Annotated in this window: 50 protein-coding genes and 1 pseudogene (2 of these 51 cut by a window edge); 22 read left to right on the top strand and 29 right to left on the bottom strand. The window is 72.8% G+C overall.

All coding sequences use genetic code 11. The features are described from left to right. Positions 1–454, bottom strand: the 5' portion of a protein-coding gene (locus ACWD1Z_RS11220) for an ADP-ribosylglycohydrolase family protein (protein ID WP_451117572.1). The gene continues 662 nt to the left of window position 1, outside the view; only the first 454 of its 1,116 coding nucleotides appear in the window; its start codon is at positions 452–454; its stop codon lies off the left edge, out of view. Positions 455–592: 138 nt separating this feature from the next. Here ACWD1Z_RS11220 and ACWD1Z_RS11215 point away from each other — a divergent pair, with 138 nt between their 5' ends. Both ACWD1Z_RS11215 and ACWD1Z_RS11210 read left to right on the top strand, forming a co-directional pair. Next, positions 593–1,405, top strand: a complete 813-nt coding sequence (locus ACWD1Z_RS11215; protein ID WP_451117571.1) for a helix-turn-helix domain-containing protein — start codon at positions 593–595, stop codon at positions 1,403–1,405. After that, positions 1,402–1,596, top strand: a complete 195-nt coding sequence (locus ACWD1Z_RS11210) for a DUF397 domain-containing protein (RefSeq protein WP_451117569.1) — start codon at positions 1,402–1,404, stop codon at positions 1,594–1,596. Before ACWD1Z_RS11215 ends, ACWD1Z_RS11210 begins: the two co-directional genes overlap by 4 nt. Here ACWD1Z_RS11210 and ACWD1Z_RS11205 read toward each other — a convergent pair. After that, positions 1,584–4,643 carry a tetratricopeptide repeat protein gene (locus ACWD1Z_RS11205; RefSeq protein WP_451117568.1) on the bottom strand — a complete coding sequence of 1,020 codons (3,060 nt, stop codon included), beginning with the start codon at positions 4,641–4,643 and terminating at the stop codon, positions 1,584–1,586. The two genes, ACWD1Z_RS11210 and ACWD1Z_RS11205, sit on opposite strands and share 13 nt — an antisense overlap. A gap of 96 nt (positions 4,644–4,739) precedes the next feature. Between ACWD1Z_RS11205 and ACWD1Z_RS11200 the strand changes: the two genes are divergently transcribed. Further along, positions 4,740–5,237 carry a DUF2165 domain-containing protein gene (locus ACWD1Z_RS11200; protein WP_451117566.1) on the top strand — a complete coding sequence of 166 codons (498 nt, stop codon included), beginning with the start codon at positions 4,740–4,742 and terminating at the stop codon, positions 5,235–5,237. Positions 5,238–5,267: 30 nt separating this feature from the next. Here the strand turns inward: ACWD1Z_RS11200 and ACWD1Z_RS11195 are convergent, their stop codons facing one another. Genes ACWD1Z_RS11195 through ACWD1Z_RS11185 form a run of 3 tightly spaced genes read right to left on the bottom strand, consistent with a single transcriptional unit; the run spans position 5,268 to position 9,342 of the window. Beyond that, entirely contained in the window at positions 5,268–5,825 is a 558-nt protein-coding gene (locus ACWD1Z_RS11195) for a hypothetical protein (protein ID WP_451117850.1), read from the bottom strand. Between the two features lie 53 nt (positions 5,826–5,878). Continuing rightward, entirely contained in the window at positions 5,879–8,464 is a 2,586-nt protein-coding gene (locus tag ACWD1Z_RS11190; RefSeq protein WP_451117564.1) for a bifunctional FO biosynthesis protein CofGH, read from the bottom strand. A gap of 29 nt (positions 8,465–8,493) precedes the next feature. Beyond that, on the bottom strand, positions 8,494–9,342 hold the full coding sequence (locus tag ACWD1Z_RS11185; RefSeq protein WP_451117563.1) for a TIGR03619 family F420-dependent LLM class oxidoreductase: 849 nt from the start codon (positions 9,340–9,342) through the stop codon (positions 8,494–8,496). A 69-nt stretch (positions 9,343–9,411) separates the two neighbouring features. Here ACWD1Z_RS11185 and ACWD1Z_RS11180 point away from each other — a divergent pair, with 69 nt between their 5' ends. Then, on the top strand, positions 9,412–10,923 hold the full coding sequence (locus ACWD1Z_RS11180; protein WP_451117561.1) for a CehA/McbA family metallohydrolase: 1,512 nt from the start codon (positions 9,412–9,414) through the stop codon (positions 10,921–10,923). Between the two features lie 3 nt (positions 10,924–10,926). Here the strand turns inward: ACWD1Z_RS11180 and ACWD1Z_RS11175 are convergent, their stop codons facing one another. Then, positions 10,927–11,706 (bottom strand): endonuclease/exonuclease/phosphatase family protein, encoded by a 780-nt coding sequence (locus tag ACWD1Z_RS11175; RefSeq protein WP_451117560.1) that lies wholly within the window; start codon positions 11,704–11,706, stop codon positions 10,927–10,929. Positions 11,707–11,827: 121 nt separating this feature from the next. Here ACWD1Z_RS11175 and ACWD1Z_RS11170 point away from each other — a divergent pair, with 121 nt between their 5' ends. Beyond that, positions 11,828–12,220, top strand: a complete 393-nt coding sequence (locus ACWD1Z_RS11170; RefSeq protein ID WP_451117558.1) for a nitroreductase/quinone reductase family protein — start codon at positions 11,828–11,830, stop codon at positions 12,218–12,220. 1 nt (position 12,221) lies between these two features. Here the strand turns inward: ACWD1Z_RS11170 and ACWD1Z_RS11165 are convergent, their stop codons facing one another. The 6 genes from ACWD1Z_RS11165 to ACWD1Z_RS11140 form a co-directional block, all read right to left on the bottom strand. After that, the gene (locus ACWD1Z_RS11165; protein ID WP_451117556.1) at positions 12,222–13,667 is read right to left on the bottom strand and encodes an aldehyde dehydrogenase family protein; all 1,446 of its coding nucleotides are present in this window, start codon (positions 13,665–13,667) and stop codon (positions 12,222–12,224) included. Then, positions 13,664–15,397: an N-acyl-D-amino-acid deacylase family protein gene (locus ACWD1Z_RS11160; protein ID WP_451117554.1), complete on the bottom strand. Its 1,734-nt coding sequence runs from the start codon at positions 15,395–15,397 to the stop codon at positions 13,664–13,666. Before ACWD1Z_RS11160 ends, ACWD1Z_RS11165 begins: the two co-directional genes overlap by 4 nt. 96 nt (positions 15,398–15,493) lie before the next feature. Next, entirely contained in the window at positions 15,494–16,612 is a 1,119-nt protein-coding gene (locus tag ACWD1Z_RS11155; RefSeq protein WP_451117553.1) for an LLM class flavin-dependent oxidoreductase, read from the bottom strand. A gap of 113 nt (positions 16,613–16,725) precedes the next feature. After that, on the bottom strand, positions 16,726–17,496 hold the full coding sequence (locus ACWD1Z_RS11150) for an SDR family NAD(P)-dependent oxidoreductase (RefSeq protein ID WP_451117551.1): 771 nt from the start codon (positions 17,494–17,496) through the stop codon (positions 16,726–16,728). A gap of 11 nt (positions 17,497–17,507) precedes the next feature. Further along, positions 17,508–18,422 carry an LLM class F420-dependent oxidoreductase gene (locus ACWD1Z_RS11145; RefSeq protein ID WP_451117549.1) on the bottom strand — a complete coding sequence of 305 codons (915 nt, stop codon included), beginning with the start codon at positions 18,420–18,422 and terminating at the stop codon, positions 17,508–17,510. Continuing rightward, a complete protein-coding gene (locus ACWD1Z_RS11140) occupies positions 18,419–19,645 on the bottom strand; it encodes an amidohydrolase family protein (RefSeq protein WP_451117547.1) in 1,227 nt (408 codons plus the stop codon). The genes ACWD1Z_RS11145 and ACWD1Z_RS11140 overlap by 4 nt, the downstream gene beginning before the upstream one ends. A 202-nt stretch (positions 19,646–19,847) precedes the next feature. Here ACWD1Z_RS11140 and ACWD1Z_RS11135 point away from each other — a divergent pair, with 202 nt between their 5' ends. Then, positions 19,848–22,796, top strand: coding sequence for a BTAD domain-containing putative transcriptional regulator (locus ACWD1Z_RS11135; RefSeq protein ID WP_451117546.1), 2,949 nt, complete (start codon positions 19,848–19,850; stop codon positions 22,794–22,796). Between the two features lie 240 nt (positions 22,797–23,036). Next, positions 23,037–23,237 (top strand): hypothetical protein, encoded by a 201-nt coding sequence (locus ACWD1Z_RS11130; protein WP_389418210.1) that lies wholly within the window; start codon positions 23,037–23,039, stop codon positions 23,235–23,237. An 86-nt stretch (positions 23,238–23,323) separates the two neighbouring features. On the opposite strand, the gene ACWD1Z_RS11125 is transcribed toward ACWD1Z_RS11130, so the two are convergent. After that, the gene (locus ACWD1Z_RS11125) at positions 23,324–23,989 is read right to left on the bottom strand and encodes a DUF5701 family protein (protein ID WP_451117545.1); all 666 of its coding nucleotides are present in this window, start codon (positions 23,987–23,989) and stop codon (positions 23,324–23,326) included. 226 nt (positions 23,990–24,215) lie between these two features. On the opposite strand from ACWD1Z_RS11125, the gene ACWD1Z_RS11120 reads away from it, so the two are divergent. Beyond that, entirely contained in the window at positions 24,216–24,668 is a 453-nt protein-coding gene (locus ACWD1Z_RS11120) for a phospholipase (RefSeq protein ID WP_389418208.1), read from the top strand. 29 nt (positions 24,669–24,697) lie between these two features. Here ACWD1Z_RS11120 and ACWD1Z_RS11115 read toward each other — a convergent pair whose 3' ends face one another. Further along, entirely contained in the window at positions 24,698–26,248 is a 1,551-nt protein-coding gene (locus ACWD1Z_RS11115; protein ID WP_451117542.1) for a FadD3 family acyl-CoA ligase, read from the bottom strand. Positions 26,249–26,333: 85 nt separating this feature from the next. On the opposite strand from ACWD1Z_RS11115, the gene ACWD1Z_RS11110 reads away from it, so the two are divergent. Genes ACWD1Z_RS11110 through ACWD1Z_RS11100 form a run of 3 tightly spaced genes read left to right on the top strand, consistent with a single transcriptional unit; the run spans position 26,334 to position 28,675 of the window. Further along, entirely contained in the window at positions 26,334–27,482 is a 1,149-nt protein-coding gene (locus ACWD1Z_RS11110) for a lipid-transfer protein (protein ID WP_451117540.1), read from the top strand. Positions 27,483–27,488: 6 nt separating this feature from the next. Continuing rightward, the gene (locus ACWD1Z_RS11105; RefSeq protein WP_451117538.1) at positions 27,489–27,905 is read left to right on the top strand and encodes a Zn-ribbon domain-containing OB-fold protein; all 417 of its coding nucleotides are present in this window, start codon (positions 27,489–27,491) and stop codon (positions 27,903–27,905) included. Next, the gene (locus ACWD1Z_RS11100) at positions 27,902–28,675 is read left to right on the top strand and encodes an enoyl-CoA hydratase/isomerase family protein (RefSeq protein WP_451117537.1); all 774 of its coding nucleotides are present in this window, start codon (positions 27,902–27,904) and stop codon (positions 28,673–28,675) included. Before ACWD1Z_RS11105 ends, ACWD1Z_RS11100 begins: the two co-directional genes overlap by 4 nt. 6 nt (positions 28,676–28,681) lie before the next feature. Here the strand turns inward: ACWD1Z_RS11100 and ACWD1Z_RS11095 are convergent, their stop codons facing one another. The 3 genes from ACWD1Z_RS11095 to ACWD1Z_RS11085 all read right to left on the bottom strand — a co-directional run bounded on the left by ACWD1Z_RS11095 (position 28,682) and on the right by ACWD1Z_RS11085 (position 32,586). After that, entirely contained in the window at positions 28,682–29,200 is a 519-nt protein-coding gene (locus ACWD1Z_RS11095) for a hypothetical protein (RefSeq protein ID WP_451117535.1), read from the bottom strand. Positions 29,201–29,366: 166 nt separating this feature from the next. Beyond that, positions 29,367–31,703 (bottom strand): outer membrane protein assembly factor BamB family protein, encoded by a 2,337-nt coding sequence (locus tag ACWD1Z_RS11090; protein ID WP_451117534.1) that lies wholly within the window; start codon positions 31,701–31,703, stop codon positions 29,367–29,369. 163 nt (positions 31,704–31,866) lie between these two features. Next, positions 31,867–32,586: a VOC family protein gene (locus ACWD1Z_RS11085; protein ID WP_451117532.1), complete on the bottom strand. Its 720-nt coding sequence runs from the start codon at positions 32,584–32,586 to the stop codon at positions 31,867–31,869. A 134-nt stretch (positions 32,587–32,720) separates the two neighbouring features. On the opposite strand from ACWD1Z_RS11085, the gene ACWD1Z_RS11080 reads away from it, so the two are divergent. Next, the gene (locus tag ACWD1Z_RS11080) at positions 32,721–33,356 is read left to right on the top strand and encodes a TetR family transcriptional regulator (RefSeq protein WP_389418428.1); all 636 of its coding nucleotides are present in this window, start codon (positions 32,721–32,723) and stop codon (positions 33,354–33,356) included. Positions 33,357–33,454: 98 nt separating this feature from the next. On the opposite strand, the gene ACWD1Z_RS11075 is transcribed toward ACWD1Z_RS11080, so the two are convergent. Continuing rightward, positions 33,455–33,907, bottom strand: coding sequence for an Lrp/AsnC family transcriptional regulator (locus ACWD1Z_RS11075; protein ID WP_250071985.1), 453 nt, complete (start codon positions 33,905–33,907; stop codon positions 33,455–33,457). Between the two features lie 82 nt (positions 33,908–33,989). On the opposite strand from ACWD1Z_RS11075, the gene ACWD1Z_RS11070 reads away from it, so the two are divergent. Then, complete coding sequence (locus ACWD1Z_RS11070) at positions 33,990–34,595, top strand: LysE family translocator (RefSeq protein WP_451117530.1); 606 nt, start codon at positions 33,990–33,992, stop codon at positions 34,593–34,595. A 90-nt stretch (positions 34,596–34,685) separates the two neighbouring features. On the opposite strand, the gene ACWD1Z_RS11065 is transcribed toward ACWD1Z_RS11070, so the two are convergent. Continuing rightward, entirely contained in the window at positions 34,686–35,162 is a 477-nt protein-coding gene (locus ACWD1Z_RS11065; RefSeq protein ID WP_451117528.1) for a nitroreductase family deazaflavin-dependent oxidoreductase, read from the bottom strand. Next, positions 35,159–36,529, bottom strand: a complete 1,371-nt coding sequence (locus ACWD1Z_RS11060) for an acyl-CoA dehydrogenase family protein (RefSeq protein WP_451117527.1) — start codon at positions 36,527–36,529, stop codon at positions 35,159–35,161. The genes ACWD1Z_RS11065 and ACWD1Z_RS11060 overlap by 4 nt, the downstream gene beginning before the upstream one ends. A gap of 80 nt (positions 36,530–36,609) precedes the next feature. Between ACWD1Z_RS11060 and ACWD1Z_RS11055 the strand changes: the two genes are divergently transcribed. Further along, the gene (locus ACWD1Z_RS11055; RefSeq protein ID WP_451117525.1) at positions 36,610–37,761 is read left to right on the top strand and encodes a thiolase C-terminal domain-containing protein; all 1,152 of its coding nucleotides are present in this window, start codon (positions 36,610–36,612) and stop codon (positions 37,759–37,761) included. Here ACWD1Z_RS11055 and ACWD1Z_RS11050 read toward each other — a convergent pair. After that, complete coding sequence (locus ACWD1Z_RS11050) at positions 37,758–38,954, bottom strand: esterase-like activity of phytase family protein (RefSeq protein ID WP_451117524.1); 1,197 nt, start codon at positions 38,952–38,954, stop codon at positions 37,758–37,760. The two genes, ACWD1Z_RS11055 and ACWD1Z_RS11050, sit on opposite strands and share 4 nt — an antisense overlap. A gap of 137 nt (positions 38,955–39,091) precedes the next feature. Here ACWD1Z_RS11050 and ACWD1Z_RS11045 point away from each other — a divergent pair, with 137 nt between their 5' ends. Then, the gene (locus ACWD1Z_RS11045; RefSeq protein ID WP_451117522.1) at positions 39,092–39,517 is read left to right on the top strand and encodes a pyridoxamine 5'-phosphate oxidase family protein; all 426 of its coding nucleotides are present in this window, start codon (positions 39,092–39,094) and stop codon (positions 39,515–39,517) included. A gap of 9 nt (positions 39,518–39,526) precedes the next feature. Next, positions 39,527–40,186, top strand: a complete 660-nt coding sequence (locus ACWD1Z_RS11040; protein WP_451117520.1) for a pyridoxine/pyridoxamine 5'-phosphate oxidase — start codon at positions 39,527–39,529, stop codon at positions 40,184–40,186. A 110-nt stretch (positions 40,187–40,296) separates the two neighbouring features. On the opposite strand, the gene ACWD1Z_RS11035 is transcribed toward ACWD1Z_RS11040, so the two are convergent. The 4 genes and pseudogenes from ACWD1Z_RS11035 to ACWD1Z_RS11020 all read right to left on the bottom strand — a co-directional run bounded on the left by ACWD1Z_RS11035 (position 40,297) and on the right by ACWD1Z_RS11020 (position 42,978). Then, the gene (locus ACWD1Z_RS11035; protein WP_451117518.1) at positions 40,297–41,172 is read right to left on the bottom strand and encodes a GNAT family N-acetyltransferase; all 876 of its coding nucleotides are present in this window, start codon (positions 41,170–41,172) and stop codon (positions 40,297–40,299) included. Positions 41,173–41,259: 87 nt separating this feature from the next. Continuing rightward, complete coding sequence (locus tag ACWD1Z_RS11030; RefSeq protein WP_451117516.1) at positions 41,260–41,862, bottom strand: GNAT family N-acetyltransferase; 603 nt, start codon at positions 41,860–41,862, stop codon at positions 41,260–41,262. A 265-nt stretch (positions 41,863–42,127) separates the two neighbouring features. Continuing rightward, a pseudogene (locus tag ACWD1Z_RS11025) lies at positions 42,128–42,532 on the bottom strand (Zn-ribbon domain-containing OB-fold protein); the annotation flags it as partial. Beyond that, complete coding sequence (locus ACWD1Z_RS11020; protein WP_451117514.1) at positions 42,532–42,978, bottom strand: DoxX family protein; 447 nt, start codon at positions 42,976–42,978, stop codon at positions 42,532–42,534. The pseudogene ACWD1Z_RS11025 and the gene ACWD1Z_RS11020, both read right to left, overlap by 1 nt. A 176-nt stretch (positions 42,979–43,154) precedes the next feature. Between ACWD1Z_RS11020 and ACWD1Z_RS11015 the strand changes: the two genes are divergently transcribed. From ACWD1Z_RS11015 to ACWD1Z_RS10995, 5 genes are all read left to right on the top strand, one after another. Beyond that, complete coding sequence (locus ACWD1Z_RS11015) at positions 43,155–44,771, top strand: subtype B tannase (protein WP_451117849.1); 1,617 nt, start codon at positions 43,155–43,157, stop codon at positions 44,769–44,771. Between the two features lie 115 nt (positions 44,772–44,886). Continuing rightward, positions 44,887–46,080, top strand: a complete 1,194-nt coding sequence (locus ACWD1Z_RS11010; protein WP_451117512.1) for a flavin-containing monooxygenase — start codon at positions 44,887–44,889, stop codon at positions 46,078–46,080. 190 nt (positions 46,081–46,270) lie between these two features. Then, positions 46,271–48,496: an acetate--CoA ligase family protein gene (locus ACWD1Z_RS11005; protein WP_451117510.1), complete on the top strand. Its 2,226-nt coding sequence runs from the start codon at positions 46,271–46,273 to the stop codon at positions 48,494–48,496. 34 nt (positions 48,497–48,530) lie between these two features. Continuing rightward, positions 48,531–49,394: an enoyl-CoA hydratase/isomerase family protein gene (locus tag ACWD1Z_RS11000; RefSeq protein WP_451117508.1), complete on the top strand. Its 864-nt coding sequence runs from the start codon at positions 48,531–48,533 to the stop codon at positions 49,392–49,394. A gap of 93 nt (positions 49,395–49,487) precedes the next feature. Then, a complete protein-coding gene (locus ACWD1Z_RS10995) occupies positions 49,488–50,066 on the top strand; it encodes a flavin reductase family protein (protein ID WP_451117507.1) in 579 nt (192 codons plus the stop codon). A gap of 110 nt (positions 50,067–50,176) precedes the next feature. Here ACWD1Z_RS10995 and ACWD1Z_RS10990 read toward each other — a convergent pair whose 3' ends face one another. After that, positions 50,177–51,484: an MFS transporter gene (locus tag ACWD1Z_RS10990; protein WP_451117506.1), complete on the bottom strand. Its 1,308-nt coding sequence runs from the start codon at positions 51,482–51,484 to the stop codon at positions 50,177–50,179. 72 nt (positions 51,485–51,556) lie between these two features. Here ACWD1Z_RS10990 and ACWD1Z_RS10985 point away from each other — a divergent pair, with 72 nt between their 5' ends. Continuing rightward, complete coding sequence (locus tag ACWD1Z_RS10985) at positions 51,557–52,627, top strand: GlxA family transcriptional regulator (RefSeq protein ID WP_451117504.1); 1,071 nt, start codon at positions 51,557–51,559, stop codon at positions 52,625–52,627. On the opposite strand, the gene ACWD1Z_RS10980 is transcribed toward ACWD1Z_RS10985, so the two are convergent. The 3 genes in view from ACWD1Z_RS10980 to ACWD1Z_RS10970 are tightly spaced (at most 50 nt apart) and all read right to left on the bottom strand, a layout consistent with a single transcriptional unit that may run on beyond the window. After that, positions 52,543–53,598, bottom strand: coding sequence for a Zn-dependent alcohol dehydrogenase (locus ACWD1Z_RS10980; protein WP_451117502.1), 1,056 nt, complete (start codon positions 53,596–53,598; stop codon positions 52,543–52,545). The two genes, ACWD1Z_RS10985 and ACWD1Z_RS10980, sit on opposite strands and share 85 nt — an antisense overlap. Beyond that, positions 53,598–54,749: an acyl-CoA dehydrogenase family protein gene (locus ACWD1Z_RS10975; protein WP_451117500.1), complete on the bottom strand. Its 1,152-nt coding sequence runs from the start codon at positions 54,747–54,749 to the stop codon at positions 53,598–53,600. Before ACWD1Z_RS10975 ends, ACWD1Z_RS10980 begins: the two co-directional genes overlap by 1 nt. Before the next feature lie 50 nt (positions 54,750–54,799). After that, positions 54,800–55,081, bottom strand: partial view of an SDR family NAD(P)-dependent oxidoreductase gene (locus ACWD1Z_RS10970; RefSeq protein WP_451117498.1) — the 3' portion only. 594 nt of this gene lie beyond the right edge of the window; the window shows 282 of its 876 coding nt (coding positions 595–876); its start codon lies beyond the right edge, outside the window; the stop codon is at positions 54,800–54,802.

Below are 55,081 nucleotides of genomic sequence, written 5' to 3'. Positions count from 1 at the left end.
CCATGATCTCGTCGCCGAGGCCGAGCAGCAGCGACCGGGACGGGTCGCGGCGGGCGTACAGCCACTCCTCCAGGGCCAGCCAGCCGTTCTCCTTGCGCCGCTCGTCCGGACCCCAGTCCCGCTGGGTGGCCGCCCACCGCAGGTAAGCCCGGTGCAGGTCCGTCGGCGGATGCCAGGCGCCCGTGTCCCGGCGGACCTGGGCCCGTATCAGCCCGTCGACGGAGAAGAGGGCGAGCTGGGTCAGGTGCGTCACGGCGCCGCGACGGCCGTACCCGAGCCCCAGATCGACCAGGCCCTCGGCGCCGTACGCCTCCCTGATCCCGTCCAGGCTCAGCCCGTCCACGGGTGCCCCCAGCGCATCGCCCACGGCAGCACCGAGCATCGTGCCGCGCACGCGGCTACGGAAGTCCTGCTGCTCGGAGCGGCCCCAGACGGCGCCCGTTGTCGCACCCACGTTCAGCACTGTAATCGACCAGGAACGGTCGGTTCAGGGGGCGGAATGGTATGCGGGGTGTGCACCAAGTGAACCGGAGTGATCCGGTTTTCCTGGTTCCCGTCACTCAGCGTGGTCGTTCTCTCTACGCTGAGCGGCATGGAGGACGAGGAGGCCGAGGCCGTACTCAAGACGGTCGGTCGGCAGATCAAGTTGTGGCGCGAGGCCGCCGGGCTGAAGCAGACGGAACTCGGGGACGCGATCGGGTACGGCGGGGACATGGTGTCGGCCGTGGAGCGGGGGAAGCGGATCCCGAAACCCGACTTCCTGGACAGGACCGATGAGGTGACCGGGGCGGGCGGCAAGGTCTCCGCGATGAAGAAGGACGTGGAGGAGGCCCGGTACCCGAAGAACGTGCGGGATCTTGCGAAGTTGGAGGATGAGGCGGTCGAGCTGGGGGCGTACGCCAACCACAACATGCACGGCCTGCTCCAGACCCCGGAGTACGCGCGGGCGTTGTTCGCTATGCGGCGTCCCGCGTATTCCGAGGACGAAATCGAGCGCCAGGTCGCAGCACGTACGGCCCGGCAACGCGTCTTCGAGCGGACGCCCGCCCCTCAGCTCACGTTTGTCCAGGAAGAGGTGACGCTGCTGCGGCCGATCGGCGGCAGAATGGTGCTACGGCGGCAGCTCGAACACCTGTTGGAGATCAGCGCGTTGAGGCACGTCGCGATTCAGGTCATGCCCACGGACCTTGAGGACCACACGGGCATGGGTGGTCCGCTCCAGTTGCTGAAGCTGCCGGGCGGAAGGACGCTCGGGCATTCCGAGGCGCAGTTGCACAGCCGTGTGATCACTGATCCCCGGGAGGTCCAAATCCTGGAGATGCGCTATGGAATGATCCGGGCACAGGCCCTGCCGCCGCGAGAATCGCTGGCCTTCATCGAGAAAGTCCTGGGAGACGCAACATGACCTCCGCCCTGGAGTGGTTCAAGAGCAGCTACAGCAGCAACGACGGCCCTGAGTGCGTCGAGGTAGCCATATCCCCCACCACCCCCACCACCCCCGCCGTCCACGTCCGTGACTCCAAGGACCCCGACGGCACGCGCCTCGCCTTCACCGGCCACGCCTGGTCCGCGTTCCTCGACGCCTACTCCGCGTAACGCGCCCGCAGCGCGTCCCGCGCCGCGACCACCGTGTCCCGCCTGGGCGCGAGCCTGGACCGGTCGATGCCGTCGCTGTGCAGGAGGATGTCCAGGCAGTCGGCGAGACCGGCGAGGTCGGTCCACTCGTACCGCGTGGCGAGCACCCGCTCCAGCCGGGCGTCCAGCTCGGCCCAGTCCTGGAGTCCGGCGCAGATGACCGCCTCGACGAGGTCGCTCACCCTGCGATAGGCGTCGGAGCCGCGGGCCGAGCGGGCGTAGCGCCTCCACAGGGGCCGGGCGGCCGTCACTCCCGCCTCTCCGCTCGCGGCCAGGGCCAGGTTCAGCGCGCCGTCGAACTCGTCGAGCAGGCAGAGCCGTTCGGCTTCCTGCCGGGCGCTTGCCCAGTCCCCCGTCCGCAGGTGCACTTCGCAGCGGGTGTCGTCGTCGTCCAGCTCCGCCAGCGCCTCCTCGAACCGGCCGCCCCACACGTGCAGTTGGGCGACTTTCCGACGGGCCCACGCGAGGTCGGAACCGATCGTCCGGTAGCGATCGAGGTCCGAGCGCGCCTGGTCCAGCCGGCCGACGGCGAGGCTCATCGTGATCCTGTTGGCGAGGGCCCACCCGTCGTCCGGGTCCAGTTCCACCGCACGGTGCGCGTCGGCGAGCGCTGCCTCGAACCTGCCCAGGCGGCACAGTGCCCTGGAGCGGTGCACCAGCGCCCAGAGGTACTCCGGGAAGAGTTCGAGCGCTCTGTCCAGGTCGGCCACGGCGTCCTCGTAGCGCTCGTGCTGGGCGTGCAGGGCCCCTCGGCTGGCGTACACGGAGGCGTAGGTGTCGTCCAGGTCGATGGCACGCCGGTAGTCGGCGAGCGCCTCCTCCTCCCGGCCCGCCGCGCTGAGCGCGTCGCCGCGCTCGCACAGGATCCAGGCCGTGTCGGGAGCGAGGGCCACGGCGCGGTCGAGATCGGCCAGTTGAGGCTCGCGTTCGCCGCGCGAGCGTCGTACCCGCGCCCGGCGCACCAGGGCCCAGACGAAGTCCGGGGCAAGGGTGAGCGCCTGGTCCAGGTCCGCGAGGGCGAGGTCGGTCTGCCCCAGGGCGTGCTGGACGACACCCCTGGCCGCCCAGGCGGTGGGCCTCGTCCGGTCCAGCTCGACGGCCCGGTCCAGGTCGCGCAGCGCGGCCTCGTGGTCGCCGAGGATGCGGTGGTAGTCGCCGCGTACGGCGAGGATCTCGGCGCCTTCGGGGTCCAGTGCGTGGGCCCGGTCCAGGTCCTCGACGGCCGCCGCGTAGTCGCCGAGGTGAGCGCGGGCGCTTCCCCGGCCGAAGTGGGCGGAGGCCAGCTCACCGTCCAGGGCGATCGCGCGGTCGTACTCCAGCACCGCCCGCTCGTACCGGCCGTCCGCCCGGAGGATCCTGCCGCGCGTCGCGTGCGCGACCGCCCGGCGACCGGCATCGAGGTCCGCCCGGTCGATCAGCAGGCCCAGCGCGGTCACCGTGTTCGCCTCGTCCAGGGCGTCCAGCAGGTCCCGGCCCCAGCGGGCCACCGCCGCGGCCTGGGTGTCCTCCCCCGCCTCGGCCAGCATCCGGCCCCACCGCCGCGCTTCCTCAGGACCCCGCCCACAGGCGAGCACCACGTCCCGCAGCACGCCGGGCAGTGCCGCCTGCTCCCGCGCGCACAGCCGGTGATACCCCTCCGCCAGCCGCAGTTCCCGCCACCTCCTGTCGGTCCAGGGGTCGCGCAGCTCGCCCTCTCTCTCCTCCCGCCAGGTCGCGAAGGTCCGCGCCAGCCGCTCGTGCCGTTCCGCCCAGCCCCGGGGCGACCGGCGGCGTTCCAGGCGGAGCATCGGCGCCCGTACGACGTCGTGGTACTGCGCCCGGTCTCCCCGCTCGCTGACGAACGGCATCCCGCGCAGCCAGTCGTACAGCGCCGGAGCCTCCTCGTCCGCGCAGTCCACGGCCGCACGGAACACGTCGGCGTCCAGGAACCGGGGCAGCGCGCACTCCACCGCGGCCCTCCGCCGTGCGGGGTCCGGCTCCCACCGCAGGAAGCGCTCCACGGCGGTAGCGCTGAGGTCTCCCACGTCGTCCGGGTCGGCCGGGCGGGACTCGGCGAGGGTGGACACCAGCACGGGCAGACCGCCGGAGAGCCGCAGCACCTCGGCGACCACCGGCTCGGCCCGGACGCCCCGGTCGGCGAGCAGGCCGCGCGCCTCCGCCTCCGTGAAGGGGCCGAGCGGCAGGTCGGTCATGAAGTCCGCGAAGCCGCCCCAGCGGCCGGTGTCGAAGGGGCGCTGCCCGGAGGTCACCACGACCACGTCGGCGGGGAGTTCGCCGTACCGGTCGGTGGTCATCAGGTCGTGCAGCCAGCCGTCGAGGAAGGCCCCGGTGCGCTCGTAGGTGTCGAAGAAGAGGACCAGCCAGGGTGCCGCGGAGGTGACGTCCGCCAGCTCGTCCAGGAACTTGGGGGTGAGGACCCGCTCCGGGGCGAGCACCAGCTGCAGGTCCTCCTGGTCGCGGAAGCGTGCGCTCAGGCGGGCCTTCAGGCGGGCGGCGCCCTCCGCCAGGCGGTCGGAGTCCACGGCGCCCATGAAGGGTCCGGCCACCGGGACCGCCAGACCGAGCCCCGCCAGACCGAGCCGGACCGCCGTCGCGGCCACCGGGGACGGGCCCTCCGGCGCCGGTTCCAGGGCGGCAAGCTCGGCCTCCGCCTCATGGCGCCGTTCGCGGTGCGCGGTGAGCGCCTCCTCCAGTTTCTTCAACCGGTGGCCCTGTGCGGCGAGTTGCTGGCAGATCGCCGCCATGGCCTCCGGCACGCTGCCGCAGCCCTCGTCCACATAGGCCGTCAGCGCCCCGCGGTCCCGGGCGAGCTGCTCCAACTCCCGGACCAGGAACGTCTTTCCGACTCCGGCGTTGCCGTGCACATGGAACAGGAACCGGTGCCGTTCGTCCTCGGCGGGCAGGTCCAAATTCTCCCGGAACGCGGCCCGTTCATCGACGCGGCCCACGAACCCGGCCCGCCGGTGTCGCCGGATCAGCTCCTGCATCGACGGCCGCGTCGGTCTCATCGCCGGTCCAACTCCCCTGCCACGGACGGGATTGCCGTCTCCATTCTGGCTCAATGGATCTGGATCACACCGGCCGCAGCGGGGAAGATTGCGGTCATGGCATCGACACCTCCACGCGGCGCTCTCCGCCTCACCGCCACCCTGCTCACCGCGAGCGTCGCGCTCTACATGGCGCTGGTCGCCTTCGGGAACATCACGGACTTCGGGACGAATCAGCAGTTCGTCCGGCATGTCCTCGCGATGGACACCACGTTCAAGGACGACGACCTGATGTGGAGGGCCATCACCAGCAAGGGCCTTCAGGACACCGCGTACGTCGCGATCATCGTCTGGGAGACCCTGGCCGCGCTCGTCCTCATATACGGCACCTGGCTGTGGTTCCGCCGCGGCGACCACGAGGCCCGGCGCTGGTCGACGTACGGCCTGCTCATGGTCATGCTGCTGTTCGGCGCCGGGTTCATCGCGATCGGCGGCGAGTGGTTCGCGATGTGGCAGTCCGGTGACTGGAACGGCCTCGACGCGGCGACGCGGGTCTTCGTGTTCAGCGGAATCGTCCTGCTCGTCAACCAGCTGCCCGGATCCACCGAGCCCTAGCCGGACCTCGTCCTCGTTTCCCCCGGTTCCCTACTCGACGACCGTCACGGTCGTTCCCGCCGTCCCGAACGCCCACAGCGCAGAGCCGTCCCCCGCCTTCATCCGGACACCGCCCGTCCGGGCGCCGGCCTCCGGCGGGGGCGGTGAGGAGCCGTCCACGGCGTTGGAGAAGGCGACGTTCACGCCGGACTTCGCGGCGAAGTACACCACGTGTTCGATCTCCACGCCGTCCGAGCCCGTCGTCGCCTCGGTGCGGGTGCCGACCTGGTAGCTGCCCGGGTCGGGGTCGACCGTGCCGGGCCACACCGTGAAGGTGCGGCGGGTGGCGTCGCTCGCGTCGATCAGCCACACCCGCTGCTGGCCGAGCGAGTACACGATCCGGCGGCCCGTCCCCGAACCGTCCGGCACCCGGACCGGCTGCGCGGACTCGGTCGCCTTCGGCGTGGGGGTGGCCGGGGCGGAGGCGCTCGGCGGGCCGGCCGTGGGCTTCGCGCCCTGGTCCGCCTGTACGGCGAGGGCGACGACCACGGCTGTCGCCCCGACCGTCAGACCGGTCACCCAGACCTTCGGGGCAGGCACGGCACGGATCTCCTCAGCTCACCGACAGGGTCGGATCATCGTACTGCGACGCACCCCACGGGCTACTCCAGCACCGGCAGCAGCTCGGGAAGATGCCCGTCCGAGGCGGCCGCCGCCCGCTGGCGTTCCTCCGGGACCTCGCCGTAGAGGGTGGTGCGGGGGCGGGCCGGGCGCCCCGCCGCCGCCGCCACCGCGATCAGGTCCTTGACCGACTTGTAGGAGCCGTAGGAGGAGCCCGCCATCCGGGAGATCGTCTCCTCCATCAGCGTGCCGCCCAGGTCGTTGGCGCCCGAGCGCAGCATCTGCGCCGCGCCCTCCGCGCCGAGCTTCACCCAGCTCGTCTGGATGTTGGGGATCCAGGGGTGCAGCAGGAGCCGGGCCATCGCCGTCACCGCCCGGTTGTCCCGCACGGTCGGTCCGGGCCGCGCGATTCCGGCCAGGTAGACGGGCGCGTTGGTGTGGATGAACGGCAGCGTCACGAACTCGGTGAAGCCGCCGGTCCGCCGCTGGATGCCGGCCAGCGTCCTGAGGTGGCCCAGCCAGTGGCGCGGCTGGTCGACGTGGCCGTACATCATCGTCGACGAGGACCTGATGCCCAGCTCGTGCGCCGTCGTGATCACCTCGATCCAGGTGGCCGTGGGCAGCTTGCCCTTGGTCAGGATCCAGCGGACCTCGTCGTCGAGGATCTCGGCGGCCGTGCCGGGGATCGAGTCCAGGCCGGCCTCCTTCGCCGCGGTCAGCCATTCGCGGATCGACAGTCCGGTGCGGGTGGCGCCGTTCACCACCTCCATCGGGGAGAAGGCGTGCACATGCATGCCGGGGACGCGGGACTTCACCGCCTTCGCGATGTCGAAGTACGCCGTCCCCGGCAGGTCCGGGTGGATGCCGCCCTGCATGCAGACCTCCACCGCGCCCACCTCCCACGCCTGTCGGGCGCGGTCGGCGACCTGGTCCAGGGAGAGCGTGTAGGCGTCGGCGTCCGTCCTGCGCTGGGCGAACGCGCAGAACCGGCAGCCGGTGTAGCAGACGTTGGTGAAGTTGATGTTCCGCGTGACGATGTACGTCACGTCGTCGCCGACGGCCGACTTGCGGACGTCGTCGGCGATCCGGCACAGCGCGTCCAGCGCCGGGCCGTCCGCGTGCAGCAGCGCCAGCGCCTCCTCGTCGGTCAGCCTCACCGGGTCGTCCGCCGCCGTCGCCAGGGCGGCCCGGACGTCGGTGTCGATGCGCTGCGGCACCATCCCGGGGGCGGCGGCCTCGCGCAGGGCGCCCCAGTCGCCGTACACCTCGTCGAAGTCGTCGCGGCGGTCGGCGGTGCGGCCCTCGGTGTCGATCGTGGCGTGCAGATCCGTACGGCCCGACGCCTCGAAGACCTCCTCCGGCTCCTGCCAGGGATGCCCCTCGACGACGGCGTCCGGGCGCGCGAGCCCGGTCAGCGGGTCCGCCAGCGCCGCCACGTGCGGGCGCAGCCGCGGGTCCAGCCAGGGCTCGCCGCGCCGCACGAACTCCGGGTACACGCACAGGCGTTCACACAGCTCGAAGCCGGCCGTGCGGGACCGCTCGGCCAGCTCCTCGATCTGCGGCCAGGGCCGCTCGGGGTTCACATGGTCGATGGTCAGCGGGGAGACGCCGCCCCAGTCGTCGATCCCGGCGCCGATGAGCCGCTCGTACTCGGAGTCGACCAGGTTGGGCGGGGCCTGGAGACAGGCGCTAGGGCCCATGAGGTGCCGGGCGACGGCCACCGTCGCGACCAGCTCGTCGAGTTCGGCGTCCGGCATGCCCCGCATCGCCGTGTCCGGCTTGGCGCGGAAGTTCTGGATGATCAGTTCCTGGATGCCGTGGTAGGCGCGGGCGATCTTCCTCAGCGCGAAGAGGGACTCGGCGCGTTCCTCGTACGTCTCGCCGATCCCGATCAGGATGCCGGAGGTGAACGGGACGGACGAACGGCCCGCGTCCTCCAGCACCCGCAGCCGGACCGCCGGTTCCTTGTCCGGGGAGCCGTGGTGCGGGCCGCCGGGCTCGGACCAGAGCCGGGTCGCCGTGGTCTCCAGCATCATGCCCATGGAGGGCGCGACGGGCTTCAGGCGCTGGAAGTCGGTCCAGCTCATGACGCCCGGGTTGAGGTGGGGCAGCAGGCCCGTCTCCTCCAGGATGCGGACGGAGACGGCGCGGACGTAGGCGATGGTGTCGTCGTAGCCGTGGGCGTCCAGCCACTCCCGGGCCTCGGGCCAGCGGTCCTCGGGCTTGTCGCCGAGGGTGATCAGGGCTTCCTTGCAGCCGAGCGCGGCGCCCTTGCGGGCTATGTCGAGGACCTCGTCCGGGGACATGAACATCCCGTGCCCGGAGCGGCGCAGCTTGCCGGGCACGGTGACGAAGGTGCAGTAGTGGCACTTGTCCCGGCACAGCCGGGTGAGGGGGATGAAGACGCTCTTCGAGTACGTGATCACCCCGGGGCGGCCCGCCGCCTCCAGGCCCGCGTCCCGGACCCGGGCGGCGGACGCGGTGAGGTCGTCGAGGGCCTCGCCGCGGGCCTGGAGGAGGACGGCCGCCTCATCGACGTCGAGGGCGACGCCGTCCCGGGCCCGTTTCAGGGCGCGACGCAGGGAGTTCTCGGTCGGGCCGGTTCCGGAGGTCACCGCAGTCGTCATCCTTCGAGCATACGGTCGAGGTGATCAGGTCAGCCGAGACAGGCGGCGAGACCGTCCAGGGCCCGCAGCACCTCCGCCTCCCCCGCGGCCGGCAACTGCGCGACGACCTCCTCGATGCCGAGGTCCGCGAAGTGCGCCAGCTTCCCGGGGGCCGGGTGGACGGCGTAGGGCACGATCTGGAGGGCGGCGGGGTCGCGGCCCGCGTCGGCCCACGCGCCGCGCAGCACCGGCAGCGACTGGGACAGTCCCCGGCCGCCGATGGGCATCCAGCCGTCGGCGTACTCGCAGATGTGCGTGAAGAGCCTGGGTCCGGCGGCGCCGCCGACGAGCGTGCGCGGGCCGACGACCGGGCCGCGCGGCTTGCGCACCGGCTTGGGGTGGGCGAAGGAGGCCCGCACGCTTCCGAACTCGCCCTGGTAGGCGGTGGGTTCGTCCGCCCACAGGGCGCGCATCAACGCCATCCGGTCCCGGACGAGTTCGCGCCGGGTGCGCCACTGGACGCCGTGGTCGGCGGCCTCCTCCACGTTCCAGCCGAAGCCGACGCCGAGGGTGAGACGTCCCGCGCAGAGGTGGTCGACGGTGGCGATCTGCTTGGCCAGGGCGACCGGGTCGTGCTGGGCGACCAGCGTGATGCCGGTGCCCAGGCCGAGCCGCTCGGTCACCGCGGCGGCCTGGCCGAGGGCGACGAAGGGGTCGAGGGTACGGCCGTACTCGCGCGGCAGCTCGCCGCCGGCCGGGTACGGGGTGGTCCGCTCGACGGGGATGTGGGTGTGCTCGGGCAGATACAGCCCGGCGAAGCCACGCTGCTCCAGCTCGCGGGCGAGCCGGGTCGGGGCGATCGTCTCGTCGGTGAGGAAGATCGTGACGGAGAGGCGCATGTCCCATCTGTACCGGGGGTGCCCCGAGAAGTCGATGCGTGTTCACGCCCGCGGGGAAGACTCCCGGGCATGTGTGACGACGACGCAAGGCTCGGAAGACGCGCCCTGTTCGTGACCGGCGCCGCGGCGGCACTCACGGTGGGGAGCGTGGCCTTCGCGAGAGGGGCGGACGACATGTACCACACCGAGACCCGCACGGTCCGCGGGACACTGCCGCCCGGCTCGCCCGATTTCGTGTACGTCCCCGTCGAAGTACCCGACGGCGTCCGGGAGATCAGGGTCTCCTACACCTATGACCGCCCGGCCGTGCCCGCCGGCACCCCCGGCAACGCCCTCGACATCGGCCTCTTCGACGAACACGGCACCGCGCTGGGCGGCAAGGGCTTCCGCGGCTGGTCCGGCGGCGCCCGCACCGAGTTCTTCGTCCGTGCCGACGACGCGACCCCCGGCTACCTCCCCGGCCCGGTGAACGAGGGCACCTGGCACATCGCCCTCGGCCCCTACACCGTCGCCCCCCAGGGCCTGGCCTACGAGCTGACGGTCACGCTCTCCTACGGCGAGCAGGGCGCCGTGGCCGAGCCGGTGTACCCGCCCGAGCGGGCCAGGGGGCGCGGCCGGGCCTGGTACCGCGGCGACTGCCATCTGCACTCCTGGTACTCCGACGGCCGCCGCACCCCCGCCGAGATCGCCGGGCTCGCCCGGGCCGCGGGCCTGGACTTCATCAACAGCTCCGAGCACAACACGCACTCCGCGCACGCCCATTGGGCCGATGTCGCGGGCGACGACCTCCTGGTGCTGCTGGGCGAGGAGGTCACCACCCGCAACGGCCACCTCCTGGCGCTCGGCACGGATCCCGGCACCTTCGTCGACTGGCGCTACCGGGCCCGCGACCACCGCTTCGGCAGGTTCGCCCGCCGGATCCGCGCGGCCGGCGGTCTGGTCGTACCGGCCCATCCGCACGCCACCTGCATCGGCTGCACCTGGAAGTTCGGCTTCGGCGAAGCGGACGCGGTGGAGGTGTGGAACGGCCCGTACACCCCCGACGACGAGGTGGCGCTGGCCGACTGGGACGGGATGCTGGTGGCGTCCGTGCGGGCGGGGCGGGACTGGATCCCGGCCATGGGCAACAGCGACGCCCACCGGGACCCGGACCCCGTGGGCTCGCCGCAGACGGTGGTGCTCGCCGACGAGTTGAGCCGGGAGGCCGTCCTGGCGGGGATCCGCGCGGGGCGGTCGTACGTCGCCGAGTCCCGGCACGTGTCCCTGGCCTTCACCGCGGCCGGCGGGCGGGGGCGGCACGCGGGGATCGGGGAGCGGCTGCGGGTGGACCGGGACACGCCGGTGACGGTGCGGCTGGAGGTCACGGGGGCGCCGCGGTGCCAGGTCCGCTTCGTCACGGATCAGGGGGTGCTGTTCACCAGCGGGCCGCTGCCGGTGACCGGGAGCGGGACGGTGGAGTGGCGGACGACGCCTTCGTACGCGGCCTATGTGCGGGCGGAGGTACGGCACGAGGCGGTCCTGGCGCCGCTGCCGGGGGCGTTGGCGGCGTTCACCAATCCCATCTTCCTGGGGCGCGACTAGCGCCTAGGGCGCCTGGAGGTCGAGGTCCGCCACGACGGCCGTGTGGTCGGAGGGCCAGACCCCGTCCACCGGGCGGTCCCCGGCCCGGTGCACCTGCCGTACGGACCCCGGCCCGCCCAGAAGGACGTGGTCGATCCGCGCCCCCTGCCGGGGACCGCCCGGGTTGTACGGCAGCTCCGGGTCCCAGGCCCAGGTCGCGGCCGGGGCGGTCGGGTCGGCCCGCGTCCAGGCGTCGCGGAAGTCGCGCCGCAGGAGGCGCAGTTCGGGGGCGTCCGGCTCGGCGTTGAAGTCGCCGGTGACGATCACGGTGCCGTCGCGGCGGGCGAACTCGGCTAGTGCGGCGGCCTGTTGGCGGCGTACGGCTCCGGCGTTCGGCACGGACGTCAGGTGCGCGGTGACGAAGGACACCGGGCCCGTGCGCGCGTACAGGCCGAGCCGCCCGTCGTCGAGCTCGGGCGGCACGGGCAGCCGCAGGACCTCCGCCTCCTCGGCCGGCCAGCGGCTCAGCACGGCGGTGCCGATGTCCACCGACGGGTCGCCGATCCGCCGCCGCCAGCGCTCCGGGGCCGGGGAGGCCGCCCAGGTCCAGTGCAGGCCCAGCTCGTCCGCCAGCCACTCGGCGAGGTTCTCCCCGTCGGCGGCCCACACCTCCTGCAGGCCCACGAGGTCGGGCCGCAGGTCGCGCAGCACGGAGCGGATCGCCTTCTGCCGTTCACGCCACGGCCCGAACCGCCACCACAGGTTCCAGGTCACCACGCGCACGGCCACCCACCCCTCGGTCATGGCACCGTCAAGGGCACCATTAAAGGGGGCGCGGTTGAACCGTGAGTCGACGGACTCGCGAAACACAGGTGAACGCGCCCGCACACCGCCGTACCGGCCGATGACAGGAGTCCTGCCGACCATGTCCCGCAGCATCGAGCGCAAGTACCGGACCGCCAGGGCCTTTCAGCGCCGGCTCAACGCCGTCATGCGCCGCCTGCCGCAGCACACCCTGCTGGAGACCACGGGCCGCACGTCGGGCCTGCCCCGCCGCACTCCGGTCGGCGGCCGCCGGATCGGTGACTCCTTCTGGCTGGTCTCGGAGTTCGGCGAGCGGTCGCAGTACGTGCGCAACATCCTGGCCGACCCGAAGGTACGGGTCCGCGTCCACGGCCGCTGGCACGAGGGCACGGCCCACCTGATGCCGGAGGACGACCCGGTGGCGCGGCTGCGGACCCTGCCCCGCTTCAACAGCGCGGCGGTCCGCCTGATCGGCGCGCAACTGCTGACCGTGCGGGTGGACCTGGTGGACTGAGCTACCCGGGCCAGACGATCGACTGCACCTCGCCGTAGGCGTGCAGGGCGTAGGAGCCGACGTCGCGGCCGACGCCGCTCTTCTTGAAGCCGCCGAACGGCGCCTCCATGTTCCGGCCGACCGTGTTGACGCCCACGCCTCCGGCCCTGAGCCGCCGGGCGACCCGGAAGGCCCTCGCCACGTCCCCCGACCAGACGTAGTCGATCAGCCCGTAGTCGGAGTCGTTGGCGAGGGCGACCCCCTCGTCCTCCTCGTCGAAGGGGACCACCGCGACGACCGGGCCGAAGATCTCCTCGCGGGCGACGGTCATGTCGTTGGAGCAGTCCGCGAGAAGGGTCGGGCTGACATAGAACCCCCGCTCCAGCGGCGGCCGTTCGCCACCGGTCACCACGACCGCGCCCTCTTTGCGCCCGGTCTCCACGTAGGACTCCACCCGCTCCCGGTGCGCCGCGGAGATCACCGGCCCGACCACGGTGTCCGGCCGCCTGGGATCACCCACCTTCAACCGGCTCGCATAAGAGGCCAGTTGCTCGACCAGCCGGTCGTACACCCCCCGCTGCGCCAGCACCCGGGTCGGCGCCGTGCAGATCTGCCCGCTGTAGAAGGAGAACGTCGTCCCGATCCCGGCCACCGCCGAGCCGAGGTCCGCGTCGTCGAAGACGAGCGCCGCGCCCTTCCCGCCCAGCTCCATCAGCTGGCGCTTCATGCCCCGCCCGCACACCTCGGCGATCCGGCGTCCGACGGCCGTGGAGCCGGTGAAGCTCACCATGTCGACGTCCGCGGAGGCGACCACCGCCTCCCCCACCGCCACCGAGGCCCCGGAGACCACGTTGACCACCCCCGGCGGCACCCCGGCCGCCTCCAGCACCTCCGCCATCCGGTACACGGACAGGGGGTCCTGCGGGGCGGGCTTCACCACCACGGTGTTGCCCATCGCCAGCGCGGGGGCGATCTTGCCCGCCGCGTTGGCCCACGGGTTGTTGTACGAGGAGACGCAGGCGACGACCCCGACGGGCTGCCGCACGGCCAGCGCGCCCATCACCCCGGCCCGCCCCATCGGCCCGGCCTCGTTGATCTGCGGCGGGACGGCCCACTCGGCGGGCTCCACGCGCGCGTACCGCTGGAAGCGGGCGGCGGCCACCCCGACCTGCATCCCGCGCGCGGTGCCGGTCGTGGCGCCGGTCTCGGCCTGGGCCAGCGCGGCGTACGGCACCAGCCGGTCCCGGATCAGCCGGGCGGCCCGGCCGAGGATCGCGGCCCGCTCCTCGGGCGCCGTCCGCGACCAGGGCCCGAACGCCTCCCGGGCCGCAGCACAGGCCGCGCGCGCCTGCTCCGGCGTGGCCTCGGGAGCCGGACCGACGGTGCCCTCGGTCGCCGGGTCGAGGACGTCGTAGAAGCCGCCCTCGGGTTCCGCCCACGACCCCCCGAGGAACAACCGCTGCGTCACCGGGTGCTCACCGTCCGGGTGTCCCGCCCGGACCGCAGCACCTTCCCCGGCACCGCGCCGGTCACCACGTCGTCCCGGATCGCCGCGACCCCGTTGACCCACACGGCGTGCACCCCGAGGGCCTTGGAGTCCAGGCGCGGGCTGTCACCCGGCAGGTCGTGCACCAGGGTGGCCGTGCCGGCGCCGATCCGTTCCGGGTCGAAGAGCACCAGGTCCGCATGGAATCCCTCCCTCACCCGCCCCCGCTCGCGCAGCCCGAAGAGCCGGGCCGGGTCGTCGGTCAGCATCCGCACGGCCTGCTCCAGACCGACCAGCTTCCGTCCGCGCAGACAGTCACCGAGGAAGCGCGTCGTGTACGGCGCCCCGCACATCCGGTCCAGGTGCGCCCCCGCGTCCGAGCCGCCGAGCAGGACGTCCTCGTGCTGCCAGGTCCGGGCCCGCAGCGCCCAGGATTCGGGGTCGTTGTCGGGCGGCATGGGCCACAGCACGGTCCGCAGCTCGTCGTTGGCGCAGATCTCGACCAGGCAGGCGAACGGGTCCTGCCCCCGTTCGGCCGCGATGTCCCGCACCACCCGGCCCGTGAGCCCGCGGTTCGTCTCGCTGTAGGTGTCGCCGATGACGTACCGCCCGAAGTCCGCGAGCCGCCGGAAGACGCCGGCCTCCTTGGAGGCGGCGCGCTCCAGCATCCCGGCGCGGACCGCGGGGTCCCGCAGCCGGGCGATCCGCTCCGGCACGGGCAGCCCCAGGACCGGCCCCCACCCGGGGATCAGGTTCAGCGCGCAGAAGGTGCCCAGGGACATGTTCATCGGGGTCAGGATCGGCATGGTCAGCGCGACGACCCGGCCACCGGCCTTCCGGGCCCGCTCGCTCGCGAGGAGCTGCCGGGGCACCCGCTCGGGCACGGCGGCGTCGATGGTCAGCACGTTCCAGTTCAGGGGCCGTCCGGCCGCCGCGCTCATCTCCGCGAACAGCTCGATCTCGGCGTCGCTGAACTGGTCGAGGCACCCGGCGACGATCGCCTCGATCTGCGTCCCCTCGTGCTCCCCGACGGCCCTGGACAGGGCGAGCAGTTCCGCGGGCCGCGCGTGCCGGGAGGCGACCGGCTGCCCGTCCCCGTCGGAGTGCGTGGACGACTGGGTGGTGGAGAACCCCCAGGCCCCGGAGTCCATGGCGTCGTGCAGCAGCCGCACCATGGCGTCGAGCTGCTCCCGGCTCGGCTGCCCCCCGACGGCCGCCTCCCCCATCACGTACCGCCGCAGCGCGCAATGCCCCACCATGAACCCGGCGTTCACGGCGATCCGCCCCTCCAGGGCATCGAGGTACTCCCCGAACCCGTGCCAGCTCCAGGGCGCCCCCTCCTCCAGCGCGACCAGCGACATCCCCTCGACCTTGGACATCATGCGCCGCGTGTAGTCGGCGTCCGCGGGCCGCCCGGGATGGAGCGGCGCGAGCGTGAACCCGCAGTTCCCGCCGACGACGGTGGTCACGCCGTGATGGAGGGAGGGCGTGGCGTACGGATCCCAGAATAGCTGGGCGTCGTAGTGGGTATGGGGATCGACGAACCCGGGAGCGAGCACGAGCCCGGCGGCGTCCTCACGGCTGCGGGCATCTTCGGTGACACCGGGGGCGATGACAGCGATACGCCCGTCCCGAATGCCGACGTCGGCGGTGTAGGCGGGGCCACCGGTGCCATCAACAACGGACGCCCCGTGAATGACGTGATCGAGCATGGGGGTTCACCTCCTGGACTAGGGGTGCCGTGTCTTACCCAGGGGCGCGGGGAACTGCGCGACCAGCCACAACGACCCCGCACCCGCCGACGGCGATCAGACACCCCTCCGAAACCGCGTGGTCCGATGAACAGGATCCGTATCGATCTTCGGAATCACGTGCTCCCCGATCAGCCGGATCGTCCGCAGCGTCTCCTCCTTCGGCACCCCCACCGGCAGCCCGAAGCTCAACTGATCCGCCCCCGCCTGCTCCCACCGCTTGCACTGCCGCAGCACCTCATCGGGATCCCCGCAGATCAGCAGCTCCTCCTCGATGAGCACCTCGACGAACTCCTCGGTGTACTCCGGCAACGTCTCCGGCCACACCGGAAACCCCTCGGGCCGGGGAAACGTGTCGTGGTACCGGAAGACGAGCGACGGCAGATAGTGCAGCCCCCCGCTCACGGCCACCCGCACCGCCTCCTCATGCGTAGGGGCACAGATCGCCGTGGTCGTCACCATCACGTTGTCGTTGACGAAGTCCCCGATCGGTTCCGCGTCCACGATCGCCGTCTTGTACTGCTCCAGCACCCACTCCATGTCGGAGACCTTCTGCACGCTGAACCCCAGCACCCCGAGCCCCTTCCGCGCGGCCATGGAGTACGACGGAGGCGACCCGGCGGCGTACCACATCGCGGGGTGGGACTTCCCGTACGGCTTCGGCAGGATCTTCCGCGGCGGCAGCGACCAGTGCTTGCCCTGGAACCCGGCGTACTCGTCCTGGAGCCACATCTTGGGGAACTCGGCGATGGTCTCTTCCCAGATCTCCTTGGTGTGGTTCATGTCCGTGATGCCGGGCAGGAACCCGAGGATCTCGTGCGACCCGGCACCCCGACCGCTGCCGAACTCGAAGCGGTTGCCGGTGAGATGGTCGAGCATGGCCACCTTCTCGGCGACCTTGACCGGGTGGTTGACCTGGGCGAGCGGGTTGAAGATCCCGGAGCCGAGGTGGATCCGCTCGGTGGCGTGGGCCAGGTACCCGAGGAACACGTCGTTCGCGGACAGATGCGAGTACTCCTCCAGGAAGTGGTGTTCGGACGCCCAGGCGTACTTGAAGCCCGCCCGGTCCGCCGCGATCACGTACTCGGTCTCCTCCATCAGCGCCTTGTGCTCGGCGAGCGGATCGGTCTCCGCGCGCCTGCCGACGTATCCCTGTACAAAGAGCCCGAATTCCACGGCGGTTCACCGTCCCCGGTCTGGAGTTCCTGATCTTCCGATCACTTTCTGACGGATCGTCAGATTGCTGACTGTGGCACCGTACGCATGAGGCGTCAATAGCTGACGGCCCGTCAGCCGACCGACACCCCGGCCAGCCATCCGCCGTCGATCACGAACGGCTGCCCGGTGATGTACGAGGAGTCCTCCGAGGTCAGGAAGAGGGCGAGCCGGGCCACCTCCTCGGGCCGCCCGATCCGGCCGAGCGGCACGAGCTTGCGGTACAGCCCGTCCAGTGCCCGTGCCGTCTCCCGCGTGTCCGCCGCCGGGTCCAACTGGGCCGGGTGGGACATCGCGGTGTCGATCGCGCCGGGGCAGATGGCGTTGACGCGGATGCCCCGGGCGGCGAGTTCCAGCGCGGCGACCCGGGTGAGCCCGAGGACGGCGTGCTTGGTGGCCGCGTACGCCCCGACGGCCGCCATCCCCGTCAGCCCGGTGCAGGAGGCGGTGGTGACGATGGTGCCGCCGTCCGCCATCTCGGGCGCGACCGTCCTGATGCCGAGGAAGCAGCCGACCTGGTTGACCCGGACGACCCGCATGAACTCGTCGAGCGGGGTGTCCACCAGGGCGTTGAAGCGCAGGATGCCGGCGTTGGCGACGAGCCCGTCGATCCGCCCGTACGCCTCCTTGGTCCGCCGCACGGCCGCCCGCCACTGCTCCTCCTCGCCCACGTCGAGCCGGACGTACAGCGCCCCGATCTCCTTGGCGAGGGCCTCCCCCTGATCGTCGAGCACGTCCGCCACGACGACCGACGCCCCTTCCTGGCGGAACAGCCGCGCCTCCTGCTCCCCCTGGCCGCGCGCCGCGCCGGTGACGATGACGACCCGTCCGTCCAGCTTGCCCATGTGCCGACTCCTCACAGGTGGGGTCCTACGCCGGCGCCGAACGCCGCGATCTGGTCGTTGAGTTCGGCGCGGCTCCGGCTGCGGAACCGCACCTGTATCTGGTCCACGCCCATCGCCCGGTACACCCGCAGCGACTCGGCGAGCCGGTCCGGGCCGCCGGTGAGCGTGCGGCGGCCGACGTGCCAGGCGGGGGTGCCGACATAGAGGGGTTCGGCGATGGCGCCGACGGTGAAGGGGGTCTCGATTCCGGCCTGTTCGCGCAGCTGCCGGATCCGGGCGATCTGCTGGGGCAGCCGGTCCCGTGGGTCCCCCTGGGGCAGCCAGCCGTCCCCCTTGAGCGCGGCCCGGCGCACGGCGGGGGGCGAGGAGCCGCCGACCCAGAGCGGGACGCGCTCCTGGGCGGGCCTGGGGAGCTGGCCGAGCCCCTCGAAGTCGTACAGCTTGCCGTGGTGCTCGGGGAACTCCTCCGGGCCGAGCGCGGCCCGCAGCGCGTCGATGGCCTCGTCGAGCACGGCACCCCGGCGGCGGAAGTCCACTCCCAGCGCGGTGAACTCCTCCTCCACGTGTCCGGCGCCCACCCCGAGGAGCAGGCGTCCGCCGGAGAGGTGGTCGAGGGTGGCGTACTGCTTGGCGGTGAGCAGGGGGTGGCGCAGGCCGACCACGGCGACATGGCTGAGCAGCCGTACCCGTTCGGTGACGGCGGCGAGGTGGGCGAGGGTGGCGACGGGGTCGTACCAGACCGTGCTCATCGCGGGCGCGAGGCGGCGCGGGACGGCCACGTGGTCGCAGCAGGCGAGGTAGCCGAAGCCGGCGCGGTCCGCCGCGCGGGCGACGGCGAGCAGGTCCGCGGGCCCGGCGCCGGCTTCCCAGGGCTCGGCGTACAGGGTGCTCTGGGACTGGACCGGCAGCTGGATTCCGTACCTCACGGCGACCAGAGCCCGTCCGGGGTGAGCTGGAGCAGCTCGATCGCGTTGCGCCGTACGATCCGCTCGACGACGTCCGCGTCCAGGTGCCCCATCTGCGCCTCGCCGACCTCCCGGGACTTGGGCCAGGTGGAGTCGGAGTGCGGGTAGTCGGTCTCGTAGAGCACGTTGCCGACGCCGATGGAGTCGAGGTTGCGCAGCCCGAAGGCGTCGTCGAAGAAGCAGCCGTAGACATGGCCGGCGAACAGCTCGGACGGTGGCCGGCGCACCTTGTCGGCGACTCCGCCCCAGCCCCGGTTCTCCTCCCACACCACGTCCGCGCGTTCCAGGATGTAGGGGATCCACCCGATCTGTCCCTCGGCGTACATCACGCGCAGGTTCGGGAAGCGCTCGAACTTGCCGCTCATCAGCCAGTCGACCATGGAGAAGCAGCAGTTGGCGAAGGTGATGGTGGAGCCGACCGCGGGCGGCGCGTCCGCGGAGGTGGAGGGCATCCGGCTGCTGGAGCCGATGTGCATGGCGACGACCGTGCCGGTCTCGTCGCAGGCGGCGAGGAAGGGGTCCCAGTCGTCGGTGTGGACGGAGGGGAGTCCGAGGTGCGGGGGTATCTCGGAGAAGGCCACGGCCCGCACCCCGCGGGCGGCGTTGCGCCGTACCTCCGCCGCCGCCAGCTCGGCGTCCCACAGCGGGATGAGGGTGAGCGGGACCAGCCGCCCTCCCGCCTGGGGACCGCACCACTCCTCCACCATCCAGTCGTTGTACGCCCGCACGCACAGCAGCCCCAGCTCGTGATCGTCCGCCTCGGTGAAGGTCTGGCCGCAGAAGCGGGGGAAGGTGGGGAAGCACAGGGCCGACTGGACGTGGTTGACGTCCATGTCGGCGAGGCGGGCGGGCACGTCGTGCGACCCCGGCCGCATCTGCTCGTAGGTGATGATCTCCAGCTTGATCTCGTCGCGGTCGTAGCCCACGGCGGTGTCGAGCCGGGTGAGGGGCCGCCGCAGGTCCTCGTAGACCCACCAGTCGCCGATCGGGCCGTCGTCCCCCGGTTCGCCCATGACGGGCTTGAAGCGGCCCCCGAGGAAGGTCATCTCCTTCAGCGGGGCACGGACGACGCGGGGCCCGATGTCCAGGTACTTCTTCGGGAGCCGGTCCCGCCACACCTGCGGGGGCTCCACCGTGTGGTCGTCGACGGAGATGATCAGGGGAAGGGTCGGTTTGGTCTCCATGGGCCTCACGGTAGCGCCGATCTGACGGTCCGTCAGCTGCCGTGCGGGGGGCCGGCACCGAGCGGAACTGTGCGACGAGGTTGTGAGGGCCTTGTGGTGTACCGCACGTCTGGCTGTGAGTGGCGTCTCGCACGGCTGACGCATCCGCCGTGAACAAGGCAAACTGGCCTGCGTTGTCAGGACGTTCTCCGGGGGGACGGCGATGGACGGTGTACCGCGGGTGCCGGAGCAGCGGCGTGGCGGCTCGCAGGGGCCGGTGGCGCTGCGGTTCGGCGTGCTCGGACCGGTGCGCGCCTGGCGCGGGGAGGAGCTGCTGAACACCGGCTCCCCCCAGCAACGCGCCCTGCTCGCGGCCCTGCTGCTGCGCGAGGGCCGTACGGCCACGGCGGCGGAGCTGATCGACGCCCTGTGGGGCGAGGAACCGCCGTCCCAGGCACTGGCGGCGCTGCGGACGTACGCCTCCAGGCTGCGCAAGGTGCTGGACCCCGGCGTGCTGGCGAGCGAGTCCGGCGGCTACGCGGTCCGGGGCCTCGGCGACGGCGCGCTCGACCTGTCGCTGGCCCAGGAGTGGGCGACGGAGGCGGAGAAGGCGCGCGGGGCCGGGGACCTGTGCCACGCCCGTGACGTACTGAACCGGGTACTGGCGCTGTGGGACGGCGAACCGCTGGCGGGCGTCCCCGGGCCCTATGCCGAGGCGCAGCGCGTCCGCCTGGAGGAATGGCGGCTCCAGCTGCTGGAGTCCCGCCTGGACATGGACCTGGAACAGGGCTGCCACGCGGAGGCGGTCTCGGAGCTGACGGCGCTCACCGCCGCCCACCCGCTGCGCGAGCGCCTGCGCGAGCTGCTGATGCTGGCGCTGTACCGCTCCGGGCGCCAGGCGGAGGCGCTGGCGGTGTACGCGGACACCCGGCGCCTGCTGGCCGACGAGCTGGGCGTGGACCCGAGGCCGGGGCTGCGGGAGCTCCAGCAGCGCATCCTCCAGGCGGACCCGGGCCTCGCGGAACCCTCCGCGCCGCTCGCTGAACCGTCCGTGGTCCCGGTCCGCCCGGCCCAGCTCCCGGCCACCGTCCCCGACTTCACCGGCCGCTCGGCCTTCGTGTCCGAGCTGAGCGCGGTGCTGGCGTCGGCGGAGGGCCGGGTGATGGCGGTGTCGGCGCTGGCCGGGATCGGCGGGGTGGGCAAGACGACGCTGGCGGTGCACGTGGCCCATCAGGCGAAGGGCGCGTTCCCGGACGGCCAGCTGTACGTGGACCTCCAGGGGGCGGGGGCGCGGGCGGCGGACCCGGAGACGGTCCTGGGGTCGTTCCTGCGGGCCCTGGGCACGGCGGACTCGGCGATCCCGGACTCCCTGGAGGAGCGGGCGGCCCTGTACCGCTCGGTCCTGGACGGCCGGCGGGTGCTGGTGCTGCTGGACAACGCGCGGGACGCGGCGCAGGTGCGGCCGCTGCTGCCCGGCACCTCGGGGTGCGCGGCGCTGGTGACGTCCCGGGCCCGGATGGTGGACCTGGCCGGCGCGCACCTGATCGACCTGGACGTGATGTCCCCCGACGAGGCGCTGTCGCTGTTCACGCGGATCGTGGGCGAGGAGCGGGTGGCGTCGGAGCGCGAGGCGGCGCTGGACGTGGTGGCGGCGTGCGGCTTCCTGCCGCTGGCGATCCGTATCGCGGCCTCCCGGCTGGCGGCCCGGCGCACCTGGACGGTGTCGGTGCTGGCGGCGAAGCTGGCGGACGAGCGGCGCCGGCTGGACGAGCTCCAGGCGGGCGACCTGGCGGTGAAGGCGACCTTCGAGCTGGGCTACGGCCAGCTGGAGCCGGCCCAGGCCCGCGCCTTCCGGCTGCTGGGCCTGGCGGACGGCCCGGACATCTCGCTGGCGGCGGCGGCAGCGGTGCTGGACCTTCCGGTGGAGAAGACGGAGGACCTGCTGGAGTCCCTGGTCGACACGTCCCTCCTGGAATCGGCGGCCCCGGGCCGCTACCGCTACCACGACCTGGTCCGCCTCTACGCGCGTGCGTGCGCGGAACGGGACGAACAGCCACCGAGCGAGGGGGACGCGGCGCTGTCGCGGCTGCTGGACTTCTATCTGGCGACGGTCGGCGAGGTGTACCTGATCGAGCGGCCCGGGGACCGGCTGGTGGACCACCTGGAGCAAAGCCGTTACCCGGGGCTGACGTTCGGGACGCGGCGGGCCGCGCAGGACTGGTTGTACTCGGAGGCCGTGTGCCTGCTGGCCTGTGTCCGTCAGGCCGCGCGGACGGGGGCGCTGCGCCGCGCCGTCGACGTGCTCTGGGCGGCGGTGGACCTGGCGGAGTCGGGGGCCAACTCCAAGGAGTACGAGGCGGTCGCCGCGCTGCTGCGGAACGCGGCACGGGAAGCCGGGGATCCGCACGCGGAGGGCCGCGCCCTGACCGAGCTGGCCTTCGTGCACCACATCTCCGGCAGCCGGTTCGACGTGGCCCTCCAGGAGGCGCAGGAAGCCGTCCAGTTGGCCGCCGCCGGGGATCCGCTCACCGGCTGCTGGGCCGCCAACATCAGCGGGGTGGTCGCGCTGTACCAGAACCGGCACGAGGAGGGCGAGGCGTACTTCACCCGCGCCATCGACGACTTCCGGGCTCTGGGCGACCGGCCCGGCGAGGCGAGCGCGCTGTGCAACCTGTCGCGGATCCACCTGGCCACCGGCCGCACGGCGAGCGCGGTGGCGCTGGCCCGGCAGGGCGCGGCCATGTACGACAACATGGGGCACGCGCTGAAGGGCGCCAACGGCCGGTACGCGCTCGGTCTGGCGCTGACCCAGAGCGGGCAGCTGAACGACGCGGCGGGCTGCCTGCACCAGGCCCTTCAGGTGTTCCGGGACAGCCGGCAGCGGCTGTGGGAGGGCATGACCCTGTTCCGCCTCGCCGAAGTGGACATCGCCGCCCGGCGGCCCGCTCAGGGCGCGGCCAACGCCGAGATCGCGCTGACCGTTCTGCGCGGCATCGGCGGGGAGTGGCGGCGGGGGAACGTGCTCACCGTGCTCGGACGCGCCCTGAACGGCATCGGCCAGCTCGACCGGGCCCGGGTGTGCTGGCGCGAGGCCCTGGACATCTTCGAGGCGCTGGGCGCCCCGGAGGCGGACGGGGTCAGGGCTCTGCTGGCTCCCAAGGCGGCGGTCTGAGCCCGGGTGCGGGTCCCTGAGCCTGGTTGCAGGCCCGGGAAGGGACGTTCATCGTTCGTTTATCGCCGCCCGGCAGTCTCAGTGGTGCCGGGCCGTCGCGTCGGGGGGCAGGCGGAACGGCCGGGGCCGAGACCCTTAGGGTGAACCGGCCCTGCAAGATCCGCCCGGCAGTCCACGGGGGAGTTGCCGGGCGGATCTTGTACTTCCGGACCACGTTCTTTCTTGCAGGGGAGCAAGCGAATGACCGAAGAGACGAGCACCGAGAACGTCCACGCGACCGGCGAGCCGACCGGCGACGCCACGACGGACAACGTCCACGCCACCGGCGAGCCGATCACCACCAAGAACGTGCACGCCACCAGCGAGCCGCTCAAGCTCAAGGCCGAGGCCACGGGCGACGCGTCCACGGAGAACGTGCACGCCACGGACAACCCGGCCTGACGGCCGGCAGCACTGCACGTTTCCCGCAGGGGGATCGGCCGCGGCGGCGCGGAGGGGGAGCCGTCGCGGCCGAGGTGCGTGCGGGGCTAGGACGTGCGGGCGGCGGCCGAGCCGAAGCCCAGCCAGGTGTGGCGGTTGCCCCACCAGCACCAGCCGACCTTGGGGGCGTTGCGGCGCTCCTTGCCGTCCCGGCCCGTGCCGTTGCTGATCCAGATCGCCGGGGTACGGGCGTCCAGCGTGCCGTTGGGCTTGCGCAGGCGCGAGCCGATGGTCATGAAGCAGTGGTTGCGCTCCAGGACGGCCGGCTGCTGGAGGATCCAGTGGATGCCCTCGGCGAGCACCAGCGGGCTGCGGCCCCGCCCGGTGAGCGCGGGAAGCGCCTCCTCCGGGCTCCAGTTCGCCATGTCGTCGCCGCGGTCCACGCCGTGGACCAGATAGAGCGGGGCATCCGGCAGTTCGACGGCGCACGGAGTGAACTCGTCGACGTCCGGCATGTCCGTGACGACGAACCCGGGCCTGCCGTCGCGGACCAGGAGCGGGGCGAGGGCCGAGGCGGGGGCGCGGTCGGGGTGGACGGCCAGCAGGGCGCCCTCGGCCGCCGCGGCACCCGAGGCGCTCTCGGCCTTCTCGGCGAACGCCCGCATCTCGTCCGGGGTGATCCCCGCGGACGCGTGCACGCCGAGTTCGATCAGACGCTCCGCCTGCGTCACGAGCCCCGGCAGGACCACGGAACTGTCGGTGGAAGAGGGCAAGGTACTCCTCGGGTCGGAAGGTTCAGGTCGGCTCGGGTCAAACGACGGAGGCCGGACGTTTGTTCCCGCGCACGCGGTCCTTCCGTTCACCACCTGATCACCCTTCACCTCCCGTCGTTCGCAAGCTATTTGGTCCCGCCCGGTGTGAACGCGCATAGAACGCGAGCATCCTCATGACATGAACCTGCCCCCCGACAGTCGGGCGGCAGCCTCATGGAGGTGTGGGATGCACCGCAGACTCGGTACCGCACTGGCAACCTCGTCCCTCGCGTTCGTCACCGCCGTCGCCACCGCGACCGCGGCCGACGCCGCTCCCGCCGACAAGCCGCAGGTCCTGTCCAGCTGGACACAGACCAGCGCGAGCAGCTACAACGCGTGGGCCTCCGCCCGGGCCAACCAGGGCGCCTGGTCGGCCTACGGCTTCGACTGGTCCACCGACTACTGCTCCACCTCGCCGGACAACCCCTTCGGCTTCCCGTTCCAGATGTCCTGCGCCCGCCACGACTTCGGCTACCGCAACTACAAGGCCGCCGGCACCTTCAGCGCCAACAAGTCCCGCCTCGACAGCGCCTTCTACGAGGACCTCAAGCGCGTCTGCAACAACTACGGCGGCGCCACCAAGACCGCCTGCAACAGCACCGCCTGGACCTACTACCAGGCTGTCCGCGCCTTCGGCTGAGCCCGGCCGCACGCACCAGGGACGCCGGATCACGTCTCCGGCGTCCCCCGCAGCGCCCTCTTGACGACCTTCCCGCTCGCGTTCCGCGGCAGCCGCGCCACGAACTCCACCGACCGCGGCACCTTGTAGTTCGCCATCTCCCGGCGGGCCCACGCCATCAGGTCGTCCGCCGTCAGGACGGACCCGGCCCTGCGGACCACGTACGCCCGCCCCACCTCGCCCAGCCGCGCGTCGGGCACCCCGACCACCGCCACGTCCGCCACATCGGGGTGCAGGCACAGGAGTTGCTCGATCTCCGCCGGGTACGCGTTGAAGCCGCCGACGATGTACATGTCCTTGATGCGGTCGGTCACCCGGAGGTTGCCCGCCGCGTCCAGGACGCCCACGTCCCCCGTCCGCAGCCAGCCGTCCGGCGTCAGCGCCTGCGCGGTGGCCGCCGCGTCCTGCCAGTACCCGCGCATCACGTTGAACCCGCGGACCAGGATCTCCCCGGGCTCCCCGAGCGGCGCCGCCACCCGTACCTCCGTGCCCGGGATCGCCCGGCCCGACGTCGACGCGATCACCGCCGGGTCGTCCCCCCGGCGGCACATCGTCACGATCCCGCTCGCCTCCGACAGGCCGTAGGCGGTCAGCACGGTGGCCACGCCCAGCTCCGAGCGGAGCCGTTCCACCAGCCGCAGCGGGACCACCGCCGCCCCCGTCACCACCAGCCGCAGCGCCGAGAGGTCGAAGGCCCCGCGGGCGGGGTGGTCCAGCAGGGACTGCAGCAGCGTGGGCGGGCCCGGCAGCACCGAGACTCCCTCCGCCGCCACGTTCGCCAGCACGGTGTCCACGTCGAACACCGGCTGCGGGATCATCGTCGCCCCGCGCATCAGACAGGCGATCACCCCGGCCTTCCAGCCGAAGGTGTGGAAGAAGGGGTTCACGATCAGATAGCGGTCGCCGCGGCGAAGGCCCGCCAGGTCGCTCCAGACCTCGTACGCCCGCAGGGTCTGGCCGTGCGTGATCACCGCCCCCTTCGGGCGGCCCGTCGTACCGGAGGTGTAGACGATGTCCGACGGCGACGACGGGTCTACGTCGACCGGGTCACCCGCCGGCCCTTCCCCGCTCGCCAGGAAGTCCTTCCAGGTCAGGAAGGACTCCGGCGCGTCGTCCGCCAGCACCACCACCCGCTCCAGCGCGGGCAGCGACGCGAGCCCCGCCCGCCGCAGCGAGGCCACGTACGACGTCCCCAGGAAGGTCCCCGTCACGAACAGCAGCCGCGCCCCGCTGCGCCGCAGCACGTCCGCCGCCTCCGCCCCCTTGAACCGGGTGTTCAGCGGCACCAGCACCGCTCCCGCCGACACCGCGCCCAGCGCCGCCACGATCCAGTCCAGGGAGTTCGGCGCCCAGATCGCCACCCGGTCGCCCGGCCGGATCCCGTGCGCGACGCACGCCGCCGTCGACCGCGAGACCCGCTCGCCCAGTCCGGCGTAGGAGATCCGGGTACGGCCGTCCACCACCGCCTCGGCGTCCGCGTACCGCTCGGCCGCGTACCGGACGAGCCCCGCGATGCTGCCCCACTCCACGTCACCGCGCACAACAGCCTCCCCACCACTAGCTGACTACCCGTCAGATTAGCTATAACCTGACGACCTGTCAGTGGCGGCGAACGGGAGGGGCAGCATGGCCGGGATCAAGGACGCCACCGCCATCGTGGGCATCGGGCAGACCGCCTTCGCCAGGCAACTCCCCGAGGACGAGCGCACCCTCGCCTGCCGGGCCGTCCTCGCCGCGCTCGACGACGCCGGAATCGCACCGGGCGAGGTCGACGCGCTCGCCTCCTACACCATGGAGGAGACGGACGAGGTGGAGCTGGCCAAGGCGGTCGGCCTCGGTGACCTCACCTTCTTCAGCAAAGTCGGCTACGGCGGCGGTGGTTCGTGCGCCACCGTCGCCCACCTCGCCGCCGCCATCGCGGCCGGCCAGGCCACGGTCGGCGTCGCCTGGCGCTCCCGCAAACGCGGCAGCGGGCCCAGACCCTGGACCAACACCGATGTCCAACTCCCCACGCCCGCCCAGTGGACGCGCCCCTTCGGGCTGCTGCGCCCGGTCGACGAGATAGCCATGCTGGCGCGCCGCCACATGCACGAGTACGGCACCACCCGGGACCATCTGTTCAACGTCGCCCTCGCCTGCCGCAACCGCGCCAACCAGAACCCCGCCGCGATCATGTACGACCGCCCGCTCACCCGCGAGATGTACATGACCTCCCGCTGGATCAGCGAACCGCTCTGCCTGTACGACAACTGCCTGGAGACGGACGGCGCGCTGGCCTGTGTCGTCACCACCAGGGAACGGGCCCGCGACTGCGCCCAAAGGCCCGTATACGTCCACTCCGCCGCCCAGGGCCTGCCCGCCCAGCACCACGGCATGGTCAACTACTGGAACGACGATCCCCTCACCGGCCCCGCCTGGACCGCCGCCCGGCACCTGTGGAAGCACGCCGACCTCACCCCGCAGGACATCGACGTCGCCCAGATCTACGACGCCTTCACCCCGCTCGTCCCGCTCTCCCTGGAGGGCTACGGCTTCTGCGCACGCGGGGAGGGCGGGGCGTACACCGAGGGCGGTGCCCTGGAGATCGGCGGGCGGCTGCCCCTCAACACCGGGGGCGGCGGCCTGTCCGAGGCGTACGTCCACGGCTTCAACCTCATCACCGAAGGCGTCAAGCAGCTCCGCGGCACCAGCACCGCCCAGGTCCCCGGCGCCGCCACCTGCCTGGTCACCGCCGGTGAGGGCGTGCCCACCTCCGCGCTGCTGCTGAGGAGTTGATCCAGGATGCTCACCCCCGTCACCGACGCCGACGGCGCCCCCTTCTGGCGGTACGCCGCCCGGGGCGAACTCCGCGTCCAGACCTGCGCCGACTGCGCCGAGCCCCGCTTCCCGCCCCGGCCGTGCTGCCCGCACTGCCAGTCCTTCGCGAGCCGGTGGCGGCCCGTGACGGGACAGGGCCGCATCTGGTCCTACGTCGTCCCGCACCCGCCCCTGCTGCCCGAGTACGCGGCGCGGGCCCCGTACAACGTGGTGCTCGTCGAGCTCGTCGACGCGCCCCGGATCCGCCTGGTCGGCAACCTCGTCGGCCGGGCCGGTGAGCCGCTCGGCTCCCTGCCGCCGGACCGGGTGCGCATCGGGGCCCGGGTGCGGGCCGTCTTCGCTCCCGGCGGGCTGCCGCAGTGGGTTCTGGAGCGGCCGTGACCCTGCGCGTCTCCGCCGACCGGGACACCGGCGTCGCGGTCGTCACCCTGGACCGGCCCGACCGGCTCAACGCCATCGACCTCGCCATGGCACGGGAACTCGCCGACACCTGGCGGGCGTTCCGCTTCGACGACTCGGTGCGCGCGCTCGTCCTCACCGGCGCCGGGGAGCGGGCCTTCTGCACCGGGATCGACCGGGATGCCGTGGTGGAGCAGCCGAACTCGCCGTACATGCAGGACGATCCGCTGCTGAGGATCGGGCCCAAGTCCAACGACCTGTGGAAGCCGGTCGTCGCGGCGGTGCGGGGGATGGCCTGCGGCGGGGCCTTCTATCTGCTGGGCGAGTGCGACTTCCTGATCGCCGACCCCACGGCCGCCTTCTTCGACCCGCACACCGCCTACGGCATGGTCAGCGCCTACGAGTCGGCGCTGATGGCGCAGCGGATGCCCGCGGGCGAGGTGGCGCGGATGATGCTCATGGGCACCGCCGAGCGGATCTCCGCCCGGCGGGCCCACGAGGTGGGTCTGGTCTCAGAACTCACGGAGGAGGGCGGCCACTTGTCGGCCGCACTGAAGTGCGCCCGCGTGATCGCCGGTTACCCCGCCGAGGCCGTCCAGGGCACCGTCCGTGCCCTGTGGGCGGCCCAGGAGGCGGCCCGTGCCCCGGCCTTCGCCCAGGCCCCGCATCTCATCGCGCTCGGCAACGCGCCCGCCGAGCGGCAGGCGGAGCTGTTCGCGGGGCGGCGGACCGGGAGCCCCCGGGTGAGGTGAGCGCCGTCAGCCGGTCGTGCCGGGCATCAGCTCGGCCTCGCAGTGGTCGACCCGGGCCGCCACGGCCGCGTCGGGAAGGCCGACCTGGACGGTCACCGTCTCGTTCGCCGGGACGACCTCGTCGACGGTGGCCAGGTCCACCACGGCGGCCTGGGCGTCCAGGAAGTGGACGACGACGGTGACCTGGTCGCTGACACCGCCCGGGTTGGTGACCTCGACGACCGCGTACGGGTCGGCCTCGGTCGCGCAGCTCACCAGCTCCACCGTGGTGCCCCGCGCCGCCTCGGCGGAACCGGAGCCGCCCGAGCCGGAGCCGTCGTAGTCGTCGTAGTCGTCATAGTCGTCGTAGTCGTCCTGGCGCGAGGACGAACTGTCGTGGTCCTGGCCGGAGCTGCTGCACCCGCCGCCCGAGTCACCGTCCCCGCCGCTGCCGCCGGTGCCACGGCCCGACGAGAAGCCCGTCAGCGCCAGAACCACCATCGCCGTCACCGCCGCGTACCTGAGCCTGCGCCCCCGAAGATCCATGACGGCGACCCTACTGACCGCCTGTCACGATCATGTCACCGCGTGGCGACCAGGTCGTCCCCGGCGTAGCGTCGGGGTGGAGAGCGGCGTCCCGGCCGCTCCCGGCAGCGGCGGCCGCCGTCCGGACTCCCTTCCGTGCGCCGGTACGACGGCCGTCCCCCACGCCTCACGCCGTGCGTGCGGTGCCCGTGCCCTTCTCCGCGTCCAGCGCGTACACGCACCGGTCCTTGCTGCACGCGTACACCACCCCGTCCCGCACCAGCGGCGAGCCGGTGATCTCGCCGCCGGTCGCCAGCTTCCAGCGCAGCCGGCCGTCGTCGGCCTTGAGGGTGTAGAGCAGATGGTCGGTGGAGCCGAAGTGGATGCGGCCCTCGGCCACCGACGGCGCGCCCACGATCTCCCCGCCCGCCTGGAAGCGCCACTTCGGTGTTCCGGTGACCGCGTCCAGCGTGTACAGCCCCTTGCCGCTGCCCACGTGCACATGGCCCGCGGCCACCAGCACCGGCTCGATGGAGGATCTGGACTCCGTCGCGATCCGCCAGCGGTCGCGGCCGTCGGTCGCGTCCAGGGCGTACACCGTGCCGAGGTAGTCGGCGAGGTACACGCCGCCGCCGGTCACCGCCGGGCCCGGCACGAAGGCCGGCGGGCAGAGGAACACCGCCGGGGCCTCGAAGTGCCAGCGGACCTGCCCCGAGGTGACGTCGAGCGCCAGGACCCGGGTGCCCGCGGAGACGTAGACATAGCCGTCCACCGCCTGCGAGACCCGGACCGGGACGCCGCCGCAGGACGCCGCGTCGCCGATGGGGTACGACCAGCGCTCGTCACCCGTACGGGCGTCCAGGGCGCGCAGCCGGGCGTCCTGCCAGACGTAGACCGTGCCCTCGTGCAGGGCGGGGCCCGCCTCGGGGGACTCGAAGTCGGTCTGGGCGCCGGTCAGCTCCCACAGCTTCTGTCCGGTGGACGCCTCCCAGCCCTGCACCCCGCCCCCGCGGGTGCCGGTGACGACGGTGCCGCGTTCGGCCTTCAGGGAGTAGACCCAGGCGTCCGTCGGCAGCCGCCACAGGTCCCCGCCCTCCCGGCAGTCCAGGGCGAAGAGGGTGGGCCCGTCGGAGGCGTGGATGCGGCCGTCCGCGACCGCCATCGACCAGGCGACGTCCCTCGTCTTGAAGCGGCGGCGGCCGGTGCCGACGTCCAGGGCGTGCACCTCGAAGGAGGTGACGTAGACCAGGTCGCCGGAGACCGCGGGCGTGCCCCACACGTCGTTGGACATGCGGAACCGCCAGGGGCGCCAGCCGCTCGCCGTCTCCGGGGGCGCGGCCGGCGCGGGGGGCACGGCCGGGCCCACGGCCGCGTCGGTGCCGTTGACCCCGGGGCGCGGCTTGGACCAGGAGGCGACCAGGCCGGCCTCCGGCGGCGGTGCCTTCACGGCGGCGGCGCGGGCGTCGGCGACGCGCGGTCCCGGTCCGATCGGGACCTGGGCGCCCGCCAGGCGCACCGGGCCGGTGTCGGGGGCGCCGGCCGGGACGGGCGGCGCGTGCGGGGGCGGGGGCGGCACCGCGCGGCCGGCGCTGCGGCCCGAGGGGGCGGGGCCGGGCTTGGCCGGCGGGCGGCCGTTGCGGCGGGCCTCGATCAGGCTCACCGCCCGCTCGGGCAGCCACGCCGACGCCGTACCGCTGTCGTCCGAGCCGGAGCCGAAGAGGTGGGGGGCGAGCTGGGCCTGGAGGTCGGCCGGGTTGGGGCGGGCGGTCGCCTCCATCTGCATGCAGGACTCGATGAGCGGGCGCAGTTCGTCCGGGAGGCCTTCGAGGTCCGGGCCCTCCCGGAGCAGCATGAAGACCGTCTCCACCGGGTTGGCGCCGTGGAAGGGCGGGTGGCCGGTGGCCGCGAAGACCAGCATCGAGCCCAGCGAGAAGACATCGCTCGCGCCCGTGACGCTGCGGGAGTCCTTCGCCTGCTCGGGGGACATGTAGGCGGGGGTGCCCACGGCGACGTTCGTCATCGTCAAACGGGTGTTCGAGACACCGGAGGCGATCCCGAAGTCGATCACCCGGGGGCCGTCCTCGACGACGAGGACGTTGGAGGGCTTGAGGTCGCGGTGGACCAGGCCGGCGCCGTGGATCGACTGCAGCGCCTCCGCCACGCCCGCCGCCAGCCAGCGCACCGCCTGGGCCGGCAGGGGCCCGCACTCGTTCACTATCTCCTCGAGGGAGGGCGCGGGGACGTACGCGGTGGCCAGCCACGGCACGGCGGCGCGCGGGTCGGCGTCGACCACGGCCGCGGTGTAGAAGCCGGAGACGGCCCGGGCCGCCTCGACCTCGCGCGTGAAGCGGACGCGGAAGAGCTGGTCCTCGGCGAGTTCCGTGCGGACCGTCTTGATCGCCACCCGCCGTCCGGACGCCGAGCGCGCGAGATAGACCAGCCCCATGCCGCCGGCCCCCAGCCGTCCCAGCACCTCGAACGGCCCGATACGCCGCGGATCGTGCTGTGTCAGCTGATCCACCACTTGCCTGCCACCTCCCCGTACGGGCCGCGTCACCCACGTATGTACGCGGCCCCGTGCAGCGTCTCACCACCGCACCGCCATGGCGGCACGCACCCCGATTCTTCCTGTACGCGGGCACGGTTGCGAACCCGGGGTCAGATCGGGGTGTCTTCGGACAAAAGCCTCAGTTCGAGCGCTGGAGCAGCGCGAACGACGCCCCCTGATTGTCGGTGACGACGGCCACCGTGCCGTACGACGTCTCAAAGGGTGGAGCCTGGACGCGTCCGCCCAGTCGCCGCACGGCTTCGACGGCCTCCGCGCAGTCCCGTACGGCGAAGTGGACGAGGAAGTGGGGCGGCATCTCGGCGGGGAAGACGTCGGAGACCGGGGCGCGGCCGAAGTCCGGCTCGGCACCGGGGCCGAACAGGGCCTCGTGGAAGAGGTCGCCGTAGAAGTCGTTGGCGGCCTCGGTGTCCCGGGCGTACAGCTCGGCCCAGGCGAAGGTGCCGGGTTCACGGCGGCGCCCGAAGCCGGGGTGGCTGCCCGCCTGCCAGAGGCCGAAGACGGCGCCCTCCGGGTCGGTGACCAGGGCCGTCACCCCGTCCCCGGCGCCGGCCTCGACGGGCGCGGTGACGATCTGGCCGCCCGCCTCCCGGATCCGCCGGGCCAGCGCCTGGGCGTCGGGGGTGGCGAAGTGGACCGTCCAGACGGTCGGCATCCGTCCGTCCGTCTTGGGGACGAGGGCGGCGACCGGCTCCCCGTCCTTGAGCGCGTATCCCCGCTCGTCGAAGCTCCATCCGAAGAGCTCACCGTAGAACCGCTTGCCCGCCTCGACGTCGGGGAGCTGGGCGTCCACCCAGCAGGGGACGCCCTCGACATACCCGGATGCCCTGTTTTCGGCCATGCCGCCAAAGTAACGGCCCCTTGTGCGCGCCGCAGACCAGGGACACCTGCCTCCCCGCGGCCGGGCACCCCATTTGCAGTCGGCCGAATCGCGCTCCGATCACCCCTCGGTAAGCTGACGACATGACAGGACAAGTGCGTACCGTCGACGGCCGCGTGGCCGGCCGGCGTGGGCAGGCGACCCGGCAGAAGCTGCTCGACTGCCTCAGCGAGATGCTCAGCTCCTCTCCCTACCGGGACGTCAAAGTCATCGATGTCGCCCGGAAGGCGGGCACTTCGCCCGCCACCTTCTACCAGTACTTCCCGGACGTCGAGGGCGCCGTCCTGGAGGTCGCCGAGCAAATGGCCGCGGAGGGCGCCGGATTGACCGAGCTGCTCGCGGGGCGGTCGTGGGTCGGCAAGTCCGGCTGGCAGACCGCGCAGGAACTCGTCGACGGATTCCTGGAGTTCTGGCGGAAGAACGACGCGATCCTGCGCGTGGTGGACCTCGGCGCCGCCGAGGGCGACAAGCGCTTCTACAAGATCCGGATGAAGATCCTGAACTCGGTGAACAACTCCCTCGCGGACGCGGTCGCGGAGTTGCAGGCCAAGGGCAAGGTCGACAAGGACGTCAACCCGGCCGCGGTGGCGGGTTCGCTCGTCGCGATGCTCGCGGCGGTGGCCTCGCACCAGAAGGGCTTCCAGACCTGGGGCGTCAAGCAGGCCGAACTCAAGCCCAATCTGGCGCTGTTGGTGCATCTGGGCGTGACCGGCAAGAAGCCGTCCAAGTAGCGGCCCCGGAACCCTTCTGGGTCTCTTCAGGCCCCACGTCCTGTCAGGCAGGCGGCGGTTCACCCCGGTGGGCACCGGGTGAACCGCCGCCTGCCGTGCTATGCGGGCAGCGGCCGGTCACGGACGACGTGCTTCATCACCAGCGTCGAGGTCAGCCGCTGCACGCCGGGCAGGGTGGCCAGGCGCTCGTCGTACAGCCGCTGGAAGGCGGCGAGGTCGGCGGTGGCCACCCGGAGCAGATAGTCCGGCTCCCCGAACAGCCGCTGGGCGTCCAGGACGTGCTCGATCTCGCCGATGGCCCGCTCGAACCCGGCGACGGTGTCCCGGTCCTCCTGCCGCATCGAGACGAAGACCAGCGCCTCGAAGGTCAGCCCCACGGCCGTCGGCTCCACGACGGCCCGGTAGCCGCTGATCGCCCCCGACCGCTCCAGCTCGCGCAGCCGCCGGTGGCAGGGCGAGACGCTCAGCCGCACCCGCCCGGCCAGCTCGGTCACGGTCAGCCGCCCGTCCTGCTGAAGCTCGGCAAGAATTTTCCGGTCCACGTCGTCCATGAGGCAGATCCTCCCTCACGACAGGGGACGCCGAGCAAACTTCGACAGCACTTTCGGGCCATTCCAGCCTAATCTCCCCAGCATGGACTCCGGAACCCTTCTCTCCTTCCTCGCGCTCGACCTGCTGCTGGTCTGTGTGCCGGGCGCCGACTGGGCGTACGCGATCTCGGCGGGACTGCGCGGCGGCTCGGTGGCGCGGGCCGTGGGAGGTCTGGTGAGCGGGTACGCCCTGCACACCGCGCTGGCGGCCGCGGGTCTCGCCGTCCTGGTGGCGGGTTCGCCCGCGCTGCTGACCGGACTGACGGTGGCCGGGTCGGCGTATCTGGTGTGGCTGGGGTGGAGCGTGCTGCGCCGGCCGGGGGTGCCCGGGGCGGCGGCCGGCACCGGGGACCGGGTGTTCCTGCGCGGGGCGATGATCAGCGGGCTGAACCCGAAGGGGTTGCTGCTGTACCTGTCGGTGCTGCCGCAGTTCCTCGTCACGGACGGCGGCCGGCTGCCGGTCCCCGCGCAGACCGCCGCGCTCGGGTTGCTCCACATGGCGTGCTGCGCCGCCGTCTACCTCGCGGTCGGCCTCGGCGCCCGCGCGCTGCTCGGCGCCCGCCCGGCGGCGGCGCGGGCGGTCACCCGGACCTCCGGGGCGGCGATGCTGGGGATCGGCGCGTTCCTGCTGGTCCAGCACACGCTGTGAGTCCCTGGGGCTGCGAGTCCCTCGGGCTATGAGTCCCTCGGACTATGAGTCCCTGGGGCTGTGAGTCCCTCGGGCTGTGAGTCCCTGGGGCTATGAGTCCTTCGGTACGAGTCTGAAGAGCCGGATCTCCCGCTCCACCCGTGCCTGATACGTGGCGTAGGGCGGCCAGAAGGCCAGCACCGCCTGCCAGGCGGCCGCCCGCTCCTCGCCCTGGAGCAGCCGCGCGGTCACGGGGATGTCGGCGCCCTTCCAGTTGATCTCGGCGTCGGGACGGACGAGCAGGTTGGCGGTCCAGGCGGGATGACCGGTCCGGCCGAAGTTGGAGCCGACGAGGATCCAGGTCCCCCTCTCCGGCTCCGGCATGCAGGCGAGCGGGGTCCGGCGGGGCAGTCCGCTGCGGGCGCCGGTGGAGGTCAGGATCACCCCGGGCAGCAGCCGGGCGCTGAGCAGCACCCGGCCCCGGGTGAGCCGGTGCACGGCACGGTCCAGCGCCGGGACCACGTGCGGGGCGACCCGGGCGAAGCCGCGCGTCGAGGACACCTTCTGCACCAGCCGGACGCCGATCACACCCGCACCTCCCGCGCCCCGAACAGCCGCGCCGCCATGGCCGCACGCTCCCGCAGCCGATGCACCGGCCCGAACAGCAGCTCGTCGCCCGCGGCCCGCTTGAAGTACAGGTGAACGTCATGCTCCCAGGTGAAACCAATCCCCCCATGCAACTGAATCGCCTCCCCCGCAGCCCCCCGCAACGCCTCCAGCACCTGAGCCAGCGCGAGCCCGCCCACGGGGTCATGGGGGGTGGGGGCGTAGGGGGCGGGCCCGTCGGCGGTCGCGGGCCCGCCAGTGGCACCCCGGTCGGCGGCCAGGGCGCCGGGAGGTGGTCCGAGGCCGGAGGTCCAGGCGGCGTAGTAGGCAGCTGACCTGGCCGCCTGGACCTGGACGTACACATCGGCCAGGCGGTGCTTGACGGCCTGGAAGGAGCCGATCGGCCGCCCGAACTGCTCCCGCTGCTTCACATGCTCGACCGTCAGCTCCAGGACCCGGTCCGCGGCGCCGACCGCCTCGCAGGCGAGAGCGGCGGCGGCGGTGTCGCCGAGGCGGGCCAGGGCGGCGAGGGTGTCGGCGCCCTCCTCGCCCAGCAACCGCGCCTCCACGTCCCGGAGTTGGAGCCGGGCGAGCGGCCGGGTGGCGTCCAGGGCGGTCTGCCGGGTCCGGACGAGCCCGTCGGCGTCCCCGCGGACCAGGAAGAGGTCGGTGCGGGAGCGGGCGAAGCCGCCGGTGCGGGCGGCGACGATGAGGAGCCCGGCGCTGTGCCCGTCGAGGACGTGTGAGATCTCCCCGTACAGTCGCCGGCCGTCACCGGCCGTCGCTCGGGCCCGCACACCGCCGGCCTGCCCGCCGCCGGCCGCATCCCCGCTGTCGTCACCGACGCGCGCGAAGGCGGCGCCCGGGGCGGCCAGGGCAGCGGGTGCAGGCCGGGCCTGTACACCCCCCGCTCGCCCGCCGCCCGCCCAGTCGCCGTCGCTGTCGCAGGTGAGCGCGAGACCGGCGACGGGGGCCGCCAGGGCGGCGGTGAGGGATCCGGCGGCGATCCGGGGCAGCAGGTCGGCGCGCTGGCCGTCGGTGCCGAGGGCGAGGATCAGCGGGGCGGCGAGCACCGCGGTGGCGAGCAGGGGCGAGGGGGCGAGCAGGCGGCCCGTCTCCTCCATGGCCAGGGCCAGCTCGGTCGGCGTGCAGCCGACTCCGCCGTAGCGCTCGGGGAGGGCGAGTCCCGGCAGGCCGAGCTGGTCGGCGAGGGCGGTCCACAGGGCGGGGTCGTGGCCCGCCGGGGTGTCGACGGCGGCCCGCAGTTCCTCCGAACCGCACCGCTTGTGGAGCAGTTCGCGGAGCGTGCGGCGGATCTCGTCCTGTTCGGCGGTGAAACCGGCGTCCATCGCTGCCCCCTTCCCTCCAGATCTGACGGTCCGTCATATTAGGAGGGTCGGATCGAGATGCCCAGAGGGAGAGCCCTGTCATGACCGCCGGGAACCGGAAAGTCGCCGTGGTCGGGGTCGCCCTCTCCGACTGCGGCCGGCTGGACGACGCGACGCCCTACACCCTGCTCGCCCAGGCGGCCCGCCGGGCGCTCGCGGACGCCGGCCTCGACCGCGCCCTGGTCGACGGCCTCGCGTCCGCCGGCACCGGCGTCCTCGCGCCGGTCGAGGTGGCCGAGTACCTGGGCCTGCGCCCCACCTGGGTCGACTCCACCTCGGTGGGCGGCTCGACCTGGGAGGTCATGGCGGCGCACGCGGCGGACGCGATAGCCGCGGGGCACGCGAACGCGGTCCTGCTGGTCTACGGCTCCACCGCCCGCGCGGACATCCGGGCGGGCCGCAGGACCGGCGACCTGTCCTTCGGCGCCCGGGGCCCGCTCCAGTTCGAGGCGCCGTACGGCCACACCCTCGTCGCCAAGTACGCGATGGCCGCGCGCCGCCACATGATCGAATTCGGTACGACGATCGAGCAGCTGGCCGAGGTGGCGGTGCAGGCCCGGCAGCACGCGGCGCTGAACCCGCAGGCGATGTTCCGGGACCCGATCACGGTCGACGACGTCCTGTCGGGACCGATGATCGCGGACCCCTTCACCAAGCTGCACTGCTGCCTGCGGTCCGACGGCGGGGCGGCGGTGCTGCTGGCGGCGCAGGAGTACGTACCGGACTGCCGCACGGAGCCGGTGTGGGTGCTGGGGAGCGGCGAGTGCGTCTCCCACGCGGCGATGTCCGAGTGGGAGGACTTCACGGTGTCACCGGCGGCGGTGAGCGGGCGGCTGGCGTTCCGGCGGGCGGGGGTGCGGCCCGCCGAGATCGATGTGGCGCAGATCTACGACGCGTTCACCTACATGACGCTGGTGACGCTGGAGGATCTGGGGTTCTGCGCGAAGGGGGAGGGCGGGGCGTTCGTACGGGCGCGGGAGCTGCCGGTGAACACGGACGGCGGCGGGCTGTCCGCCCAGCATCCCGGGATGCGAGGGCTGTTCCTGCTGGTGGAGGCGGTGCGGCAACTCCGCGGGGAGTGCGAGGCGCGGCAAGTGCACGCCGCCGACGGCGGGTTGCCGCGCCTCGCTGTGGCGTCCGGGACGGGCGGGTGGTTCTGCTCGTCGGGGACGGTGGTGCTGGGGCGGGACTAGAACAGGGCGCGCGGGTCGGCGTGCAGGCGCTCGGCCAGGCGGATGGTGATGAACTCGTTGTCGTCCGCCTGGCCGGCCGTACGGCCGGAGGAGAAGGGGAAGTTGTTGTCGTTCAGGACGGCGAGGGTGCGGTCGTCGAGCAGGACGACGTCCTCGATCGTCTGGAACGGGAAGGTGAAGGTCGTACCGAAGCCGCCGAGCCTCTTCGGGTTCGCGAGGTTCATCAGGTCCGCGACGAGGGTCTTGTCCATGGCGCCGTCGCCGTTCCGGTCGCGGGTGTCGGCGAGGTAGATCCGCTTGAACCGGGCCGTCTCGCCCTGACCGCCGTCCCGCTCGATGACGAGGAAGCGGTGCTTGTCGACGGCGATGGCGTCGCCGATGGCGTGGGCGGAGGACTCCAGCCGGTACGTCCAGCGCTTGCCGGTGTACTTCCCGGCCTTCAGGTCGAACTGGTTGAAGCGCAGGTCACCGGGGGTGTCACCGGCGACCGTGCCCTCCAGCAGGGGATACAGGTACCGGCCGTCGACGGACCGGGCCATGCCCTCGAAGCCCTTGCTGCCGCCGAGGCTGGGCGTACCGCCGTTCAGGTACGGGTTCTCCGGTGCCTGGACGCCCGCCAGGGAGACCGGCGCCTCCAGCAGCTTGCCGGTGCGCGAGAAGTGCAGCAGGAAGGGGCCGAACTCGTCCCCGATCCAGTACGTGCCGTCGTACGCCTTCACGATCGACTCGACATCGAAGTCGGCGCCGGTGAGGATGCGGTCGGCGCGGGTCAGCGCGAACGGCACCTTGTGGTCGGGGTCGCTCAGGTGGAACCCGCCGAGCACCTCGACCGCGCCGGTGCGGGTGTCCGGCGCGACGCGGTGGACCCGCAGCAGGAAGTCGGCGCTGTTGGCCTTTCCGCCGTAGCCGTTGTCCGACAGCACGTCGTAGGTGCCGTCGTGCCGGTTCACCACGCCGGAGAAGCCCTGGACGGGCTGGTCGGCGAAGGGCGCGGAGATGCCGTTGAACGGGCCCGCGCCGATCGCGGCACCGGACGGCTCGCTGCCCGGCACGAACGTCTGCGCCGGCAGCGAGGCCCAGCCGGTCAGCGTGGCCCGCCCGGCGTCGGTGCGCCGCTCACCGGCGAGCGCGGAGGGCACGGCGAGGGCGGCCGTCAGGGCGACGGCGCTGAGCATGATCGTGGTTCTTCTCATGGCGGGCACGGTAGGGACGCTCGGTGACGTACGGGGCAACGGCAGGCGACGCCGGCCGGTGGGGAACAGGTACCCGTCGGGCTTCGTTGTGCACCACAGCACAGGACGACTCGTCGATCCGCCGGAGGAGACCGAAGATGGCCCTGACCCGCGAAGAGCGCGAGCAATTCCTCGCCGAGCCCCATGTCGCCGCCCTCGCGGTGCACGCGGGAGAGGGGCGCGCCCCGCTGACCGTGCCGATCTGGTACCAGGTCCAGGACGACGGGCACGTCTGGATCATGACCGGGCTGGACTCGCGGAAGAACCAGCTGATCAGCGCGGCGGGCCGGTACTCGCTGATGGTGGACCGGCTGGAGCCGACGATCCGGTACGTGTCGGTGGAGGGCCCGGTCGTGGAGACGGTGCCCGCGACGATCGACGACCTGCGCGAGATCTCGGCGCGCTATCTGCCGCCGGACAAGGTCGACGGGTATGTCGACTTCGCCTGGAAGAACCACGGCGAGCAGGTGATCGTCCGGATGCGGCCCGAGCGTTGGGTCTCCTCGGACCTGGGGAACATCTGACAATCGGGCATGGATCTTCATGAGCTGCTGAGGTCACTGCGGGTGTGGGACCCGGAGGTGACCGAGTTGCCGCCCTTCGACCCGGAGTCGGCGCCGGACGGGCCGCTGCCGCTGTTCGCGAGCTGGTTCGCGGACGCGGTGGCGGCGGGCCAGACCGAGCCGCACACCATGTCGCTGGCGACGTCGGACGAGGAGGGCAGGCCGGACGTACGGACCGTGATGCTGCACGGGGCGGACGCGGACGGCTGGTCCTTCGCGACGCACGCCGGCAGCAGGAAGGGACGGCAGCTCGCGGCCCGGCCGTTCGCCGCGCTGGGCTTCTACTGGCCGGTGCTGGGGCGGCAGGTGCGCGTACGGGGACCGGTGACGGCGGCCGCCTCGACCGACAGCCAGGCCGACCTGCACGCCCGCTCGACGGGGGCCCTGGCGGCGGCCCTCACCGGCCGGCAGAGCGAAGCGCTGGGCTCCCTGGACGAGTTGGCCCGCGTCTCGGCCGAGTCCTGGGCGCGGGCCCAGCGGGAACCGGACGCCCCCGTCCCCACCTGGACCCTCTACCGCCTGCACCCGGAGGAGGTGGAGTTCTTCCAGGGCGAGCGGCAACGCCGGCACGTACGGCTGAACTACCGCCGTACGGACTCCGGTTGGTCCCGTGAGCTGCTCTGGCCCTAGGCCGAGAGGGCTAGGCCGAGGGGGCTAGGCCGAGGGGGCTAGGCCGAGAGGGCTAGGCCGAGAGGGCTAGGCCGAGAGGGCTAGGCCGAGAGGGCTAGGCCGAGGGGGTCTCAAGCGCCCGCGCCGCCCGAGAAGTCGTGCACCTCGAAGTCGGCCACCGCCCGGTAGCCGAGCCGCTGGTAGAGGACGTTGGTGGTGGTGTTGGTGAGGTCGGTGAACAGGAGGACCTCTTCCGCTCCGGCGCGCACGGCGGCGCGGCTGACCTCGACCGTCACCGCACCGGCGTATCCGCGTCCGCGCAGGTGGGGCGGGGTGTAGACGGGGGCGATCCGGACCTGTCCCGCGACCATCGGGGTCACCCCGCACATGGAGACGGGGGTGCCGTCGGCGTCCTCCCAGAGGGTGACGCCGCCGTAGGCGATGCGGTGGTCGGCCCACGCCTCGACCTCCCCGGCCGCGTGCTCACCGACGCTCTCGGTGAACTCGCCGTACCACTGGATGAGCAGGTCCCGGTCCTTCTCCCCCGCCACCCGCGCCGCGCCCGGCGGAACCGGCTGCGGCATCATCAGCATGCCCAGCCGGTACAGCCGCTGGCGCTGGCGCAGGGCCGAGGTCGCGCCGGTGTGCCGCTGCCAGGAGCGGACGAAGCCGGCGGTCGTCTCGCGGGTGCCGATGATGCCCGGCACCGAGTGGCCTACGGCGACCAGATGGGCGGCGAGGGCGTCGGTCTCGTCGGCGGTGAGCGGGGTGACGTTGAGCCGGTAGGGCGGGGTGCGGAAGTAGGCTCCGCGCACCTGACCGTCCCGTTCCATCACCCCGAACACGGGCGGCTCGTCACCGCCGTACGCGCGCAGGCCGCGCGTGCGCAGTGACTCCGTCACCGTCAGGGCGACGGTGTGCAGATCGGGGCGCGACCGCAGGAAGCCACCCGCGTGGCCCAGAAAGCGGTCGAGGTCTTCGGTGACGTACCAGTCGTCCGAGCGCATGTCTCATGATCCCGCCTCCGTCCGGGACTTGGCCATGCTTTGTCAGGGTGAACACACGGCCGTCACATCGGCGCTAGAGTCCCGCCCTCACGATGCGTCCGGCTCCGGATCCTCCGCGAGCCGCGCGTGCAGGTGCGAGTCCCGGTAGGCGTCGTGCCGGCCGGCCTCCCACATGGCGCCGCGCAGGGTTCCCTCGTACCGGAACCCGCAGCGCTCGGCGATGTGGCAGGAGGAATCGTGGCCCACCGCGTGATCGAGTTCGATCCGGTGCAGGCCCAGATCGGTGAGCGCCCAGCGGGCCGCCAGGGCGAGGGCGCGGGTCGCGATTCCCCGGCCGCGCTCCTCGGGCAGGACCCAGTAGCCGACGCGCGCGGTGTTCATCACGCGGTTGATGACGTTGACGCCGATGTGCCCGAGCGGCCGTCCGCTCACCGGGTCCGCGATGCAGTACGGCGCCGCCCCGCCCTCCGCCGCGGTCCGCGCCGACGCCCGGAGCTGCTCGCGCGCGGTGTCCGCGTCCGTGGTGAACCGCAGGGGGGTGTTCCAGCGCCGGAACTCCGGGTCGGTTCGGCCCCGCAGCCATGCCTCGACATCGGCCCGCGACGCCGGGTTCCAGGGGCGCAGCCACAGGTCCGGGGTACGCAGATCGGGGAGGCGCGGTCCCTTGTAGCGCTGCTCGTCGAGGGCCATGAGCCCATTGAAACGGGTCACTCATTCGCGCGCATGGGGTGGGGGGCGGGGTGGGGGCAGGGGGGTGTGGGTGGGGGTGGGTGGGACAGGGGTGAGGGCTGGTGTGGGCGGGCGCGGGCGGGACACGGGACAGGGCGGTGCGGGTGGGCGCGGGCGGGACAGGGGGCAGGGCGGTGCGGGCGGGTGCGGGCGGGACACGGGACAGGGCGGTGCGGGCCAGCGCGCACGTAACACAGGTCAGGACGGTGCGGGCGGGCGCGGGCGGGCGCGGGCGGAACACCGGTACCCCGTCGCGGAATGCCGCCTCCAGCTCCATCCCGGCCCGCAGCGGCGCCTGCCCCGCCGCCCCCGTCCACTCCACGATCTCCGTCATCATCCGGGGCCCCTCGGCCAGGTCGACGACGGCGGCGACGTAGGGGGTGCGCTCCCCGAAGGGCGGGAGGTCGTTGCGGTGGACGACCGACCAGGTGTAGAGCGCGGCCCGGCCGCTCGCGGTCTCCCAGACCACGTCCTCGCTCCAGCAGTACGGGCAGAACTCGCGCGGGTAGTGGTGGGCCCTCCGGCAGGCCCGGCAGCGGCGCAGGAGCAGGCGTCCCTGCGCCGCCGCGTCCCAGTAGGGGCGGGTGAAGGCGTCGGGCTCGGGGAGGTCGTGGCGCGTCCGGGCCGCCATCAGAAGAGCCCCAGCGCGCTGTCCAGGGACCAGGTCTGCCAGGACATGCCGAACAGGGCCACCAGGGAGATCAGCGCCATCATCGAGTTCTGGCCCTGCTCGGCCCAGTCGTGGATCATCAGCGCGAAGTAGACGACGTTCAGCAGCAGCCCCGCGACCAGGGCGACGGGGGTCAGGAAACCGGCGATCAGGCCGAGGCCGAGGGCCAGTTCGGCGTAGGCGACGGCGTACGCCATCGTCCGCGGCCGGGGCGCCACGACCACGTCGAAGCCGGACCGTACGGCGGTCCAGCGGTGCTTGGCGGCCACGTCCGCCGCCCAGGCGATACCGCCGCCCTCGAACCAGGTCTTCTTGTCCTTGTGCCGCCAGCTCTCCAGCCACCACAGGCCGAGGCCTATGCGGAGCACGGCCAGCCATTCCGCGCCGCTGAGCCAGATCGTGTCCATGGATCTGACGGTACGTCAGGCAGCTCTTGGGCGGGAGACCCCCTGTGGGTCTCCTATGAGAAGCGCTGAATTGTTGGCAATTTTGTCGCCACTCCGCCTACCTTCGCATACGCAAGCCCAATGACCCGAGGGAGCCGAACGTGAAGCACAGGGCAGTCAAGCGCAGGACCGTCGTGATGGGCATCGGCGCGGCGGCCGGGGCGGCAGCAGCGGGCGGGATCGCCTTGAGCGCCCAAGCCTCATCGGGCTCGGACTCGGGCTCCGGCTCCGGCTCCTCGACCTCCTCCGCGTCCTCCTCCGGCGCGCTCGCCTTCGACCCGGCCGGTTACACCACGCTGACCACCACGGTCACGGACGCCGAGGGCACCGAGCACGAGGTGACGTACCGCTTCTGGAAGGCGATCACCTACGTCGCCAAGCCGGTGGACGAGACCTACCAGTCGCTGAACGTCAGCGTCCCGGTCAAGATCGACGGCAAGGCGGTCGACGCCTCCGGCGCCCCCATCCTGCTCGCGAACTCCATCGGCGGATACATGCCGTCCTCCGTCGCGAACGCGACCGGAATCGGCGGCGGAGGCATGCCCGGTGGCGGCGGGGGCACCCCCAGCGGCACATCCAGCGGCTCCCCCTCGGCGGCCGGCAGCGCCCTGCCCAACGCCAACGGGAACACCAACGCCACCGGCGGCGCCCTCGCCTCCAACCAACTGCTCGCCCTCGCCGCCGGGTACGTCGTCGTCGAGCCCGGCGCCCGGGGCCGCACCCTGAAGAACTCCGCGGGCGAGTACTACGGCACCGCCCCCGCCGCGATCGTCGACCTCAAGGCGGCGGTCCGCTACCTGAAGGCCAACAAGGGCCGCGTCCCGGGCGACGTCGACCGGATCGTCTCGGCCGGCACCAGCGCGGGCGGCGCCCTGTCCTCGCTGCTCGGCGCCTCCGGCGACAGCCCGCTCTACGCGGAGTACCTCGCGGAGATCGGCGCCGCCGACGCCTCCGACGCCATCTTCGCCGTCGGCGCCTGGTGCCCGATCACCGACCTGGAGCACGCCGACGGCGCCTACGAGTGGAACTGGGGCGGCAACACCCTCAGCACCGGCAAGCAGGTCGACCAGACGGTGTCCAAGGCGCTCCGGGCACAGTTCGCCGAGTACCAGGCGGGCCTGAAGCTGCGGGGGCTGAACCGCTTCGGCACCCTGAACGCCCGCAACTACGACGAGTACCTGGTCAAGCAGTACCTGGAACCGTCGGCCACGAAGTACCTCGCCGCCCTGTCCGACTCCGCGCGCGAGACCTACCTCGCCGCGCACACCTTCATCACCTGGAAGAACGGCAAGGCGTCCTTCACCTGGGCGGACTTCCTGACGCATGTGGGCGCCCGCAAGAAGACCGTGCCGGCCTTCGACGCCTTCGACCTGTCCACGGGCGAGAACAACCTGTTCGGCGCGGGCACCACCCAGGCCCGCCACTTCACGGCGTACGGCGCGAAGAACGACTCCACGGGCCTCGGCTCCCGGCGGGTCGCGAGCGACATCCCCGCCAAGCTGGACCTGATGAACCCGATGTACCACCTGGTGGAGAAGGTCAACTCCCGGCGCTCCAAGCACTGGTGGATACGGCTCGGCACCAAGGACTCGGACACCTCGCTGACCGTCTCCGCGAACCTGGCCGCCGCCGCGAACGGCCTCGGCGACGAGGTGAACCACTTCTACTACTGGGACGAGGGCCACGGCGCCAACACCGACGCCGGCGACTTCATCACCTGGATCGCCAAGGTGACGGGCCACAAGAGCAAGTAGCCGGCCGCCGTACGTCACCGGTCCCACCCACTTCTCCTACAGGCGTGATCAATCCGCAACCAATTCCGGTCTTGACCGAGACCCATCAACGGGGTGCGTGATTACGCTCGCGCTCATGGCCGACTCCACAGCGCATTCACCAACCGACGCGGACCGCCCCGTGTACGTCATCGGCGGCGGTCCCGGCGGGCTCGCCGTCGCGTACTCCCTGCGCGCCCGGGGCATCCGCGCCGTCGTCCTGGAGAAGTCCGACCGCGTCGGCGCCTCCTGGCGCGGGCACTACGACCGGCTGCGCCTGCACACCACCCGCCGCCTCTCCGGCCTGCCCGGACTGCCGATACCCCGGCGGTTCGGGCGCTGGGTGGCCCGGGACGACGTGGTGCGGTACCTGGAGAAGTACGCCGAGCACCACGAGCTGGAGATCGTCACCGGCGTCGAGGTCTCCCGCGTCGAGCGCGCGCCCGACGGCGATGGCTGGCTCCTGCACGCCACCGGCGGCCGGGAGCTGACCGGCGCCGCGGTGGTCGTCGCCACCGGCTACAACCACACCCCGCGGCTCCCGGACTGGCCCGGCCGCGACACCTGGACCGGCGAGTTCCTGCACGCCTCCGCCTACCGCAACCCCCGGCCCTACGCCGGCCGTGACGTCCTGGTCGTCGGGGTCGGCAACACCGGCGCCGAGATCGCCGTCGACCTGGTCGAGGGCGGCGCCTCCCGGGTACGGCTGTCGGTGCGCACCGCCCCGCACATCGTGCGCCGCTCCACGGCCGGCTGGGCCGCCCAGTACTCCGGCGTCCTGTGCCGGCGCCTGCCGATCGGCCTGGTGGACCGGCTCTCCCGCCCGCTGGCGAAGCTGAGCGTGCCGGACCTGTCGGCGCAGGGGCTGCCCCGCCCGGACACCGGCCTGTACAGCCGGGTGCTCGAAGGTGCCGTCCCGGTGCAGGACGTGGGCCTCATCGACGCCGTCCGCAAGGGCCGGGTGGAGGTGGTGGCCGCCGTCGACCGCTTCGACGACGGCAAGGTGACCCTCGCCGACGGCACCGTCCTCGAACCGGACGCCGTCATCGCCGCGACCGGCTACCTCCGCGCCCTGGAGGATCTGGTCGGCCATCTCGACGTCCTCGACGACCGCGGCAGACCGGTCGTGCACGGCGCCCGCACCCCGTCCCACGCCCCCGGCCTGTACTTCACCGGCTTCACCAACCCCATCAGCGGGATGCTGCGGGAACTGGCCATGGACGCCGAGAAGATCGCGAAGGCCGTGGCGAAGAGGGCCGGAGATCGCCTGTCCCGGCTGCCCGTCACCTGAGACGCTCGTTCCACGGGCGGTCCACGGGCGGTCCACGGGCGGTCCGAGGGCGGCCCACGGGCGGTCCACGGGCGGTCCTCAGGCAGCTTCTCCGCTCAACTTTGCCTGCACAGCCATTCCTGACGCAGTGTCAGTTCAGTAATCTGACACTGCGTCAGTTAATCGCTGTCACACAGGAGCGGGCGGACCGATGCTTGGATCAACCCACGGCAGCCTCACCACCGACTCCCGACGGACCCGGGTCATCGCCTGCGGCGAGCAGCCCGGGCCCGCCGTACACGGCCGGCCGCCCGAGGTCGACGATCTCGACGTCAGCGGCCGTCCCCTGTACGCGGACGTCCCCGATCTGGACCGCTTCTTCCGCCCCGAGTCGGTCGCCGTGATCGGCGCCTCGGACGCCGAGGGCCGGCCCAACACCGGTGTCACCCGGCAACTGCTCGCCTGGTCCGAGCGGGTCGGCGCCCGGCTCCACCCGGTGCACCCGAACCGCCCGTCCGTCTTCGGCATCCCCTGCTCTCCTTCCGCCGCCGACCTGCCCGAGCAGGTCGATCTCGCCGTACTGCTGGTCGCCGACCCCCTTCCGGTGATCGAGGAACTGGCCGAGGCCAAGGTGAAGTTCGCGGTCGTCTTCGCCTCCGGGTTCGCCGAGACCGGTGCGGAGGGCGCCGCCGCACAGGCCCGGCTGGCCGCCGCCGTCGCGCGGTCCGGAATGCGGCTGCTCGGCCCCAACACCAACCTCAACGCCTTCGAGGAGTTCCGCACCGACCTCGAAGGACCCGCCATCGCGCTGATCACGCAGTCCGGGCACCAGGGCCGGCCCGTCTTCGCCCTGCAGCAGCTCGGCGTGCGCCTCTCCCACTGGGCGCCCACCGGCAACGAGGCCGACCTGGAGACCTCCGACTTCCTCTCCTACTTCGCCGAGCGCCCCGAGGTGGGCGCCATCGCCTGCTACGTGGAGGGCCTGAAGGACGGCCGCTCCTTCCTCCTCGCCGCCGACCGGGCGGCCCGGCGGGGGGTGCCGGTCGTCGCGGTCAAGGTGGGCCGCACCGAGACCGGCGCCCGCACGGCCGCCTCGCACACCGGCAAGCTGACCGGCGCGGACGCGGTGGTGGACGCGGCGATGCGGCAGTACGGGGTGATCCGCGTCGACGGTCTGGACGAACTCCAGGACACCGCCACCCTGCTGGCCCGGGCGCGGCCTCCGCGCGCCGACGGCGTCGTCGTCTATTCGATCTCGGGCGGCACGGGCGCGCACTTCGCGGACCTGGCGACCGAGGCGGGGCTGCGGCTGCCGGTGCTGTCCGAGGCCAGGCAGGCCGAGCTGCACCAGTGGATACCCGAGTACCTGAGCGTGGCCAACCCGGTCGACAACGGCGGGCATCCGGTCGGCGACGCGCGCGGCCGGAAGATCATCGACGCCCTGCTCGACGACCCGGAGGTGGGGGTCCTGATCTGCCCGGTCACCGGGCCCTTCCCGCCGCTGAGCGACCGGCTCGTGAAGGACCTGGTCGACGCGGCCGAGCACACCGACAAGCTGGTGTGCGTGGTGTGGGGATCGCCGGTCGGCACCGAGCCCGCCTACCGCGAGGTCCTGCTCGGCTCCTCGCGGGTGGCCACCTTCCGCACGGTCGCCAACTGCATCACGGCCGTCCGCGCCTACCTCGACCACCACCGCTTCACCGCGGCCTACCGCTCCCCCTTCGACCGCGCCCCGCGCACCCCCTCCCCCTCCTTCCGCAAGGCCCAGGCGCTGATGCGCCCAGGACAGCAGCTGAGCGAGCACGCGGCGAAGCAGCTGCTGCGGGCGTACGGCATTCGCGTACCGCGCGAGCAGCTGGTGACCAGCGCGGCGGCGGCCGTACGGGCGGCCGGCCTCGTCGGCTACCCGGTGGTGATGAAGGCGTCCGGCGCGCGGATCGCCCACAAGACCGAGCTGGGCCTGGTCAAGGTCGGTCTCACCTCGGCCAGCCAGGTCCGCGACGCCTACCGGGGGTTGACGGACATCGCCCGCTACGAGGACGTCTCCCTGGACGGCATCCTGGTCTGCCAGATGGTCGAGCGGGGCGTGGAGATGGTCGTCGGTCTGACGCATGACGAACTCTTCGGGCCCACCGTGACCGTCGGGCTCGGCGGGGTGCTGGTCGAGGTGCTGCGCGACACCGCCGTACGCGTGCCGCCCTTCGGGGAGGAGCAGGCGCGGGACATGCTCCATGAACTGCGCGGCCGGGCCCTGCTCGACGGGGTCCGGGGGCGGCCCCCCGCGGACACGGACGGGCTCGTCGAAGTCGTCCTGCGGGTGCAGCGCATGGCGCTGGAACTGGGGGACGAGCTGGCGGAGCTGGACATCAACCCGCTGATGGTGCTGGAGCGGGGGCAGGGCGCGGTGGCGCTGGACGCGCTGGCGGTGTGTCGCTGAGATGAGCCGGCCGAACGAGACCGTTGCGATGGACATGCCCGATTCCCCCCGTGTGCCCGGAAATTCCGTTGATTCATTGGTACCGCACGCCACTGACAACCGGGTCCGCCGCATCACGCTCAACCGCCCCGAAGCCCTCAACGCCATCACCCCTGACCAGCGGGAACGCCTTATCGAACTGCTCGCCGAGGCGTCGGCGGACCCGGCGGTCGGAGCGGTCGTGCTCACCGGAACCGGCCGCGGATTCTGCGCGGGCGCGGACCTGCGCGGCGCGACCCCGACCCAGACCCCGACCGCGACCGCGACCGCGACCGCGACCGCGACCGGCGACCGGATCCCCGGCGACGTGGCCCGCACGCTCCGCCTCGGCGCCCAGCGCCTCATCGCCGCCGTCCTGGACTGCGAGAAGCCGGTCATCGCGGCGGTGAACGGCACGGCGGCGGGGCTCGGCGCGCATCTGGCGTTCGCCTGCGACCTCGTGCTCGCCGCGGAATCGGCCCGTTTCATCGAGGTGTTCGTCCGCCGGGGCCTCGTCCCCGACGGCGGCGGCGCCTACCTCCTGCCCCGGCTGGTCGGACCCCAGCGGGCGAAGGAGCTGATGTTCTTCGGCGACGCGCTGACCGCGGCGGACGCGGAACGGCTCGGGCTGGTCAACCGGGTCGTCCCGGACGCGGAATTGGAGAAGACCGCCCGCACCTGGGCGGAACGCCTCGCGACCGGCCCCACCCGCACCCTCGCCCTGACGAAACAACTCGTCAACGCCTCCCTCGACACCGACCGCACAGCCGCGTTCGCGGCGGAGGCGGCAGCGCAAGAGATCAACATGACGACCCGGGACGCCCAAGAGGGAGTGGCAAGCTTCGCCGAGCGGAGAAGCCCCGTGTTCCGGGGGCGCTGACCCCGTGCATCGGGGGCGGATCCGCAGACTCCCCACACCTTCCAATCTGACGCACCGTCAGGTTCAATGGCCGGTGTGATGGGACATGCAGGGATGGCCGCAGCCGCCGTCCGTTACCTCAGGTCGGCCGACGCCCCGCGCGTGGAGCCGCTGCCGCGGCCGGAGTTGCGGTGTGTCGGCGAGGACGAGCGGGCGCCGGTCGGGCAGGCCGAGTTCCGGCGGGTGCTCGGGAACTTCGCGACCGGGGTGACCGTTGTCACCTCACCAGCCGCCGACGGCGAAGCCTCACCCGCCGGTTTCGCCTGCCAGTCCTTCTGCGCCCTCTCCCTCGACCCGCCCCTGGTCGCCTTCATGGTCGGCCGTACGTCGACGACCTGGCCGCGCATCGCCCGCGCCGGCGTCTTCTGCGTCAACGTCCTGGGCGCGCACCAGGGCGAGCTGTGCCGTGGCTTCGCGGTCAGCGGCGGCGACAAGTTCGCCGGGGTCGCCCACGACGCGGCGCCGGTGTCCGGCTCGCCGCGCCTGGCGGGAGCGCTCGCCTGGGTCGACTGCACGATCCACGCCGTTCACCCGGGCGGCGACCACCTCATCGTGGTGGGCAGGGTGGACGCGCTGGGGGCGACCGGGGACGAGGTGGCGCCGCTGCTGTTCCACAGGGGCCGCTTCCTCTGACAAGGGGCCCGGCATGCGGCTCAGGGCCGCAGACCCTACGCGCCCCCCGCACCCCACCTCAGGCCCCTAGGCGCCCCACCTCAGGCCCCTAGGCACCCCACCTCAGGCCCCTACGCGACCGCCGCCACCTCGCCCCCCGGCCGACGCCGGATCACCAACGCCATCAGCGCGGCCGCCGCACACAGCGCCCCGGACGCGTACCAGACCACGTCGTACGACCCGAAGACGTCCCGCGCGACCCCGCCGAGGAAGGCCACCAGTGCCGCCCCCACCTGGTGGGAAGCGAGCACCCACCCGAAGACGATCGCGCTGTCCTCCCCGTAGTGCTCCCGGCACAGCGCCACGGTCGGCGGCACCGTGGCCACCCAGTCGAGGCCGTAGAACACGATGAAGAAGACCATCGGCGGGCGGACCGAAGGCGCCAGCAGCATCGGCAGGAACAGCAGCGAGATGCCCCGCAGCGCGTAGTACACGGCCAGCAGCCGCCGCGCCTCGTACCGATCGGTGAACCAGCCGGAGGCGATCGTGCCGATGACGTCGAACACCCCGATCACCGCGAGCAGCGAGGCCGCGGCCTGGACCGGCATGTGATGGTCGTGGGCGGCGGGCACGAAGTGGGTCTGGATCAGGCCGTTGGTGGAGGCGCCGCAGATCGCGAAGGTGCCGGCGAGCAGCCAGAAGGGGCCGGTGCGGGCCGCGTCGAGGAGGACCCGCACGGCACGGCGGGCGGCGCCCGTGGCGGGCGGCGGCTTCGGCACGAACTCCTTCGCGCCGTACGGCTTCAGGCCGACGTCCGCCGGGTGGTCGCGCAGCAGCAGCCAGACGAAGGGGACGACCGCGAGGGCCGCCAGCGCCACCGTCACGGCCGCCGGGCGCCAGTCGTGTTCGTCGACCATCCAGGCCAGCACCGGCAGGAAGATCAGCTGGCCGGAGGCCGACGCGGCGGTGAGGATGCCGGTGACCAGGCCCCGCCGCTCGGTGAACCAGCGGTTGGTGACGGTCGCCGCGAACGCCAGCGCCATGGAACCGCTGCCGAGGCCCACCAGCAGGCCCCAGCACAGCAGGAGCTGCCAGGCCGCCGTCATCCAGTACGTCAGCCCGGAACCGATGGCGATCACGCTCAGCGCGACCGCCACGACCTTGCGTATGCCGAAGCGGTCCATCAGCGCCGCCGCGAAGGGCGCGGTCAGCCCGTAGAGCGCGAGGTTGACGGAGACCGCCGCGCTGATCGTGCCGCGCGACCAGCCGAACTCCTCGTGCAGCGGGTCGATGAGCAGCCCGGGCAGGGAACGGAAGGCGGCGGCGCCGATGATCGTCACGAAGGTGACGGCGGCGACGAACCAGGCGCGGTGGATACGGCGCCCGCGGCGGGTCGGCCCGTCCTCCGCGGTGGTCGCGGCCTCGGTTGTCTGGGTCACGCCCTAGATGATCGCGTCCGGGATCCGCTCCCATCGAGTGGCCCGAGGGCCAGTGTTCGTTAGGATCGGGCCATGAGCAGTGGCCCGCAGGCACCCGAGTTCCGGCCCCACCGTGTCGTCGTGCTCGCCCTCGACGGCCTGCTCCCCTTCGAGCTGGGCATCCCGCACCGCATCTTCGGCCGCCCCAAGGACGCCCGGGGACGGCATCTGTACGAGGTCCTGACCTGCTCGGTCCGGCCACCGGGCCCGGTCGTCACGGACGCCGACTTCGCCGTCATGGTCGAGCACGGCCCCGAGCTGCTGGCCACCGCCGACACGGTGATCGTCCCGGCCTCCTACGAGCTGGGCCCGGTCTTCGAGGAGGGCGTGCTCACCGAGGAGCTGGCCGCGGCGCTCGCCCACATCCGCCCCGGCACCCGGCTCGCCTCGATCTGCACCGGCGTCTTCGTCCTCGCCGCCGCCGGGTATCTCGACGGGCGCCGGGCGACCACGCACTGGGCGGAGACCGACCAGCTGCAGCGCCTCTTCCCGGCCGTCGACGTCGACCCGGACGTCCTCTTCATCGACGACGGCGACGTCCTGACCTCGGCGGGCGTCGCCGCCGGGATCGACCTGTGCCTGCACATGGTCCGCCGCGACCACGGCACGGCCGTCGCCAACGACATCGCCCGCCGTACGGTGGTCCCCCCGCACCGCGACGGCGGGCAGGCGCAGTACATCCACCGCCCGGTCCCCGACCCCCAGCAGGCGACGACGACCAGGGCCCGCGCCTGGGCCCTGGGCCGGCTGCACGAGCCGATCCAGCTGCGGGACATGGCGGCGCAGGAGGCCATGTCGGTGCGGACCTTCACCCGCCGCTTCCGCGAGGAGGTCGGGGTCAGCCCCGGCCAGTGGCTCACCCAGCAGCGCGTGGAGCGGGCCCGGCAGCTGCTGGAGTCCACCGGTCTGTCCATGGACCAGGTGGCCCGGGACGCGGGTTTCGGTACGGCGCAGTCGATGCGGCAGCATGTGCAGGCGGCGCTCGGGGTGACGCCGACGGCGTACCGGCGGACGTTCCGTCAGGCCGAGAACGTCAGCACTGCCCGCGCCACCCGCCCCGCCTCCGCGTCGGCCGCCGCCTTCGCGAAGTCCTCGACCGGGTAGGTCCGCGTCACCAGTTCGTCGAGGAGCAGCCGGCCCGCCCGGTACAGCTCGGCGTAGAGCGCGATGTCGCGCTGCGGGCGTGCGGAGCCGTAGCGGCAGCCCAGGATCGACTTGTCCAGGTAGAGGGCGGCGACGCGGAAGGACGCCTCGGCGGTGGCCGGGGGCACGCCGAGGAGGACGGCCTGGCCGTGCCGGTCGAGCAGATCGACGGCCGCGCGGATCAGCTCGACGCGTCCGACGCACTCGAAGGCGTGGTCGGCGCCCGTGGGCAGGAGGTCCCGCACCCCTTCGACGGACGTCAGGAAGTCCGTCGCACCGAACCGGCGGGCCATCTCCTCCTTGGCCGGATTGGAGTCGACGGCGACGATCCGCAGGGCGCCCGCGATCCGCGCGCCCTGGATGACATTGAGCCCGATTCCCCCTGTGCCGATCACCACCACCCTGTCGCCGCGGTCCACCCGCGCCCGGTTGAGCACGGCCCCGACCCCCGTCAGCACCCCGCACCCGATCAACGCGGCGGACACCAGCGGCAGTTCCCGCGGGATCCGCACCGCCTGCACGGCCTTCACCACCGTCCGCTCGGCGAAGGCGGAGTTGGACGCGAACTGGTACACCGGGCGCCCGCCCCGCAGGAAGGGCTGCCCGGGCCGCCCGATGGCCTGCCGGCACATGGTCGGCCGCCCACGGTCGCACTCCGCGCAGGCACCGCAGTTGGCGAGGGTGGACAGCGCCACATGATCCCCGGGCACGACGTGCGAGACTCCCGCCCCGACGGCCTCGACCACCCCCGCGCCCTCGTGGCCGAGCACCACGGGAACGGGGAACGGAATGGTCCCGTCCACCACGGACAGATCGCTGTGGCAGAGCCCCGCCGCCGCGACGGCGACCAGCACCTCGCCCGGCCCCGGCTCCCGCACCTCCAGGTCGTCCACGACCTCGGTCCGCGTCCCGTCGAACACCACCGCGCGCATCAGACGCCCCCCTTGGGCTCCCTGGGCAGACCGAGCACCCGCTCGGCGATGATCGTGCGCTGCACCTGATCCGAGCCGCCGTAGATGGTGTCGGCCCGGGAGAAGAGGAACAGCTGCTGCAACTCGTCGAGCGTGTACGGCGCGGCAGGCGTCCAGTCTGCGGGCCCGGCCGCGGCACCCGCCCCCCGCACCGCCACGGCCAGTTCCCCGAGCCGCTGGTGCCACCCGGCCCACAACAGCTTGGCCACGCTGGAGGCGCCCGCGTCCCCGGAGCCGCCCAGGGTGCGCAGGGCGTTCCAGCGCATCGTGCGCAGCTCGGCCCACAGCCGGACGAGCCGGTCCCGCAGCACCGGGTCCGCCGCCGCGCCCGTCTCCACGGCGACCCCGACGACCCGCTCCAGCTCCCGTGCGAAGCCGATCTGCTGGGCCAGCGTGGACACCCCGCGCTCGAACCCGAGCAGGCTCATCGCCACCCGCCAGCCCTGGCCTTCGCCGCCGACGACGTGCTCCACGCGCGCGTGGGCGCCGTCGAAGAAGACCTCGTTGAAGTCGCTGGTGCCGGTCAGCTGCCGGATGGGCCGGACGTCGACGCGGCCGGGCTGGTCCATCGGCACAAGCAGGAAGCTCAGCCCTTGGTGACGCCGGGAGCCGGGCTCGGTGCGGGCCAGCACGAAGCACCAGTCCGCCTCGTGCGCGAGTGACGTCCAGATCTTCTGGCCGGTGACGCGGTACCCGCCGCGCGCGTCCCGCACGGCCGAGGTCCGCACGGCCGCCAGGTCCGATCCGGCGCCGGGCTCGCTGTACCCCTGGCACCACAGTTCGGCACCGGCGGCTATGGGGGGCAGGAAGCGGTCCTTCAGCTCCTCGGTGCCCCACGCGAGCAGGGTGGGCGCCAGCAGGTTCTCCCCGATGTGCCCCGACCGCGCGGGCGCCCCGCAGCGGGCGTACTCCTCGGCCCAGGCGACCTGCTGGGTGAGCGTGGCGGACCGGTTGCCGTACCCCGTCGCGGGCCAGGACAGGCCGATCCAGCCGGCCGCTCCGAGGGTGCGTTCCCAGGTACGGCGGTCCACAGCGGGGTCGGCATGGGCGCGGAGCCAGCCCTTGGCTTCCGCACGGAACGCCTCGTCCTCGGCACCGAATCCAAAATCCACGGGTCTCCTCCTGACGCCGGGCACGGGCACTCCCCCAGGGCGCCCCCGGACTACGGGGTGTTCGGCGGCCGGAGCAGCGGCATCGGGTCCACTCCCACCGTCCCGGGCAGGAAGTCCGCGAGCCGCTCCGGCGTCCACGGGCCCTCGGCGTACGCGGCCCGCAGTTCCCTGGGCTGCGCCCACACCGCCACCTTGGGCCCGGCGATCGTGTACACCTGCCCGGTGATGGCCTGCTCCCTGGCGCGGTCCGACAGCAGATAGACCACGAGGGCCGCCACGTCCTCGGGCTCCCCGATCTCCGTCAGCTCCATGGGCACCTTCGCCGACATCCG

This window comes from Streptomyces sp. NPDC002784 (genome assembly GCF_053592135.1).
The sequence above is the reverse complement of the archived record's forward strand: the minus strand, read 5'-3'. Positions and strand labels throughout refer to the sequence as shown.

What these genes read in the sequence shown, in the direction of transcription:
- ACWD1Z_RS11215 (WP_451117571.1), top strand. Translation starts at nt 593, where the DNA reads ATGGAGGACGAGGAGGCCGAGGCCGTACTCAAGACGGTCGGTCGGCAG.
- ACWD1Z_RS11210 (WP_451117569.1), top strand. Translation starts at nt 1,402, where the DNA reads ATGACCTCCGCCCTGGAGTGGTTCAAGAGCAGCTACAGCAGCAACGAC.
- ACWD1Z_RS11205 (WP_451117568.1), bottom strand. Translation starts at nt 4,643, where the DNA reads ATGAGACCGACGCGGCCGTCGATGCAGGAGCTGATCCGGCGACACCGG.
- ACWD1Z_RS11200 (WP_451117566.1), top strand. Translation starts at nt 4,740, where the DNA reads ATGGCATCGACACCTCCACGCGGCGCTCTCCGCCTCACCGCCACCCTG.
- ACWD1Z_RS11190 (WP_451117564.1), bottom strand. Translation starts at nt 8,464, where the DNA reads ATGACGACTGCGGTGACCTCCGGAACCGGCCCGACCGAGAACTCCCTG.
- ACWD1Z_RS11185 (WP_451117563.1), bottom strand. Translation starts at nt 9,342, where the DNA reads ATGCGCCTCTCCGTCACGATCTTCCTCACCGACGAGACGATCGCCCCG.
- ACWD1Z_RS11180 (WP_451117561.1), top strand. Translation starts at nt 9,412, where the DNA reads ATGTGTGACGACGACGCAAGGCTCGGAAGACGCGCCCTGTTCGTGACC.
- ACWD1Z_RS11175 (WP_451117560.1), bottom strand. Translation starts at nt 11,706, where the DNA reads ATGACCGAGGGGTGGGTGGCCGTGCGCGTGGTGACCTGGAACCTGTGG.
- ACWD1Z_RS11170 (WP_451117558.1), top strand. Translation starts at nt 11,828, where the DNA reads ATGTCCCGCAGCATCGAGCGCAAGTACCGGACCGCCAGGGCCTTTCAG.
- ACWD1Z_RS11160 (WP_451117554.1), bottom strand. Translation starts at nt 15,397, where the DNA reads ATGCTCGATCACGTCATTCACGGGGCGTCCGTTGTTGATGGCACCGGT.
- ACWD1Z_RS11150 (WP_451117551.1), bottom strand. Translation starts at nt 17,496, where the DNA reads ATGGGCAAGCTGGACGGACGGGTCGTCATCGTCACCGGCGCGGCGCGC.
- ACWD1Z_RS11140 (WP_451117547.1), bottom strand. Translation starts at nt 19,645, where the DNA reads ATGGAGACCAAACCGACCCTTCCCCTGATCATCTCCGTCGACGACCAC.
- ACWD1Z_RS11135 (WP_451117546.1), top strand. Translation starts at nt 19,848, where the DNA reads ATGGACGGTGTACCGCGGGTGCCGGAGCAGCGGCGTGGCGGCTCGCAG.
- ACWD1Z_RS11130 (WP_389418210.1), top strand. Translation starts at nt 23,037, where the DNA reads ATGACCGAAGAGACGAGCACCGAGAACGTCCACGCGACCGGCGAGCCG.
- ACWD1Z_RS11120 (WP_389418208.1), top strand. Translation starts at nt 24,216, where the DNA reads ATGCACCGCAGACTCGGTACCGCACTGGCAACCTCGTCCCTCGCGTTC.
- ACWD1Z_RS11110 (WP_451117540.1), top strand. Translation starts at nt 26,334, where the DNA reads ATGGCCGGGATCAAGGACGCCACCGCCATCGTGGGCATCGGGCAGACC.
- ACWD1Z_RS11105 (WP_451117538.1), top strand. Translation starts at nt 27,489, where the DNA reads ATGCTCACCCCCGTCACCGACGCCGACGGCGCCCCCTTCTGGCGGTAC.
- ACWD1Z_RS11095 (WP_451117535.1), bottom strand. Translation starts at nt 29,200, where the DNA reads ATGGATCTTCGGGGGCGCAGGCTCAGGTACGCGGCGGTGACGGCGATG.
- ACWD1Z_RS11085 (WP_451117532.1), bottom strand. Translation starts at nt 32,586, where the DNA reads ATGGCCGAAAACAGGGCATCCGGGTATGTCGAGGGCGTCCCCTGCTGG.
- ACWD1Z_RS11075 (WP_250071985.1), bottom strand. Translation starts at nt 33,907, where the DNA reads ATGGACGACGTGGACCGGAAAATTCTTGCCGAGCTTCAGCAGGACGGG.
- ACWD1Z_RS11070 (WP_451117530.1), top strand. Translation starts at nt 33,990, where the DNA reads ATGGACTCCGGAACCCTTCTCTCCTTCCTCGCGCTCGACCTGCTGCTG.
- ACWD1Z_RS11060 (WP_451117527.1), bottom strand. Translation starts at nt 36,529, where the DNA reads ATGGACGCCGGTTTCACCGCCGAACAGGACGAGATCCGCCGCACGCTC.
- ACWD1Z_RS11055 (WP_451117525.1), top strand. Translation starts at nt 36,610, where the DNA reads ATGACCGCCGGGAACCGGAAAGTCGCCGTGGTCGGGGTCGCCCTCTCC.
- ACWD1Z_RS11050 (WP_451117524.1), bottom strand. Translation starts at nt 38,954, where the DNA reads ATGAGAAGAACCACGATCATGCTCAGCGCCGTCGCCCTGACGGCCGCC.
- ACWD1Z_RS11045 (WP_451117522.1), top strand. Translation starts at nt 39,092, where the DNA reads ATGGCCCTGACCCGCGAAGAGCGCGAGCAATTCCTCGCCGAGCCCCAT.
- ACWD1Z_RS11040 (WP_451117520.1), top strand. Translation starts at nt 39,527, where the DNA reads ATGGATCTTCATGAGCTGCTGAGGTCACTGCGGGTGTGGGACCCGGAG.
- ACWD1Z_RS11035 (WP_451117518.1), bottom strand. Translation starts at nt 41,172, where the DNA reads ATGCGCTCGGACGACTGGTACGTCACCGAAGACCTCGACCGCTTTCTG.
- ACWD1Z_RS11030 (WP_451117516.1), bottom strand. Translation starts at nt 41,862, where the DNA reads ATGGCCCTCGACGAGCAGCGCTACAAGGGACCGCGCCTCCCCGATCTG.
- ACWD1Z_RS11020 (WP_451117514.1), bottom strand. Translation starts at nt 42,978, where the DNA reads ATGGACACGATCTGGCTCAGCGGCGCGGAATGGCTGGCCGTGCTCCGC.
- ACWD1Z_RS11015 (WP_451117849.1), top strand. Translation starts at nt 43,155, where the DNA reads ATGGGCATCGGCGCGGCGGCCGGGGCGGCAGCAGCGGGCGGGATCGCC.
- ACWD1Z_RS11010 (WP_451117512.1), top strand. Translation starts at nt 44,887, where the DNA reads ATGGCCGACTCCACAGCGCATTCACCAACCGACGCGGACCGCCCCGTG.
- ACWD1Z_RS11005 (WP_451117510.1), top strand. Translation starts at nt 46,271, where the DNA reads ATGCTTGGATCAACCCACGGCAGCCTCACCACCGACTCCCGACGGACC.
- ACWD1Z_RS11000 (WP_451117508.1), top strand. Translation starts at nt 48,531, where the DNA reads ATGCCCGATTCCCCCCGTGTGCCCGGAAATTCCGTTGATTCATTGGTA.
- ACWD1Z_RS10995 (WP_451117507.1), top strand. Translation starts at nt 49,488, where the DNA reads ATGGCCGCAGCCGCCGTCCGTTACCTCAGGTCGGCCGACGCCCCGCGC.
- ACWD1Z_RS10985 (WP_451117504.1), top strand. Translation starts at nt 51,557, where the DNA reads ATGAGCAGTGGCCCGCAGGCACCCGAGTTCCGGCCCCACCGTGTCGTC.
- ACWD1Z_RS10980 (WP_451117502.1), bottom strand. Translation starts at nt 53,598, where the DNA reads ATGCGCGCGGTGGTGTTCGACGGGACGCGGACCGAGGTCGTGGACGAC.